The 57,671-nt window shown below is 38.3% G+C and carries 60 protein-coding genes (2 of these 60 running past the window's edge); 42 read left to right on the top strand and 18 right to left on the bottom strand.

Annotated features, from left to right (window positions below; translation table 11 throughout):
- Positions 1–117, bottom strand: the start of a protein-coding gene (locus WAE64_RS13330; protein WP_340237208.1) for a 1-aminocyclopropane-1-carboxylate deaminase/D-cysteine desulfhydrase. The gene continues 804 nt to the left of window position 1, outside the view; 117 of the gene's 921 nt are visible here — the first part of the coding sequence; its start codon is at positions 115–117; the stop codon falls past the left edge of the window.
- Between the two features lie 58 nt (positions 118–175).
- Here WAE64_RS13330 and WAE64_RS13325 point away from each other — a divergent pair, with 58 nt between their 5' ends.
- Both WAE64_RS13325 and WAE64_RS13320 read left to right on the top strand, forming a co-directional pair.
- On the top strand, positions 176–1,207 hold the full coding sequence (locus WAE64_RS13325) for an RluA family pseudouridine synthase (protein ID WP_340237206.1): 1,032 nt from the start codon (positions 176–178) through the stop codon (positions 1,205–1,207).
- 40 nt (positions 1,208–1,247) lie between these two features.
- Positions 1,248–1,700: a GNAT family N-acetyltransferase gene (locus WAE64_RS13320; RefSeq protein WP_340237203.1), complete on the top strand. Its 453-nt coding sequence runs from the start codon at positions 1,248–1,250 to the stop codon at positions 1,698–1,700.
- 12 nt (positions 1,701–1,712) lie between these two features.
- On the opposite strand, the gene WAE64_RS13315 is transcribed toward WAE64_RS13320, so the two are convergent.
- The gene (locus WAE64_RS13315) at positions 1,713–1,853 is read right to left on the bottom strand and encodes a hypothetical protein (protein WP_340237202.1); all 141 of its coding nucleotides are present in this window, start codon (positions 1,851–1,853) and stop codon (positions 1,713–1,715) included.
- 305 nt (positions 1,854–2,158) lie between these two features.
- Between WAE64_RS13315 and WAE64_RS13310 the strand changes: the two genes are divergently transcribed.
- Both WAE64_RS13310 and WAE64_RS13305 read left to right on the top strand, forming a co-directional pair.
- Positions 2,159–2,404, top strand: a complete 246-nt coding sequence (locus WAE64_RS13310) for a hypothetical protein (RefSeq protein ID WP_340237201.1) — start codon at positions 2,159–2,161, stop codon at positions 2,402–2,404.
- A gap of 34 nt (positions 2,405–2,438) precedes the next feature.
- Positions 2,439–2,765 carry a YtxH domain-containing protein gene (locus WAE64_RS13305; protein WP_340237199.1) on the top strand — a complete coding sequence of 109 codons (327 nt, stop codon included), beginning with the start codon at positions 2,439–2,441 and terminating at the stop codon, positions 2,763–2,765.
- A gap of 621 nt (positions 2,766–3,386) precedes the next feature.
- Here WAE64_RS13305 and WAE64_RS13300 read toward each other — a convergent pair.
- The gene (locus WAE64_RS13300) at positions 3,387–4,418 is read right to left on the bottom strand and encodes a hypothetical protein (protein ID WP_340237197.1); all 1,032 of its coding nucleotides are present in this window, start codon (positions 4,416–4,418) and stop codon (positions 3,387–3,389) included.
- Positions 4,419–4,809: 391 nt separating this feature from the next.
- Between WAE64_RS13300 and WAE64_RS13295 the strand changes: the two genes are divergently transcribed.
- Positions 4,810–5,349, top strand: a complete 540-nt coding sequence (locus WAE64_RS13295; protein ID WP_340237196.1) for a YciE/YciF ferroxidase family protein — start codon at positions 4,810–4,812, stop codon at positions 5,347–5,349.
- A 198-nt stretch (positions 5,350–5,547) separates the two neighbouring features.
- Here the strand turns inward: WAE64_RS13295 and WAE64_RS13290 are convergent, their stop codons facing one another.
- The 3 genes from WAE64_RS13290 to WAE64_RS13280 are packed head-to-tail and all read right to left on the bottom strand — an operon-like array spanning position 5,548 to position 8,148.
- Positions 5,548–6,393, bottom strand: a complete 846-nt coding sequence (locus WAE64_RS13290; protein WP_340237195.1) for an SDR family oxidoreductase — start codon at positions 6,391–6,393, stop codon at positions 5,548–5,550.
- Positions 6,394–6,441: 48 nt separating this feature from the next.
- Complete coding sequence (locus WAE64_RS13285; protein ID WP_340237194.1) at positions 6,442–7,644, bottom strand: NAD(P)/FAD-dependent oxidoreductase; 1,203 nt, start codon at positions 7,642–7,644, stop codon at positions 6,442–6,444.
- A 36-nt stretch (positions 7,645–7,680) separates the two neighbouring features.
- On the bottom strand, positions 7,681–8,148 hold the full coding sequence (locus tag WAE64_RS13280) for a hypothetical protein (RefSeq protein ID WP_340237193.1): 468 nt from the start codon (positions 8,146–8,148) through the stop codon (positions 7,681–7,683).
- A gap of 237 nt (positions 8,149–8,385) precedes the next feature.
- On the opposite strand from WAE64_RS13280, the gene WAE64_RS13275 reads away from it, so the two are divergent.
- Entirely contained in the window at positions 8,386–8,883 is a 498-nt protein-coding gene (locus WAE64_RS13275) for a pyridoxamine 5'-phosphate oxidase family protein (RefSeq protein ID WP_340237192.1), read from the top strand.
- A gap of 56 nt (positions 8,884–8,939) precedes the next feature.
- Here WAE64_RS13275 and WAE64_RS13270 read toward each other — a convergent pair whose 3' ends face one another.
- Genes WAE64_RS13270 through WAE64_RS13250 form a run of 5 tightly spaced genes read right to left on the bottom strand, consistent with a single transcriptional unit; the run spans position 8,940 to position 14,293 of the window.
- Positions 8,940–9,935, bottom strand: coding sequence for a polysaccharide deacetylase family protein (locus WAE64_RS13270; protein WP_340237191.1), 996 nt, complete (start codon positions 9,933–9,935; stop codon positions 8,940–8,942).
- A 4-nt stretch (positions 9,936–9,939) separates the two neighbouring features.
- A complete protein-coding gene (locus tag WAE64_RS13265) occupies positions 9,940–10,698 on the bottom strand; it encodes an NIPSNAP family protein (protein WP_340237190.1) in 759 nt (252 codons plus the stop codon).
- 32 nt (positions 10,699–10,730) lie between these two features.
- Positions 10,731–11,948, bottom strand: coding sequence for a serine hydrolase domain-containing protein (locus WAE64_RS13260; protein WP_340237189.1), 1,218 nt, complete (start codon positions 11,946–11,948; stop codon positions 10,731–10,733).
- Complete coding sequence (locus WAE64_RS13255; protein ID WP_340237187.1) at positions 11,945–13,252, bottom strand: right-handed parallel beta-helix repeat-containing protein; 1,308 nt, start codon at positions 13,250–13,252, stop codon at positions 11,945–11,947. Before WAE64_RS13255 ends, WAE64_RS13260 begins: the two co-directional genes overlap by 4 nt.
- Positions 13,253–13,258: 6 nt before the next feature.
- Positions 13,259–14,293: a DUF3500 domain-containing protein gene (locus WAE64_RS13250; protein WP_340237185.1), complete on the bottom strand. Its 1,035-nt coding sequence runs from the start codon at positions 14,291–14,293 to the stop codon at positions 13,259–13,261.
- A gap of 94 nt (positions 14,294–14,387) precedes the next feature.
- On the opposite strand from WAE64_RS13250, the gene WAE64_RS13245 reads away from it, so the two are divergent.
- On the top strand, positions 14,388–14,750 hold the full coding sequence (locus WAE64_RS13245) for a DoxX family protein (protein WP_340237183.1): 363 nt from the start codon (positions 14,388–14,390) through the stop codon (positions 14,748–14,750).
- Between the two features lie 9 nt (positions 14,751–14,759).
- Here WAE64_RS13245 and treF read toward each other — a convergent pair whose 3' ends face one another.
- Positions 14,760–16,268 carry an alpha,alpha-trehalase TreF gene (treF, locus tag WAE64_RS13240; RefSeq protein ID WP_340237182.1) on the bottom strand — a complete coding sequence of 503 codons (1,509 nt, stop codon included), beginning with the start codon at positions 16,266–16,268 and terminating at the stop codon, positions 14,760–14,762.
- A gap of 15 nt (positions 16,269–16,283) precedes the next feature.
- Positions 16,284–17,537, bottom strand: coding sequence for an MFS transporter (locus tag WAE64_RS13235; protein ID WP_340237181.1), 1,254 nt, complete (start codon positions 17,535–17,537; stop codon positions 16,284–16,286).
- Positions 17,538–17,827: 290 nt separating this feature from the next.
- Between WAE64_RS13235 and WAE64_RS13230 the strand changes: the two genes are divergently transcribed.
- Positions 17,828–18,694 (top strand): AraC family transcriptional regulator, encoded by an 867-nt coding sequence (locus WAE64_RS13230; RefSeq protein WP_340237178.1) that lies wholly within the window; start codon positions 17,828–17,830, stop codon positions 18,692–18,694.
- 2 nt (positions 18,695–18,696) lie between these two features.
- On the opposite strand, the gene WAE64_RS13225 is transcribed toward WAE64_RS13230, so the two are convergent.
- The gene (locus WAE64_RS13225) at positions 18,697–19,770 is read right to left on the bottom strand and encodes an asparaginase (RefSeq protein ID WP_340237176.1); all 1,074 of its coding nucleotides are present in this window, start codon (positions 19,768–19,770) and stop codon (positions 18,697–18,699) included.
- Positions 19,771–20,048: 278 nt separating this feature from the next.
- On the opposite strand from WAE64_RS13225, the gene WAE64_RS13220 reads away from it, so the two are divergent.
- Positions 20,049–20,435: a hypothetical protein gene (locus WAE64_RS13220; protein ID WP_340237174.1), complete on the top strand. Its 387-nt coding sequence runs from the start codon at positions 20,049–20,051 to the stop codon at positions 20,433–20,435.
- Here WAE64_RS13220 and WAE64_RS13215 read toward each other — a convergent pair whose 3' ends face one another.
- The gene (locus WAE64_RS13215; protein ID WP_340237173.1) at positions 20,436–20,759 is read right to left on the bottom strand and encodes a tetratricopeptide repeat protein; all 324 of its coding nucleotides are present in this window, start codon (positions 20,757–20,759) and stop codon (positions 20,436–20,438) included.
- Between the two features lie 189 nt (positions 20,760–20,948).
- Here WAE64_RS13215 and WAE64_RS13210 point away from each other — a divergent pair, with 189 nt between their 5' ends.
- From WAE64_RS13210 to WAE64_RS13160, 11 genes are all read left to right on the top strand, one after another.
- The gene (locus tag WAE64_RS13210; RefSeq protein WP_340237172.1) at positions 20,949–21,683 is read left to right on the top strand and encodes an electron transfer flavoprotein subunit beta/FixA family protein; all 735 of its coding nucleotides are present in this window, start codon (positions 20,949–20,951) and stop codon (positions 21,681–21,683) included.
- Positions 21,684–21,719: 36 nt separating this feature from the next.
- Positions 21,720–22,685, top strand: a complete 966-nt coding sequence (locus tag WAE64_RS13205; protein ID WP_340237170.1) for an electron transfer flavoprotein subunit alpha/FixB family protein — start codon at positions 21,720–21,722, stop codon at positions 22,683–22,685.
- A gap of 292 nt (positions 22,686–22,977) precedes the next feature.
- A complete protein-coding gene (locus WAE64_RS13200) occupies positions 22,978–23,571 on the top strand; it encodes a bifunctional nuclease family protein (RefSeq protein ID WP_340237168.1) in 594 nt (197 codons plus the stop codon).
- Positions 23,572–23,816: 245 nt separating this feature from the next.
- Positions 23,817–24,641 carry an FkbM family methyltransferase gene (locus WAE64_RS13195; RefSeq protein WP_340237167.1) on the top strand — a complete coding sequence of 275 codons (825 nt, stop codon included), beginning with the start codon at positions 23,817–23,819 and terminating at the stop codon, positions 24,639–24,641.
- 133 nt (positions 24,642–24,774) lie between these two features.
- Positions 24,775–25,635, top strand: a complete 861-nt coding sequence (locus WAE64_RS13190; protein WP_340237166.1) for a lysophospholipid acyltransferase family protein — start codon at positions 24,775–24,777, stop codon at positions 25,633–25,635.
- Between the two features lie 81 nt (positions 25,636–25,716).
- Positions 25,717–26,592 carry a cell division protein FtsX gene (locus WAE64_RS13185; RefSeq protein WP_340237164.1) on the top strand — a complete coding sequence of 292 codons (876 nt, stop codon included), beginning with the start codon at positions 25,717–25,719 and terminating at the stop codon, positions 26,590–26,592.
- A gap of 96 nt (positions 26,593–26,688) precedes the next feature.
- A complete protein-coding gene (locus WAE64_RS13180) occupies positions 26,689–26,940 on the top strand; it encodes a DUF3098 domain-containing protein (protein WP_340237162.1) in 252 nt (83 codons plus the stop codon).
- A 61-nt stretch (positions 26,941–27,001) separates the two neighbouring features.
- On the top strand, positions 27,002–27,793 hold the full coding sequence (locus WAE64_RS13175; protein ID WP_340237160.1) for an undecaprenyl-diphosphate phosphatase: 792 nt from the start codon (positions 27,002–27,004) through the stop codon (positions 27,791–27,793).
- A gap of 22 nt (positions 27,794–27,815) precedes the next feature.
- Positions 27,816–28,502, top strand: a complete 687-nt coding sequence (gene truB / locus WAE64_RS13170; RefSeq protein WP_340237158.1) for a tRNA pseudouridine(55) synthase TruB — start codon at positions 27,816–27,818, stop codon at positions 28,500–28,502.
- Positions 28,503–28,554: 52 nt separating this feature from the next.
- Positions 28,555–29,478: a bifunctional riboflavin kinase/FAD synthetase gene (locus tag WAE64_RS13165; protein ID WP_340237157.1), complete on the top strand. Its 924-nt coding sequence runs from the start codon at positions 28,555–28,557 to the stop codon at positions 29,476–29,478.
- Positions 29,475–29,711, top strand: coding sequence for a CBU_0592 family membrane protein (locus WAE64_RS13160; protein WP_340237155.1), 237 nt, complete (start codon positions 29,475–29,477; stop codon positions 29,709–29,711). Before WAE64_RS13165 ends, WAE64_RS13160 begins: the two co-directional genes overlap by 4 nt.
- Positions 29,712–29,713: 2 nt before the next feature.
- Here the strand turns inward: WAE64_RS13160 and pheA are convergent, their stop codons facing one another.
- Both pheA and WAE64_RS13150 read right to left on the bottom strand, forming a co-directional pair.
- Complete coding sequence (pheA, locus tag WAE64_RS13155) at positions 29,714–30,787, bottom strand: prephenate dehydratase (protein WP_340237154.1); 1,074 nt, start codon at positions 30,785–30,787, stop codon at positions 29,714–29,716.
- A gap of 94 nt (positions 30,788–30,881) precedes the next feature.
- Positions 30,882–32,780: a DNA topoisomerase IV subunit B gene (locus tag WAE64_RS13150; RefSeq protein WP_340237153.1), complete on the bottom strand. Its 1,899-nt coding sequence runs from the start codon at positions 32,778–32,780 to the stop codon at positions 30,882–30,884.
- A 178-nt stretch (positions 32,781–32,958) separates the two neighbouring features.
- Between WAE64_RS13150 and WAE64_RS13145 the strand changes: the two genes are divergently transcribed.
- From WAE64_RS13145 to WAE64_RS13080, 14 genes are all read left to right on the top strand, one after another.
- Positions 32,959–35,445 (top strand): polysaccharide biosynthesis/export family protein, encoded by a 2,487-nt coding sequence (locus tag WAE64_RS13145; protein ID WP_340237151.1) that lies wholly within the window; start codon positions 32,959–32,961, stop codon positions 35,443–35,445.
- Positions 35,446–35,472: 27 nt separating this feature from the next.
- Positions 35,473–36,579, top strand: coding sequence for a hypothetical protein (locus WAE64_RS13140; RefSeq protein WP_340237150.1), 1,107 nt, complete (start codon positions 35,473–35,475; stop codon positions 36,577–36,579).
- A gap of 44 nt (positions 36,580–36,623) precedes the next feature.
- Positions 36,624–37,460 (top strand): ABC transporter permease, encoded by an 837-nt coding sequence (locus WAE64_RS13135; RefSeq protein WP_340237148.1) that lies wholly within the window; start codon positions 36,624–36,626, stop codon positions 37,458–37,460.
- Positions 37,461–37,483: 23 nt separating this feature from the next.
- Positions 37,484–38,728, top strand: coding sequence for an ABC transporter ATP-binding protein (locus tag WAE64_RS13130; protein WP_340237146.1), 1,245 nt, complete (start codon positions 37,484–37,486; stop codon positions 38,726–38,728).
- A 213-nt stretch (positions 38,729–38,941) separates the two neighbouring features.
- Positions 38,942–40,018, top strand: a complete 1,077-nt coding sequence (locus WAE64_RS13125; protein ID WP_340237144.1) for a DegT/DnrJ/EryC1/StrS family aminotransferase — start codon at positions 38,942–38,944, stop codon at positions 40,016–40,018.
- A gap of 41 nt (positions 40,019–40,059) precedes the next feature.
- Positions 40,060–41,037 (top strand): glycosyltransferase family 2 protein, encoded by a 978-nt coding sequence (locus WAE64_RS13120; protein WP_340237143.1) that lies wholly within the window; start codon positions 40,060–40,062, stop codon positions 41,035–41,037.
- Positions 41,034–42,140: a glycosyltransferase gene (locus tag WAE64_RS13115; protein WP_340237141.1), complete on the top strand. Its 1,107-nt coding sequence runs from the start codon at positions 41,034–41,036 to the stop codon at positions 42,138–42,140. Before WAE64_RS13120 ends, WAE64_RS13115 begins: the two co-directional genes overlap by 4 nt.
- A gap of 15 nt (positions 42,141–42,155) precedes the next feature.
- The gene (lpcA, locus tag WAE64_RS13110; protein ID WP_340237140.1) at positions 42,156–42,740 is read left to right on the top strand and encodes a D-sedoheptulose 7-phosphate isomerase; all 585 of its coding nucleotides are present in this window, start codon (positions 42,156–42,158) and stop codon (positions 42,738–42,740) included.
- 131 nt (positions 42,741–42,871) lie between these two features.
- Positions 42,872–44,038, top strand: coding sequence for a glycosyltransferase family 4 protein (locus WAE64_RS13105; RefSeq protein ID WP_340237138.1), 1,167 nt, complete (start codon positions 42,872–42,874; stop codon positions 44,036–44,038).
- Positions 44,039–44,053: 15 nt separating this feature from the next.
- Positions 44,054–45,034, top strand: coding sequence for a glycosyltransferase (locus WAE64_RS13100; protein WP_340237136.1), 981 nt, complete (start codon positions 44,054–44,056; stop codon positions 45,032–45,034).
- 6 nt (positions 45,035–45,040) lie between these two features.
- Positions 45,041–46,081 (top strand): glycosyltransferase family 9 protein, encoded by a 1,041-nt coding sequence (locus WAE64_RS13095; RefSeq protein WP_340237134.1) that lies wholly within the window; start codon positions 45,041–45,043, stop codon positions 46,079–46,081.
- A gap of 30 nt (positions 46,082–46,111) precedes the next feature.
- Positions 46,112–46,984 (top strand): hypothetical protein, encoded by an 873-nt coding sequence (locus WAE64_RS13090; RefSeq protein WP_340237132.1) that lies wholly within the window; start codon positions 46,112–46,114, stop codon positions 46,982–46,984.
- Between the two features lie 59 nt (positions 46,985–47,043).
- Positions 47,044–47,466, top strand: a complete 423-nt coding sequence (locus tag WAE64_RS13085; RefSeq protein WP_340237130.1) for an anti-anti-sigma factor — start codon at positions 47,044–47,046, stop codon at positions 47,464–47,466.
- Between the two features lie 130 nt (positions 47,467–47,596).
- Positions 47,597–48,508: a ribonuclease Z gene (locus WAE64_RS13080; RefSeq protein ID WP_340237125.1), complete on the top strand. Its 912-nt coding sequence runs from the start codon at positions 47,597–47,599 to the stop codon at positions 48,506–48,508.
- Positions 48,509–48,513: 5 nt separating this feature from the next.
- Here the strand turns inward: WAE64_RS13080 and WAE64_RS13075 are convergent, their stop codons facing one another.
- Positions 48,514–49,044, bottom strand: coding sequence for an acyl-CoA thioesterase (locus tag WAE64_RS13075; RefSeq protein WP_340237123.1), 531 nt, complete (start codon positions 49,042–49,044; stop codon positions 48,514–48,516).
- 141 nt (positions 49,045–49,185) lie between these two features.
- Between WAE64_RS13075 and WAE64_RS13070 the strand changes: the two genes are divergently transcribed.
- The 8 genes from WAE64_RS13070 to WAE64_RS13035 all read left to right on the top strand — a co-directional run.
- Positions 49,186–49,713 carry a class I SAM-dependent methyltransferase gene (locus WAE64_RS13070; protein WP_340237121.1) on the top strand — a complete coding sequence of 176 codons (528 nt, stop codon included), beginning with the start codon at positions 49,186–49,188 and terminating at the stop codon, positions 49,711–49,713.
- Positions 49,714–49,746: 33 nt separating this feature from the next.
- Entirely contained in the window at positions 49,747–50,739 is a 993-nt protein-coding gene (locus WAE64_RS13065) for a bestrophin family protein (RefSeq protein ID WP_340237119.1), read from the top strand.
- Positions 50,740–50,927: 188 nt separating this feature from the next.
- Positions 50,928–53,018: a HEPN domain-containing protein gene (locus WAE64_RS13060; RefSeq protein ID WP_340237118.1), complete on the top strand. Its 2,091-nt coding sequence runs from the start codon at positions 50,928–50,930 to the stop codon at positions 53,016–53,018.
- Complete coding sequence (cobA, locus tag WAE64_RS13055) at positions 53,015–53,821, top strand: uroporphyrinogen-III C-methyltransferase (protein ID WP_340237117.1); 807 nt, start codon at positions 53,015–53,017, stop codon at positions 53,819–53,821. The genes WAE64_RS13060 and cobA overlap by 4 nt, the downstream gene beginning before the upstream one ends.
- Before the next feature lie 18 nt (positions 53,822–53,839).
- Positions 53,840–54,721: a sulfite exporter TauE/SafE family protein gene (locus WAE64_RS13050; protein ID WP_340237115.1), complete on the top strand. Its 882-nt coding sequence runs from the start codon at positions 53,840–53,842 to the stop codon at positions 54,719–54,721.
- Positions 54,722–54,732: 11 nt separating this feature from the next.
- Complete coding sequence (locus WAE64_RS13045; RefSeq protein ID WP_340237113.1) at positions 54,733–55,434, top strand: phosphoadenylyl-sulfate reductase; 702 nt, start codon at positions 54,733–54,735, stop codon at positions 55,432–55,434.
- Positions 55,435–55,463: 29 nt separating this feature from the next.
- A complete protein-coding gene (gene cysD, locus WAE64_RS13040) occupies positions 55,464–56,408 on the top strand; it encodes a sulfate adenylyltransferase subunit CysD (protein WP_340237112.1) in 945 nt (314 codons plus the stop codon).
- Positions 56,409–56,486: 78 nt separating this feature from the next.
- Positions 56,487–57,671 carry the 5' portion of a sulfate adenylyltransferase subunit 1 gene (locus WAE64_RS13035; RefSeq protein ID WP_340237110.1) on the top strand. It continues 75 nt past the right edge of the window, so only the first 1,185 of its 1,260 coding nucleotides appear in the window; it begins with the start codon at positions 56,487–56,489; its stop codon lies off the right edge, out of view.

Below are 57,671 nucleotides of genomic sequence, written 5' to 3'. Positions count from 1 at the left end.
AAGCCCTTTTTGTTCGAACCTATAATCGCTAATTGGCTCTAATGGAGAAGGTAGATTTAGTATTTTTTCAAAATCAAGCATATCTTTGTGCAATAAATCAAGTTTCAAACCTCCCATTTCATAATTGGGCAGGTAAAATAGGCAAGTCTTTAGATTTGCACCAAAATTAAGCAGAATGTCTGAAATACAAGATAATATTGATAACGACGAAGAGGACGAACTCTACGAACACCAACGGGTGGTAGTTGATAAAGGCCAGGCACTTATGAGGCTTGACAAATATTTGCCGCATTTTTCAAAAAACTTATCCCGTAACCGTATTCAGAATGCCATTGAGGCTGAAACGATTAAGGTAAACGGGCAACCCGCAAAAGCAAGTTATAAGGTAAAGCCATTTGATGTAATCACTTATTCTTTACCAAAGCCACCACGCAATACCGAGCTTATCCCAGAAGATATTCCGCTCAATATCGTGCACGAAGATGATGATATTCTTATCATCAATAAACCTGCGGGCATGGTAGTACACCCAGCTTATGGCAACTGGTCGGGCACTTTGGTTAATGGGCTTATTTACTATTTACAAAATTTGCCTACGCATCGAAACGGCGAAATTCGCCCGGGTCTAGTGCACAGAATAGACAAAGATACCTCAGGCTTATTGGTTATTGCCAAAAACGATTACGCCATGACTTTTCTGGCAAATCAGTTTTTTGAACATACCATTGAGCGCACTTACTATGCCCTTATCTGGGGTGTACCTAAAGAAGAGTCAGGTACAATCCATAATTATATTGGTCGTAGCTATAAAAATCGCAAAGTGTCTGAGGTTTTTCCAGACGATACGCACGCTAAAGAAGCAATAACTCATTATAAAGTATTGAAAGATTTGCGTTATGTGTCGCTTATTCAATGCAATTTAGAAACAGGGCGAACCCACCAGATAAGGGTACACATGAAACACCTCGGGCATCCGCTTTTTAACGATTCCGAATATGGTGGAGACAGAATTTTGAGAGGCCAGGTATTTAATAAATACAAACAGTTTGTCGAAAATTGCTTCGATATCATTCCTCGGCAGGCACTTCATGCTAAAACGCTGGGTTTTATACACCCTCGAACAAAGCAATGGGTACAATTCGATACCGAGCTGCCCGATGATTTCAAGGGTGTACTCACCAAATGGGAAAATTACGTAACTGAATAAAAGGCTAAAAAACTACATTTGTTTTAACCTAAAACAAACTATGAAAATCAAGATAAGAAAAATACGCAAAGAAGATGTTCAGCAAGTTTTTGATTTAGTTTATGAATTGGCCGTCTACGAAAAAGCACCTGAGCAGGTTACAAACACTGTTGAAATGATGCTGAAAGATGGCTTTGGCAAAAATAAAATCTTTGGCTGTTTTGTGGCAGAAGTCGAAGGAAAAATTCAAGGCATTTCAATATACTATTATCGTTATTCAACTTGGAAAGGCAAACGATTGTATCTTGAAGATATAGTGGTAACTGAAGCCATGCGTGGCAATGGGCTTGGCAAATTATTGTTTGATAAAACCATTGAAGAAGCCAAGAAAACCGATTGTACGGGTATGATGTGGCAAGTACTAGACTGGAACGAGCCGGCTATCAATTTCTACAGAAAGAACTTCCCGACGAGGTTTGACGGCGAATGGATTAACTGTCATATAGATTTTTAGAACTGGCTTAGGTCATTTCTTTTCTATTTGGCGTCTTTGTTTTTTGATTTTACGTTTATTACTACTTCCTACAAGGTTTTCACCAACAAAGTGTACACGGGTTTTCCATACTTTGCGTGGCGAAAAGGTACGTTCGCCGTGTCGGTGCTCCATCCACACCTTACAAGCTTTGTTGGGGCATGGCCGGTATATGTAGCACCCCTGCATCAAAAAGAGCAAAAAAAGTATAGCAATTATCTTTCTCATTAAGAATCAAAACGTTTTTCTCGCAAACTTATTTTCTGTTTCTGCCAATAAATATACACTTCTGTAAGATTTATTATTCGCTGCACAATAGTTGAGTAATTTCCTCGTTAGCGTCCACAATCTGGGGAAATTATACCACAAATTTTTCCAAATCTACACATTTTGAAAAGGAACGTTTTTTTTAGGTATAAAATCATTAAATCTACGCAACCATGAAAAAATCAGAAAAAGTTGATCACCTTGACCACAATGAAGAGGAGCAGGTGAAAGAAGAAAAGAATCTTAATTTCAAAAAAATGTTTATTTGGCTTATAGGATTAGGAATCGTTTTTTCAATAATTGCTTATATCGGAGGGTTCATTACAGTTGGCGGCCCTAATAAAGGTGGCCGTTTCGGAATTGTTACTCCCGAAGATTCAGCAGCAGTTGTAAAAGGTGATACGCTGAAAGCTAAATAATATACACAACACAAATTAAAACGCACAACAAAACATGAAAACGGAAAGAGAAGAACTGCTAGACGAAGCAAAATCAAAAAAAGAATCATTGCAAAACAAAGCTGAAAACGCTTACGAAAACGCAAAAGATAAAGCTGAAGATTTAAAAGATAAGGCTAAAGACAAATGGGAAGAAACCAAAGACGATGCCTCAGAAGCCTGGGATAAAACTAAAGATAAAGCATCAGACGCTTGGGATAAAACCAAAGAAAATGCCTCTGAAGCATGGGACAAAACAAAAGAAAAAGCTAATGAGCTTGGAGACAAGATAAGTGAGAAAGCCCAAGAGGGAAAAGATAAAGTTAAAAGTTGGACAAACTAAGATATTAATCGTGGATTCTATAGTGGTTGTGAAAGTCAAACAGGGGTATATCACTTTAATATACCCCTTGTTTTAAAAAACAATCAAAGGCGAATTCAACAATTTATAAAAATATTTTACTGCTAAAGTAAAAAAGAGCGCAACTCAAATACGCACAACTTCCAACACTTATGATTCCGGTTTCGGATAGTAATAGTTACTAGATTCACATGACTCAAGTTATTTTAATTACACAACTTATTTTTTGACAACAATACTTATAGTTTCACACAACAACAATTAAGATTAAAGTAGTTACTAGATTCACATGACTCAAGTTATTTTAATTACACAACGTTTAAAATTACAGTTTTCACACAACAAAAAGTAAAACCCAAATAGTTACTAAATTCACCAGCTTTTTAAACAGGACGTATTGAATCCTATTTGCGTAAATACACACAACTATATTGAAATAAATTCACACAATTAGGAAATTTATAATGGCATTGCTTGAATTTACACAACTTGCTATTAAATCATACAAAAATAAGTCCGCCAAACTCTTGACTACAAAATCCAACAATAAAGGGGCCATTTACCAATGTCCCCTATTTTTATGCCCATCATGTAAGAAATCTATTATGCAGCCAATTGCTTTTTGTTATAAACCGCTTTGGTAAGCAATTGAGGTTTTATAAGCTGGTTGAATCTTTCAAAAGCAAAACCCTCTCTTAAGTAAACCGGCATTTCGTTGAGCAATTTTTGGTAGGTTTCCATACCTAAAGCTTTTACCAGATAGGTTTCGTGCACAAGATTGAGGTAATAAACAATACCTATCAAAGAATCATGAAATGCATCGAATGCGATATTGGCATTAAGATAACGCTCAATTTCCCGGTTATTTTCTGAGTATTTAAGACGGCCCAATAAATCAAAAACAGTAGTTACTGGTATCTGAGAAGTTATCTTTTCCCAATCTTGTTTCGAAAACTTCAAAATAGGGTCACCCGTCTTTTTATTCTTCAAAGCAGTGTCTTCATTGCCCTGTATCTGCTCACGTAATTTCTTGGCTTTTAGTGTACGAGTAGTTTTTAAAAACTGAGCTACATGAGAGGCCACATCTTCCTCGTCTCGCAAATAATCAACACTCGGTATCACGGTGGCCTTTGGCAAACGGTGAATCTTAAATTCGTTATAATTACCTGAGCTATAATAGCCCAAAGAAGCCGGATAAACCCCATGCTCAACCCAAGTAGCCATTCGTTTGGCTAAAGCGCCTTCGTCGGCTGTATAAATGCCTTGTGTACCCATTAATGCTCTTATTGAGTAAAAGACACTGAAATAAGCCTGTGGGAATGTCCAGTGCAAAGAACTGTTCATAACCTGAGACTCAGGTGTTTTTACCACACTTCTTAAGGCATACTCGGTGTTCCAGGCATTGAGCATCATTGATTTAATATAATTAACCCTGTTATCATTTATAAAGGGTTTAAATTTCTTCCAGAAAGGTAAGGATGTAATCTGGCTCATTTCGTTGGCTTTATCAATATTCCGATAAATGGCTTCGAAATGATTGAAGAAGACCTGCGCCGGTATCGACGAAGCATCCATCATTGTCAATTTCCCTGACTGGTAATTTTTAATTACTGAATTTCTTTCTACATTTTCCATTTTAAACAGCTTGGTTAAATACATGAAACGTGTGGCGTAGTGAGGGTATTCTTTAGGCAGAAAATACCCTATAATTAAAACATAAAATATTCAAAAAAGATTCGTTTTTACCTACATAAAACAACCCCGTAAACAACTATAAACCAATAACTTACAAAAATACATATACGTAATTCGAATTTATATAATAAGCTCAAAAAGCAAACATTAAGCGTCTCTTTATTTGAGGACTTTTTACCTCATGCAATTAAAACTTTTAATGTCGTGAGGAATATTAATACCTACCCTTAAACAAGAAATAATCCAAATTATGATGGTACATTTTTTTTGTTAACTTATAAAAGTCATAAGTACTTCTCTTATTTTTTAATTAATTAAAATTCAGGGAATCATGAAAAATCCAAATCAAAGTTTAAGTTCGAAGTTTTCGGAGAACGATGGTGAAAAATTAAAAACACTTTTTGTGGATGGACTAAAAGACCTGTACTGGGCCGAAAGCCATCTGATAAAAGCTCTTCCTAAGATGTCGAAGGCGGCTACTTCAGAAGACTTAAAAATGGCATTTAATACTCATCATGCCGAAACCGAAAAACATGTAAACCGGCTTGAAAGAGTATTTGAAATTATTGGTGAAAAAGTTCAGTCGAAAAAATGCCCGGCTATGGAAGGCTTATTGCACGAAGGAGACGAAATTATAGCCTCAACTGACACCAAAAGTTTTGTAAGAGATTGTGGCTTAATAATGGCTGCACAAAAAGTTGAGCATTACGAAATAGCCTCTTATGGTACATTACGTAATATTGCCCGTATTTTAGGCCATTTTGAAGTGGCAGAAATATTACAAACAACTTTAGATGAAGAAGGTGAAGCAGACCATAAACTAACTGAACTGGCAGAGGCGCACATCAATGAGGAGGCAGCCCTGGAATAGCACTATTACATCTGTTATTTGAGCTAATGGGGCTGTCTCAAAAGTTTTCTATACCAAATAATATTTGGGGAAGACCCCACCCTAACCCTCCCCATTGTTGGGGAGAGGGGTTGGGGTTTGGGGTCGAAGCCTTACCAAATAATATTTTGTGCAGTTTTCTTTTGAGACAGCCTCATGTATTAAGCATAAATCTTCGCATTATCCGTTTACAGGCTCGCCACCATTGATATGTATCACTTGTCCGCTAATATAACTTGCATCTTCTGATGCCAGAAAAACATAAGCCGGTGCTACTTCGGCAGGTTGTCCGGGTCTTTTCATGGGTGTATCCTTACCAAATTTCCGCTGGTGTTCTTTTGTAAAAGTAGAAACAATGAGCGGAGTCCAGATAGGCCCGGGAGCTACTGCATTTACTCGTATCTTCTTATCGGCCAACATACCAGACAATGTACGTGTAAAGGCCACAATAGCACCTTTAGTAGACGAATAATCGAGTAATAAAGGATTACCTCGATAAGCAACCACAGAGGCTGTATTAATAATAGAGCTGCCTTTTTTAAGATGCGGCAAAGCCGCCTTAACAAGATAAAAGTTTGAGAAAATGTTAGTCTCAAAAGTCTGTTTCATCTGGTCGGCACTTATGTCTTCTACTTCTTTCTGCGGAAACTGAACAGCAGCATTGTTTACCAGAATATCCAGCTTACCCCACTCCCGTATCACCTTTTCAATTATCTCGTTGCAATTTTCTTCATTGCTGATATCCGATTCTATGAGTAATGCTTTTGTTCCCTTCTCTTCTACCAGCTTTTTGGTTTCTTCTGCGTCTGCATCGTTTTTCTTATACACAATAGCCACGTTTGCTCCTTCTCTGGCAAAAGCAATACTTACCGCACGCCCAATACCGCTATCACCTCCGGTAATAAGTGCTATTTTGTTCTTTAATCTTTGTGTTTGTCTGTCGTATGGCCTTTCAAATACTGGCTTGTCTTTCATGCGCTTCTCTTCCGAAGCCGCATTATCAATTTCTCTTTCATGTTTTTTCATAGCATTAAAGTTTATTTAAATATACGCTAGTACACTAAAAAACTATACCTACCTGTCAAACTTAAAGATATTCGTTCCGATGTGTTTTTTCCCAATCAAGGTATCTCTTATAACCTCGGCTGCAATTTGGCTGAATACAATGCCATTTCCTCCGAACCCTAAGGCAAAATAAGTGTTAGGATGCTCTTTCACTTGCCCGATATAGGGTAAACCATCTTTGGTTTCGGCAAAAGTACCTGCCCACGAAAAATCTATTCTGAAATCTAAATCAGGAAATTTCTTTTGAAATGCTTTTTGTAGTTCAAGCGCTTTTTTATCTTTTAGCTTATCTCTTTTCTCAGGGTTATAAAATGGTTCGTCTTTGCCTCCTATCAGAATACGATTATCGTCGGTGGTACGCATATAAAGATACGGTCGTGCAGTTTCCCATATCAGGGCATTCTGATGCCATAAATTACTGTTCCCAAAGGGCTCACTGACAATGGCGAACGAAGAATTGAAATCAACAACTTTTTTTGACAAATACCCCTGCGACTCATAACCACAAGCTATAATTAGCTTTTTGGCTTTGATGGTTTCACCATAATTAGTTTTAAGCTCAACACCAGTTTTGTGATGATTAATTTCTACTACTTCGGTTTTGTCAAATACTTGCAAACCATTGCTAATAGAAGTATTCAGCAGTTCGTGGGTAAATAAGTAAGCATCAATCTGTGCGCCAGTCTCAGATAACAAGCCAGCAGGCGCAGAAAACGGAAATAACGAAGCAATATCCTGCTTCGTTAGCATTTCCAACTCAATTCCAATATTTTTTCTTAGCCTATATTCAGTCTCTATTTCCTTTACATCTTTACTGCCAGAAGCATAATAAAAGCTTTTCTTTAACGAAAAGCCTACATCTGATGCCAGAGATTGGGTTATCTTTTGAATTTTCTCAATTGCCTCTATACACATCAGGTAACTTTGATTAGCGTTTTTTTCGCCTACAAATTTAGTGAGCTCACCTAAGGGTGTATCAATTTCGTATTGCAACAATGCTGTACTGGCACATGTACTGCCCATGCCGATTTTTCGTTTGTCAAGTAAAACTGCCGGAATACCCTCTTGTGTTAGGTAATAAGCAATTAAGGCTCCGGTAATTCCACCACCCATAATAGCGATGTCGGTAGAAGAAGATTGCTTGATGGAAGGGTACGAACGTACAATACCGCTATTCATCAACCAAAATGGTGACTCGGTTCTTAAATCCATGTAGTTGTGTAAATAATTAAAACTTGCAGTTGTGTGTTAATAAGGTAATGCCAAATCAAAAGCCTCACGGGTTGATTCAATAGACTTACGAAGGCTTGCAACCTGCTTACCCAAAGCACTCAATAATTCTGGCAAAGTCAGAAACTGAAGCGCACTTAAAGCTGATTCATAAGCCTTCTCAGCGAATTTATCACCTAATTGGCAAGATAAAGCTACTGTACGTGGATTAGTAGTGGCTGCCGCCATTGTAAAATAAAACTGAGACTGGTGGGGTCTTTCGGCCTCTACTTTATTTGGTTTTGATTGCCCAAAATTTACTCCCTCAATCGAGCGGTTGATACACTCGGTCAGATCGATAGTTTCATCGATTTTAATCTGAAAATACTTTTTCGAATTTCCGTTTTTAATCATGTCAACAGCCTTCTGATAACCTTTTACTCTCACAGCATTTATTTCCCGGAGTTGTATCAGACTTCTTAAGGCTTCATCACTTAACTTGTCCATGGATGCAAAATGTTTAACTTGAATGTAAATTTGGGTGAAACACATTTCTTTTACTATATAAAAAATCATTCCATAGTATGATTTAAATCATAATCATAAATGGTGAGTATTTTGTTACTCAAATTACTGTTGCTAATGTTACTCACTAATTTGGGCTATATTAAGCTTAAGTAAAATCTTAATGGGTGGAACACATTTTTTGCATCTTAAGGCATCCACATAAAGCATAGAAATAGAATGAAAAACGAAGAAAAAAAAACGCAGGAGGATATTCGTGAGATGGTAAAAGACATAAATTTTGCCATGCTTTGTACCCACGCAAAAAATGGACATATTCATAGCAGACCTATGGGTACTCAGGGTATGGACAAAGATGGAAATATATGGTTTCTGACCGAAAAAGACTCAGGTAAAATAGACGAAATAAATGCCAACGCAAATGTTTGTGTTTGCTACGCTTCGCCTTCTGATAATACCTATGTTTGTATTATGGGTGAAGCCTCAGAAGTAAACGACCCGAAAAAAATTGATGAATACTGGACACCCCTTGCTAAAGCATGGTTTCCGAAGGGAAAAGATGACCCTAATCTTACTTTGATTAAGGTTAATGCACACGAAGCAGAATATTGGGATAGTGATTCGAATAAACTCGTGGTTGGCATAAAAATGATAAGTACGCTCGTAACCGGAAAAGAATATACAGACGAAGGTGCATACGGCACGGTGAAATTCTGATTACACACATTAAGGCTGAGAAAGGAAAACTTACTCAGCCTTAATTTTTTTTATGCTTATTTAAGCTTATCTCTTCTTTCTTTCAGCTCTCTCCAGGTTGTCATGATGATGTTATTATCTTTGATATACTTCTTCAAAGCAGGGTCAAGCATAGCTAATAAGTCACCTCTTCGGTTATTGCCTGAGTCTGAAATATGTTCAAAAACCTCGGTGGTAGCCGTGCAGTGCATAATTACCATTGTTACGCCTGGCTGCAAATCTTTAAAAGACTCAATGTATTTTTGTGTTTTATATTTTTGCAATACATCGTCGCTTACTTTTTGATTTCTGAACTGATTCCATTCATAACTAACGTTGTGAAGGTCGTCTAATACAGGTAGACCTGCATCCCATAATTGTTTACCAATAGCCTGAGCCTGCTCTAACTTAAGGCCAGCGCTACCAATTTCTTTCATAATCATGTGGTCGTGCCCACCCGGAAACATCACCGGGATTTTTTGCTCCATACCCACTTTCAGGTATCTTTCCAGAAAATCAGGTCTTGCAAAGAGCGTACCCATGTGCGAGTCCATGTGTGTTGGTTGAAAACCCATTGTGCGGGCTCTGTCTAACTGGCTTCTGATTTCTTTTTCAATATCATCGGCAGAAGCATTTTTTGCGGTACTTTGCACATTTCGCCACATGGCACCTTCTTCATCAACCAGATTTGGCACATTGCTTTTTCCCGCTAATGGCCCCCAGCGGTAATCTTTCCATTCAGAAGTAAGCGTAAGATGTAAGCCTGCATCTGTTTTTGGATGTTCTTTTAGGTAATGTACGAATCCTGGCACCCACGGGCAAGGCATCATGACACTTAACGAATTAGCAACGCCCTCTTCCATTGCCTTGATAGCCCCAATGTTTGAGTCATAAGACATACCAACGTCATCAACGTGCATAATTATTACCTTAGCACCTTTCGGATACCCCAGTTTTTCGGCATAAGTCTGGTTTTGAGCTGTTACATGAAATGTAAGTAAAACTCCTGTGAGGAAGGATAAAATGGTTTTCATAAACTTAAATTTGAGAATAGGTGGTTGGTTCTAAAAAAACTCTTATAATTCTTGATACCGTATTAGCGTATTCAGGCAATGCAGATACTCTTTTCCAGTCAGGGTCGGCACTGAAGGCTTTCCAGTTGGTGTCTCTTTCTTCCATATTTTTAAAGGTCAGCATATAAGTTAAACAAGGTTGGTGTTCACCTGCTACTACTTCTCCGAAAAAAACAGGGTTTAATTTAGTGTTGTAGAAAATCTTTATTTCATCATCATTAAACATCTTTATTTTTCTACGAGCAGCATCATCAGAAAAACTCTCGTAGGTTCTTAGCTCAAAAAAACGTTGCTCAGCAGTAGGTTTAATCATTTTAGGCAGGCCATCAAATGCCGAAAGTAGAGAAGTAGTATATCTGGCATAAGGCGCTTTATCAGGCATAAGACTGTTATATTCCTGACTTGCTTCTTTGAATTTTGCATCAGATTTTAGCTGTGTGTTTATAGTAGCATACTGCTCTATAGATGCATACGGAATAAAAACATAAATTTTTGCGGGTTCTGACTTAGCAATTTCTTTAAACACGCCTACGTTTGACACACCCAATCTGTTGAGCGTTGGTATTAGGGCGTTTTTAATATAGTTCTCAAGATTAGCAGCCGGCGAACCAAAACGAAGTTCGTAGGTACGAATCTCATAAAATTCTTTTTTGGCAGCAGCGGTTTGTGCATAGCTGCAATAAGATAAGGTTGTAAGCAGAATAAACCAAAATACTTTTTTCATTGTAATCTTAAAATAGGTTGAAAGTGTTAAATTTATTTATCAAAGGCCTCTAGTACCTTTTTTACAAGGCCATCCATCGCATTGGTGTTAATCCAGCGGCTAACCATCACCAGCTCATGGTCTGGGTCAACATACACCATATTAGCACCGTTACCCAAATGATAAAATACATTTGCCGATGCACTTGGTAGTAGTTTCTTGTCGGTATTCAGAAACCAATTCATATAGCCATAAGTAGGTTCTGGCTTAGTTGGGGTTAATGCTTGTTTCACCCAGTTTTCAGAGAGCAATTGCTGGCCATTCCATTTTCCTCTATGCAAAGACAGCAAACCAAAACGAGCCATGTCGTAAGCATTGATAAACATACCACCACCCCAATGCCCGCCTCCACTCACCGATTGCACGGCCTGCCCATCAAGCACTATCCAGGAGTTTCTGTAGCCCGTCCATCGCCAGGTGTTCGAGGCACCGATTTTATCCATTACGTTTTCTTTCAAAACTTGTGGTAGGGGTTTACGCCAAACACTTAGAGCCGCCAGAGCAAGCACATTTACCCGAACATCGTTGTACTCATATACAGTGCCTTGCTTATTTCTTGTACGATTGAGCCACTGAGCAGCATCTTTATCAGGTCTATCGGCCCAATCGGGCTTTCCCCAAAGTGTACCTTCCCAGTCGCTGGTTTGTCTCAATAGCGCATCCCATGTAATGGTTTTATTATGCGTAGTATTGAAGAGGTTTAACAATTCAGGTTTACCAAAATCATCAGCAGAACGACTTAAAGGCTCACCATAAAGTTCGATAGGCGGCATATAGTTTGTCACAGTATCATTTACACTTTTAATAAGCCCTTTATCTACTGCCAGCCCAACCGTAGTTGAGAGAAAACTCTTGGTAACACTATGCGTCATATCGCATCTGTTGGGTTCACCCCATTGCGCTATGAGATAGCCTTTATAAACAATCACACCCGTTGGTTCTCCCCTCTCTGCAAACGGACCTATGCCAAAACCAAAGGGTTCTTTACCAAAACTCTGGTAATGCGAAACTTCCATGTTACGGGGATTCTTAGATTCATTCTCAACCGCAAAGCTGATTGCCTCGGCAATCTTTGTAGCATTTAAACCCATTTCGGCAGGCTTTTTTTGCTGCCAGTTATTGTAAGGCGGAAAATAGGCATCTGTGGTTTTCTTCTGACTAAAAGCGTTTGAAAATACCACAAATCCTAAAAGTAATAGCAAGTATCTCATTTTTTCTGATGCTTTTTAATGGTGTTGTTCTTAAAATAAACTCTTTCGGCACTTACTTCTTCATCGGCAAAGATATATTTTCCTTTTGGAGCAATCTCAAAATAATTGTTAATTACCCTCATACCTTTGAAGTGATTACCCGACAGGCGAACACCACAGGGAGTGCCGTTCACGATGTTTTTTGCTTCTACATAACACTTATTGTCTCGCACTTCGCAATCTATTACTTGGTTTTCGGTATTATCTCCCCAAAAAGTAATACTGCCATAATTGTTTTTCAGACCATCATTCCGGCTGATATTATTGATAATTTTATTGTTTTTGAACTTTATCGGACAATCAAACTGCGCCAATAAATAACCTGCTCCCTCGTTATCGTGCGAATAACAATCTCTGATAATACAATTGCTCGAACCGCCATCAATATCAAAACCGCCGCCATCTTTGGTTAAGCCTGCGTGGTTATGATGCGATTCACTTTTTTGAATTACTCCGTTTTTGCAAGCCCAAAGCCAGATTCCAACCGGTCCGCCACCTGTGCATCGGTTATCAGCACCATTTTCATAGGCTTCGCAATGCTCTATTACCACGCCATCAATGCCAGCCATTACAACGCCATTACCCGAGTGATTGTGTGTTTTGCTGAGAATCCCTCTATTATTAAAAGCTTTGTTATGTGCCAGATAAAAGTTTTTGTGAGGTATTGCCGGATATTTCCCAAGCGAAGCTATACCTGCCTCGCCGTTTTCATGCGCAATTGTATGGGTAATTTTTACATTTCTGTAGCCTTCGGTGTCACTTTTATCACCCATAATCAGAATCCCGAATTTATGAAAACCTCTTACCTCACAACTATCAATTTCGATAAAACTCAGCGATTTGTTAGTATAATCGGTATAAAACTCAATGCCATTCTCTTTGTTTTTATCTACTCCATTGCCACGAAAAGAAAGTTTACTAAGCCTGATTCCCTCGCAATTGTAAGCAAAAATCCCTTTGCCGTCTCCAGCATCAATGATGGCTGGTTTTGTACCATAACTACCGATAATTACAGGCTTATTGGGCATCCCTCCATCAAGGCTATCCAGCAGAATAGATCCTTTAAATGCGGCACCCCCTTCAAAAAGCACCTTATCTCCTGTTTTCAGAGTAATATTGTTTAGTTTTTCAATGCTTCGCCAAGCAGTTTTAATACTTAGTCCATCATTACTATCATTTCCTGCAAGGCTTATATAGTAGGTTTGCTGCTTGTTTTGAAACAAGAAAATGTATAACCAAACACCAAAGTATAGCCACAATTTCATGTGTTTTTAGTTTTTAGAATGTTCTTGTTCATAGTGCTTTTTCAAAATATCTTCTCCAAAATCATTTGTCAAATCACGGGTTACGGTATGAATATGATTGCCGTTGTTTTGCGTATTATCATATTCAATCAAGATTACATCGTTCTCAATCCTATAATAATGCCCGTTATTCTCGCCATATTTCTTCCCTCCTGCCCAAACGAATCTTAGTTGGTTTAGTCCGGCCTTTTCTATTTTCTGCATTAGTTCATTGGAGAAACCCAAAGAATAATTTTTCACATACACACTCAACAAGCGCAGGAACAACTTCTGCTGTGCGGCATTCATATCGGCAAACGTTATGCCTTCTTTGTTAAAAGCATTTACCTTACGCTTGTTTCCGGTAATAATATCGCCGGGAGCCGTTTCTGAGATAATAAGCTTTTTCAATTGCTCAGCATTAAAAGAGTTCAGCAGCTCAAATGCAAAATTCACCTCGTCTTTCAAAATCTGATAGCCCTTCTTTTCTCCACTTGGCACAATGCCCGGATTACTTCCAAAAAACAAGGGTGTTGCAGAAGCTAATTTGCCTGATTCAGACGAAAAATTTAAAGAAAGATGATGGCCTTCTATCCGCCAACCCCAAAGTTTTTTCTCATCGGGCGTGCCAAAAATCGTAAAGTAATATTTTACAGGGCTTCGGTAATCGCTTTCGGGTGGGGCTTTTTCCAGCTCTTTCAGAATAATTTCGAGTTGAATAATTGCAATAGCTTTTTCTTGTCCTTGTTGGCTCAAAGAAGCTCGTAGTAGATTCATAGCCGCTTCTTTTTGCTTATCATTCATTTCTCTCAGCATGAGTCCGTTTCTTGCCTTAGGTACAAAATACCAGTTAAAACGTTCGTCAGAATCATAAGCATAATTGATTTTTTCGAGCTGAGGCTTATCAAGTAAGGCCAGAAAAGCAGAAGCGGCATTTACAATGGGTTTATTGTTGGTAGTATTTTGTGCAAACACACCAACACAACAAACCCACACTATACACACAGTAAGTAGAGTTTTCATAGTAAAATTCTTATAGGTTGAATTATTATTCCTAAATAAGTGCTATTTGTTATAAAAAACAAATTAACTTGTGGAGATTAATCCTTGTTCACGTATGAAAAGTATCTTAACTATAGGCTTGTATGTAGCTGCATTGATTTTTGTTTTTGCAGGAGTTTCGCATTTTACCAAAGAAAGATTCTTCATCAAAGCCATGCCACCTTATATCCCGTATCATAGGGCTATGGTGCTTATTAGTGGTGTGGCAGAAATTGCCTTAGGACTAGGTTTACTATTTGATGCGACAAGAGTTTATGCTGCATGGGGATTGATTTTGCTTTTGATAGCTGTTTTTCCAGCTAATATTTACATGGCAACTTCGGGCAGGTTTCACCAGATTCCGGCTTTTGCTCTGTGGCTGAGGCTACCTTTGCAGTTTTTATTAATCTGGTGGATGTACCAATATACTCGTCAATAAAAAGTTTATTTACTCCTCCATCATTTTCAGAAACACGCCATTCGTCCATCCGAACCCATCCTGGTTAGGGTATTCGCCGCCACCTGCTTCCAGATTTTCGTCATTCACATTATATTTTTCGGTCATTTTGCCTGTCTCCTTATATACTTTCAGATTCAGTTCAAGCCATCTGCTTTTAACTTTCTGCGCCAGTTCATCAAAACCATAGTTTTTTAAGCCTTTGTAGGCTATCCATTGCAAAGGGGCCCAACCATTAGGCGCATCCCACTGCTGGCCCGTAAATGCCAATGTTGTAAGTAAACCACCAGTTTTTAGAAATTTATCTTCCAAAACCTGTGCTACCCTTTCGGCCTGGGCTTGTGTAGCAATTGAAAAGAAAAGCGGAAAAGCTGCTGCCAAGGTTTCAGATTGTTTCTGGGTATTGCTCACAAAATCATAATCGAAATAAAAACCTTTTTCTTCATTCCAGCAGTATTTCTGAATAGCAGCCCTACGGGCTTGTGCCGCAGCTGCAAAACGGCGTGCAGAAGCATTACTTTTTTGTGATGTATATACTTCGGCAATGGTTTCTTCCAAATACACCAACAGGCAGTTTAAATCAACCGGAATAATATCAGTAGTATGTATGCTTTCAAATAAGTTTGGGTCTTTAAACCATCGGCTGCTAAAATCCCAACCCGATTCGGCTGCTGCTCTTAAATGTCTGTAAAGTTCCTCAGGCTTTTGCTTTGAGTGTGCGGCTAGTTCAAAATCTTCTTTATAGGCTTCGGGACGAGGTGTATTAAAACTATCCCAATAACGGTTCATAATTGACCCATCGGGCATTTTGGCTATTCTTTTTGTTGCTTTTACATCGGCTCTTAGCTGGCGCTTACCCTCAGTCCAGAACTCGTATTCTTTTTCCATGTAGGGCAGATAATCCGTCAATACCTGTGGCCCTTTTTCCTGACTCAATAATTGTAGCATCAAGGCATAAAAAGGAGGCTGCGACCTGCCTATATAATAAATCCGATTAGCATTCGGAATGTGCCCTATTTTATAAATCAGGTAAGTAAAATTATCAACCATCGCCTGAATCATATCAATCTTGCCTGACTCTTGTAACCCCAACATTGTAAAGTAACTATCCCAATAATACACTTCTCCAAAACGGCCACCAGGTACAATATATGGGTTTGGTAATGGAATAAGCGACGATTTTTCGTTATGAGGTTCACGGGTTAAAACAGTCCAGAGTTTTTCGATATGCTCTTTGGCCGATTCAGTTTTATCACTCCTGTATGAAGTATCATAATCCTGAGGTAGGTCAAAATTGTTAAGCACAAAAGTTTTTAGGTCAAACTCCGACAAGTTTTTTTGTTCGTTGTAGCGAATTTTTATTTCTTGCAGACTTTCTTCGTTATTGATGCCTTTGGGTGTGCAATCCGGAAAAGTCTTGTTATCCGGAAAAACATTTGCTAATTGTACTTGCTCAAACAACTCGCCTAACTCATGTATATATTTAATTGGTTGTTGCATTTTATTAATTTACCATCAATGCCCGCCTTTGGAATTGAATTCTATATTTTTACCTGATTTTTTCTGAATATTGTTCAATAAGAACAAACAAATGATTAAAACACCCATAGGTATCAAAGAAAAATAAAAGGCTTTTCCGCCACCTATGCTTTGAAAAAGATACCCCACTAAGCGAGACCCCAAAGTGCCGCCAATAGCCGAAAAGAAAGTAAGTAAAGATGCCATTGGGCTATGAAATATCTTTTCGGTGGCACTCAACACAATAGAGTTTACCAAAGGATAAAGTGGCGCCAGAAAGAAACCTATCAACGGAAACACATAAGCAATGATAGGCACATCAGCCACCGAATCAATAGTTTTTACTTCCATATTATTGGTTTGCGGCAATACTAATACAACCATAAGAGCCGCCCCTACAAGGCAAGTGATCAGAATAGTGAGCCAATAAACTTTTTTAACCAGGATTGATGAGATAAACCGCCCACCAGCAATAGAAAGCATCAGAATCACGGCCATAAATACACTTGTTCGCTCAGGCAAATGCAATACTTTTTCGTTGAAAGTTGGCAACCAACTCATTATTCCCTGCTCAGTCATTACATACATAAAAGCGGCTATGGCAAAAACCAACACCATCGGGCGCTTTAAAAGACCAATCATCTGTTTGAAATCGTCTACTACATTACTTCCTGGAATTTCATAATTAAGTGTATCGAAATCGGAAAAAAGCAGAAACACAAACGAAACTGCAATAAGCAAAGCCACTACTAAATAGACTCTAAGCCATGCATTGGGGTCGGTGTCGCTATAAAACATTGGAAAAGACACAAAAGCGACAGCAATACCCACCATAAAAAAGCTTTCGATAGAACTCAGAATACCTTTGTGCTCTTTGTCATCTTTTGCCAATAGACCAACCAATGAATAAACCGAAACTTTTATAACAGCAAACGAAATACCTACACAAGCAAAAAGTATTCTGACAGCCGTAAACGAATTGCCGAAGTACATACCAATACAACCCACAAAAACCAGTGCAAGGGCTATAAGCATACCTTTTTTGTAGCCGAGGCGTGGTAAAAAAGAACCTACTAGAAACGATACAAAGGCAATAGATAGGTCTTTGAATGCTTCCAGCGAGCTAGCTGCTATTTCGTCGACATGGTATGTATTAATAGATTTCTGAATCAGAATACCTACGCTATTTAATAAAATGGCAAATACAAAATAATTAAGATACAACGACAGTTTGATTTTCCAGTTTTTCATACGTTTGTTTAGAATAGGGTTTTGTTGAAATAGGAACAAATATGCTCCAAACATTCAGTTATACAAGCAATTTTATCAGTTTTCTCTTCACCTAATCAAAAAAAAACGAGCATTGTGCCCGCTTTTTTATTCATCATACGTTGACGTATTCTCTAAAACAAAACTAAATGTATTATTTAACGTGATACAAAATTCGCTGTTTACGAAGAGAAAAAATATCCCCATATTCATTACTTTTAATACTATATTATTATTTTTATGAAAATTTTAACTATTCCTATCTTAATAGAGTGAAGACCCCGTTTGAAAAAATTCAACCCGATGAAGGAAGTTCGTTCCGGCTACTTCATTTAAAAATTTCATCAAATATTTTTCCCTGGAATTACCACTACCATCCTGAATATGAAATGGTTTTTGTACATTTTGGCACGGGTAGGCGGCATGTTGGTAATCATTTGAGTTATTATGAGGACGGAGACTTAGTTTTTATAGGCTCAAATTTGCCTCATGCAGGCTTCGGCTACGATGCGCTCGACGAGCACGAAGAAACAGTCATACAGTTTAAAGAAGATTTTCTGGGCGAAAACTTTTTTGACAAACCCGAAATGACAGCCGTCAAAGCACTTTTTGAACGCTCTCAACACGGCATACATTTTTATGGACAAACCAAAAAAATTGTAGGAAACAGGCTAAAAAAAATGCCTCAACTCTCTCATTTCAATCGCATGATTGAATTACTTTCAATTTTTCAGATTCTGGCTAACTCTGAGGAATATATTCTGCTAAACGTAGCTGATACTCGTTATGATTTTAACCAGAAAGACCAGGCACGCATCAAGCGCATTTATGAGTATGTAGAGCAATCGTATCAAACCCCTATCAATATAAAAGACGTGGCCGATGTAGCCCACCTCACGGTTCCTTCGTTTTGCAATTATTTCAAAAAGGTTATGAACATGACTTACACCGACTTTGTGAACGAGTATCGTATAAACCAAGCCTGTAAATTGCTCATGACCGAAAAAAGCATAACCGATGTGTGTTTTGAATGTGGATTTTCGAATGTTTCGTATTTTAGCAAGGTTTTTAAACAGATAAAAGGCAAAAGCCCTATGCAATTTAAAAACCTTGTATTACGCAAAAAATCATATGCATAATTCTAAACCGACATTTCGCCACAAATATCTCGCTCCAAATCAAATTTCACTCGCTCAGGAGAATTTTCTTTTCCGAGTAAAAACATCATTTTGGTAATAGCAGCTTCGGTCGTTATATCAGAGCCACTTACTACTCCTATTTCTTCCAGCTTTCGGCTGGTTTGATAAGTACCTTGCAATACTCTGCCCCCATCGCATTGCGATACATTAAAAATCACAATTCCCGCATCAGTGGCTTGTTTCAATTCATCCAGAAACCAGCTTTCAGACGGCGCGTTGCCTGCCCCGTAGGTTTCTAATACTACGCCTTTTAGCCCTTTAGTATTAAAAATATTATGAATAAGCCCCTGCTGCATACCCGGAAAGAGTTTCAGTATCATTACGTTTTCATCGAGCTGTTCGTGCAATTGCAATGGCAAGTCGGTTCGGTATGGGCGTATGAAAGGGAAATTATAATCAATTGTTACACCTGCTTCTGCCAGATTCGGGTAATTCTCAGACCTGAAGGCATTAAACTGGCTACTTTCTTTCTTCTTGGCACGGTTGCCTCGCAATAAATAAGAATTAAAATACACAGCTACTTCGGGCACAATGGGTCTGCCATTAATTTTTGCCGAGGCTATTTCAAGAGCCGTAATCAAATTCTCACGGGCATCGGTGCGGGCAATGCCTATGGGTAATTGCGCACCTGTCAGAATCACAGGTTTGCTCAGATTCTCTAATAAAAAACTTAGAGCCGATGCCGTATAAGCCATTGTATCGGTACCATGTAGCACCACAAAGGCATCAAATTCCTCAAAATTATCGTGTATAATCCTTGCAATTTCTACCCAGATGGCGGGCTTTATATTGGCCGAGTCTATTGGTTTTTCTAAAGCAAGTATAGTTAGTTCAAACTCAAGACGATGCAACTCAGGCACATTGGTAAGTATCTCATTGAAATTAAACGGTACAAGACTTTTGCTTTTTGAGTCGAAAACCATACCCAATGTTCCTCCGGTATATATCATTAAAACTGAGGTGGCACGATTATTTTTAATTGATGAAGTAGTAATTTTTGAAGTTTTATAAGACATAAAAAAAAATTTTAGAGCAAAAATACAAGGTTTGATTTACGCTTAAATACTGATTTTTTTAAATTATTGAGGCGAAGTTAGCTAAAACGTAACATGATTTTTCAAAAAAATCATTTTTTTGAGTAGAAATACTCAAAAACAAGCCTTTTTTCAGCGTTTTTTAAATAAAAAAATTATATTATTTCAAGATTTTTTTTAATTTTTTTGGAATTTTCTCATTTATATTTCGTTATATTTGAAAAGCAACAAACGAAAACACATAATAAAAGGACGGAGATATGAGCTTAACACCAACAATAAGAATAATAACAGACGAAGTAGCGATTATAGATTGCTTAGTTGACCATAGAGAAATGTTTAAAACATTTGATGCAGACAAAACCGCTGCGTTTTTGGTAGGAGAAGATTTCCACTTAGTTTTTTATTTTGCAGACAATAACCTAGAAAATCGTTTTCTGATGTATATCGTTGAAGATTTCTCGGTAAACGAAGAGTGTATGGTGTATGTCTTACAACAACTAGAAGAACAAATACAACAAAACCACCGTGTTTATACCATGAAACAGGCTCGTAACAAAGTATTAGATATGTTATACATGACCGATACTTTCAGAGCCATGTTTGGCAAAACCAAGGTAAAGGAAGAAGACGAGTATTATCATTGATTATTCAATTTCGTCCAGAAACATCCTATAAGCTCTTTTTAGCTCATCATAAGCTTTTATATTCTGCTTTTGGTGAGCTATTTCTATTCCTAGTTTATATACCTCTTCTGCTTTTTCAAACTGCTCTTTTTCAAAATACAAAGTGGCTGCATGATAATAAGTCGGCACATAGTCTGGGTGCTCTGTCAATAGCTGTTCCAGATACGCTAGTGCTTTGTCAGGATCACTGTTTATATACTCCATTGCAACCCCATAAATATTAAAAGGTTCGTTGGGTTCTTCTGCCAGATACTGCAATAAAATTTTTAATCTTTCCGCTTGCATGATATTCTTCTTTAATTTAGATTTGCAATTGTTATGCATGCATAACAATTTTTATTTTTCTACTTGCTTTCGGGCAAAAATAGCTAATTAAAATCGTTGGTTCATTATAATAATAATGCTTTTTAGAAAACCCCTAAAAGCATCTATTCTATAAAAACAATCCCTTTAGGGGTAAGGGGCAACATATCTATGAAAATACTAGTCTGCATTTCGAATGTACCTGACACAACTTCGAAAATCAGTTTTACTGATGGAGATACCAAGTTGAATAAAGCAGGAGTACAATACATCATCGGGCCCTACGATGATTATGCGCTCGCAAGAGCAGTTGAATTAAAAGAAAAATCAGGAGCCACTATCACCGTATTAAATGTTGGCACAGCCGATGCTGAACCACAAATACGTAAAGCTCTTGCTATTGGAGCCGACGAGGCAGTAAGGGTTGACACTGAGCCAACCGACTCCTATTTTGTAGCCGAACAAATAGCCGCAGTTGCCAAAGAAGGTAACTACGACCTGATATTGATGGGAAGAGAAACGAGCGATTATAACTCTGGTGTTGTTCATGGCATTGTAGGCGAAATTCTGGGCATTCCGTCGTTTTCTCCGGTTATGCAATTAGATATTGAAAATGGCGTGGCTAAAATGACACGTGAGATAGAAGGAGGTAAAGAAAAACTCGAAGCTCCACTCCCACTTGTATTAGGTTGCCAGGAACCAATTGCTGAATGGAAAATACCAAATATGCGTGGTATCATGACCGCCCGTACAAAACCTTTGAAAGTAATTCCGGCATCTGGCGAAGCACTTACTTCAACAGATAAATACAGCTTGCCACCTGCCAAGGGTGCCTGCAAGATGATATCTGCCGATGAGGCCGAAAAGCTGATAGAGTTATTGCACAAAGAGGCAAAGGTTATTTAATTCACAATTATTCATTTCCAGAAAAGATATTATATCATGGCTATATTAGTTTTCACAGAGATTGCCGACGGCGCAATCAAAAAATCTTCTCTTGAAGCCATCTACTATGGCTCTCAGGTGGCCGAAAAACTAGGTACTTCTGTAACTGCCCTTGCTATTGGCAAAGCAGATGCTGCCGAGCTTGGCATTGCAGGCAACTATGGCGCAAACAAAGTATTGCACGCCAACGATGCTAAACTAGAAGCACCAAACAGCATGGCTTATGCAAAAGTGCTTGTAGAAGCAGCCAATAGTATAAGTGCAAAGGTAATTATCACGGCGAAATCATCGCTGGCTGATGCCGTAACTGCCCGTGCAGCCGGAACATTGAAAGCGGCCGTAGTAGGAAACGTAATTGAATTACCGGATTTATCGAGTGGTTTTAAAGTAAAACGAAGCATTTTTACAGGTAAAGCCTTTGAAGTTGTAAGCATTACAAGCGATATAAAAGTATTGGCTGTAAAGAAAAACGCTGTAAACCCTGTTGAAAGCAGTAATACTGCCACAGTTGAAACCTTTGCACCAGCATTGGCCGATAATTTGTTTACAGCCAAAGTAACTGAAACCGTAAAAGCTACCGGAACAGTTTCTTTACCTGAAGCCGACCTTGTGGTATCGGGCGGCCGTGGTATGAAAGGTGCTGAGCATTGGCAACCACTATTAGACCTGGCTGATGCCCTTGGCGCTGCAACTGCTTGCTCTAAGCCTGTATCAGACCTTGACTGGCGCCCTCACCATGAGCACGTTGGACAAACGGGTGTAAAAGTGTCTCCGAATCTCTATATTGCGTGCGGTATTTCAGGAGCCATTCAGCACCTTGCGGGTGTTAACTCATCTAAAGTAATTGTGGTTATCAACAAAGATGCCGATGCGCCTTTCTTTAAAGCTGCTGATTACGGTATTGTAGGCGATGTGTTTGATGTATTGCCTAAATTAACCAAAGCGGTAAAAGAATTGAAATAATATTTTTATTGATACAACGAAAGTGCCCTGGAGCTACCCTCCGGGGCTTTTTTTATTAGATGGGTTTAGCAAATGCTTTTCATTCATTAATTTGAGGCGGTTCTGGCGCACAAGACTCGCTCCATAAAATAAAAATAAAATTCTCGTTAATTTATTCTTAAAGTTTCGAGTTTTTGTGTTTTTTTGGAAACCAAAACAAGCCTTTTAAAGTTAAAAACTGTGTACTCTATATTCACAGGACTTTTTTTGGTTTAGTTTAATAGACAAATTAAGAAATCCTTATATTTGCATCGTGGAAAAAATAAAACTCGAAATATTAGGTCTATCTCCAAGCCAATCACAAACCGGTTCTTTTGCACTGGTTCTGGCAGAGGAATTCGGTAATCGTCGATTACCGATTATCATTGGCATGTTTGAAGCACAGGCCATTGCTATTGAAATGGAGCGTATTACGCCCAATCGCCCAATGACTCACGACCTCTTCAAATCATTTGCCCGTGCATTTGATTTTACTGTTGAAGAGATTCTGATTTCAGATTTGCGAGAAGGTATATTTTATGCCAAAATAATTTGTACCGATGGTATCCGTCAGAAATCTATCGACGCACGCCCATCTGATGCCGTAGCTATTGGCTTACGCTTTCAGGTACCTATCTATACAACAAACCAGATTCTGACCGATGCCGGCATTACAACACAAGAAGCTTCTACCGCCGACGAGCCACAAGAACTGGTATCTTCATCTACCCGCCCACAAAAAGGCTCGAAAGATTCTCTTAAAGATTTGAATCTTGAAGAACTAAACAACCTTTTAAATCAGGCACTGGCGAATGAAGAGTATGAGAAGGCGGCTAAGATCAGAGATGAAATTGGCAAAAGAAATTAATTTATAGCATAACACATATAAACTTCGAAGCCATTTGCTACAACAAATGGCTTTTTTCGTTGTTGGGCTTTAAATCTACACCTACATTTAAGAAACTGTTAATTTTTCAGAAAAACGTATCCCTCACGGTAAAATATATATGTTAAGAAAACTTGGCTTTCAAAATATCCGAATATATTTGCGATTAGCTTAAGCGTACCCCTTTCAAACAATTAATTATTTACCATCATATAAACCGTTTATTTATGTTTTCTTATCTGAAAAGGAAATTTGAAAAGTACAAAATCAAAACAACTTTTAAGGAGTATCCGCATAAAGTTGTAGAGTATGATTTACCCGAATTTGGTAAAGTAAGTTTTGCAAGATGGGAAAACCCATTGGAAGCCGAAAAGCACCTTTCACAAGGGCAAGTTGATTTTTATAAGAAAATATTAAAGAAAGGCGATTTTATTATTGACATAGGTGCTCACATTGGCGACTCTACCATTCCTATGGCACTGGCAGTTGGTAAAGAGGGTACTGTGCTAGGTTTTGACCCAAACCCTTATATCTATAAGATTCTGGAGCAAAATGCAAAGCTTAATAAAGAATTTACCAATATTATACCATTGCAGTTGGCCATTACAACCTACGAAGGTGAGTTTTTCTATAATTCGTCAGAGGCTACTTATAATAACGGTGGTATTGCCGAAACCGAACAAAACCGACATGGTAAATATGGCCTGAACGAAAAAGTAAAGGGTGTTAAGCTACAAGAGTTTCTGGAAGCCAATTTCCCGGAACAACTGCCAAAACTAACACTAATAAAAATTGATACAGAGGGCTACGATACTGATATTATTCAATCAATATTGCCACTGCTAAAGCAACACAAGCCTAATCTTATTTTTGAGTGTTTTACAAAATTGACCAAAGCACAACGCCACGTTTTGTACGATTTAGTGGCCGATCTTGGTTATGATTTATTCTATGTTGAGGCTTTTGATATTAACACCAAAAAGCAAGCTATCAAACGTGAGAACATGACAGACTGGAAACATTTTGATATACTGGCTATTCCAAAAATTTAATCCGGTTGCGTAGATAGGCTTATTGAAATATAAGTTTTTATTTATATCTTACATCCATTAAGAGCCCGTTTGGATGGATATTTGTCCATCCAAACGGTTCTGATAAGCCCTAACTAAACAATTTAAAATTATAATGCTCCGAGTACTACGTAACTTTTTGCCAATCCCAAACAATGACCCTAATCTATTTTTTAGGTACATTTCTTATATTGACATCTTTGGTATTTTTGAACGAGACCCATTTGGCAACTGGTTAATTTTAAAACGTCTGATTATACTTATTGCGGGCTTCCCGACCTACTGGCGCATTGCTGTTGCCAATCAGCTAAAAGTTGAAGGCGCCGAAAAAATTGCCCGCTTACCCAATAAAAATGTCTACTTTATTTCGAATCATCAAACCTACTTTGCCGATGTAATTACGTTTTATCATATTTTCTGCTCGGTAAAATGGGGTTTTGGTAATAGAGTAATACCTGTGTCATTGCTGGCACCCAGAGCTCGCACATTTTATGTAGCCGCCAGCGAAACCATGAAAGAAGGCTTGATACCTCGTATTTTTAGTTTGGCAGGCGCTATTCTTGTAGAACGTTCGTGGAGAGCCAAAGGCGAAAATGTAAAACGAGAACTTGATACGTCTGCCGGAAGCAACGTAGCCAAAGGGCTTGATTTTGGCTGGGTTGTTAGTTTTCCGCAAGGGACTACCAGCCCCTACGCTCCTATTCGTAAAGGTACGGCCCATATTATTAAAGAAACCAACCCGATTGTGGTACCTGTTGTTATTGATGGCTTCAGAAGAGCATTTAATAAAACCGGGCTTGCCTACAAAAAAAGAAACACCGAATTACGTGTAAAATTCAAAGACCCTATTCACTTTGCACCCGAGGCAACGGTAGACGAAATCACAGAAGTTATTAAAAATATCATTGAGCAAGATATGCCCGAGCGAATTGCCCGCTGGAGAGGCGAGTCGACTAATTCTGTTAAAAATCATTAAATTAGTCTATATTTCTACTACATTTTCTATCTTTGCCCAAAATTAACCAAGCCGCAAAGATTTGTTTTAAATAGATTCAAGATGCCAAAACGAAAATTAGGTAGTTATCCAAGCCTTTTAATTATTATTAGCTTAACAACTGCTTTGTTTCTTATAGCTTTTACAGGTTGGATAGCCCTTACCTCTAAACAATTGGTTGGGTATGTAAAACAGAATATTGAGGTACAGGTCTATTTAGATAAATCGTTAACACCAATTCAGCAGGATTCTGTGCGAAACATTATCGCAAAGAAAGGCTACGTAGCTTATGCTGAAAATGTGCCCCAGATAAAGTTCATATCGAAAGAAAGTACCGCCAAAAGAGTATTGAAAGATATAAACGAAGACTACACTTCTGTTTTGGGTGAAAACCCCTACCGAGATGCTTTCAGCTTAAGGATTCGTGAAAGTTATTTGAGCGAACTGAATCTTGAAAACATCAAAACAGACCTCGAGCAGATTTCGGGTGTTTTTGAGGCCGACTACGCCAAAGACTTTGTAGATAGTGTGAATAAAAACGCGTATAAAGCTTTTTTGATTATTGCTTCGGTGATAATTGTATTGCTGGTTGCTATTTTTCTTTTAATCAACAATACCATTCGTTTGGCGCTTTATTCGCAACGCCTCATTATCAGAAGTATGCAATTGGTTGGTGCTACCGATTGGTTTATACAGAAGCCTTTTGTTGGCCGTGGAATATGGCAGGGTTTATTGTCAGGTATGCTGGCTACTGCTTTGTTTTTTGGCGTGCAACAGATAGCCGTAAACAAAATTGAAGACCTGGTTGTGCTGCAAGACTATGTAAAAATAGGTATTCTTTGTGCCGGAGTAATTGCTTTAGGTGTGCTGATTAGCGTGTTGAGCACCTTTCAGTCGATGCACCGATACCTTAGAACCGACCTCGGAGATTTGTATTAAATCATTAATTATATATCATCATTTTGTGTGAAGAATATCCCCTTTTGCACAGATAAACTATAAAATAGTATCCTTGGGATAAGGAAACCTACGATTATGAAAAATATCACTCCCAACAAAACAGAAGTAACAAGTGCTGAGAACAGTGGCAATAAAAGTGCACTTCCTTTTAACCGTCAGAATTACATCTTAATGCTTATTGGTGTGGGCCTTATTCTTCTTGGCTTCTTCATTATGACCCTCGACAAGGAAGAATTCGGTTTTGGTTTTTTAGGTATCACACTTGGGCCAGCCATTACTTTTATCGGCTTTTTGTTTGAGTTCTATGCTATTTTCAAGAAGAAGTGATGTGTTCTTTGTTTAATACTGGCTTAATTCGCATTTCCTAAAATATTTACCATACATTTCAATGAATCTTATTCAGGCTATTATCCTTGCAATAATCGAAGGAATCACAGAGTATCTACCTATTAGCTCTACCGGGCACATGATTATCGGCTCATCTCTAATGGGTATAAGCGAATTAGATTTTACAAAGGTCTTTGAAGTAAATATTCAGTTCGGAGCAATCTTATCGGTTCTTGTTCTTTACTGGAAGCGCTTCCTGCAATCTATTGAGTTTTACACTAAATTATTGACGGCCTTCATTCCGGCTGCCATTATTGGTTTTCTGCTCAATGATTTTATTGATTCTTTGCTCGAAAGCGTATTAGTTGTAGCTATCTCTATGGTTGTTGGTGGTGTAATTCTGGTTTTCATTGATAAATACTTTGAAAACAAATCAACCAAAGAAAACATTAGCTACCCTGATGCCGTTAAAATCGGTTTGTTCCAATGTATTGCTATGATTCCGGGCGTATCTCGTTCGGCAGCGAGTATCATTGGTGGTATGTTTCAAGGTTTATCACGTAAAGATTCAGCCGAATTCTCTTTCTTTTTGGCTGTGCCTACCATGTTTGCGGCCTCGGCTTACAAACTATTGAAGAGTTACAAATCAGGTACTTTAACGTTTTCGTCTGACGAATTACAATTGCTTTTAGTTGGTAATGTAGTGGCGTTTATTGTGGCCATGATAGCCATCAAGTTTTTTATCAGTTATTTACAAAAGTACGGCTTCAAAGTTTTTGGATATTACCGAATTATCGTTGGCTTAATAATACTAGGTTTGCTAGCGGCAGGATATGAATTGAAGATAGTTTAAAAGCCAAATTAATACTCCATTTATGCAAACAGTCGTTGATGAAAGAAATGAGGTGCTACTGATTGACAAACCTCTTAAATGGACTTCTTTCGATGTAGTAAATAAGGTTCGGTATGCAGCCAAATACAAAAAAGTGGGGCATGCGGGTACGCTCGACCCGCTAGCAACAGGCTTGCTGATACTATGTACCAACAAAAAAACCAAAGAGATTGATACTTATCAGGCTCAGGAAAAAGAATACACAGGTACTTTGGTTTTAGGTAAAACCACGCCATCGGTTGATTTAGAAACAGAATTTGATGCCGAATATCCTGTTGACCATATTACTCCTGAAGCACTCGCTGAGGCTGTTGCAAAACTAAGCGGTGTGATAGACCAGATTCCACCTGCGCACTCGGCTATTAAAGTAAATGGCAAAAGAGCCTACGAGTCGGCACGCAAAGGCGAAGAGGTGGTGATAAAATCAAGACAGGTTGAGATTAAAGAATTTGATATAGATACTAGCAATTTCCCCGAAATATCTTTCCGCATTGTTTGTTCAAAAGGAACGTATATCCGCAGTCTTGTACGAGACTTTGGTGAACTTCTTCAATCTGGCGCATACATGAGTTCGCTTCGCAGAACTCGCATTGGCAATTTTAAGATTGAAAATGCGCTTAGTCTCGAACAATTTCTAGAGAATATTCGTAATTTTGCGGCCAATCAATAAAAGGCATTGTTTTATTTACAATGCCTATGGGCCTTACATAATTCTTTAGAACTTGAAAGTATATTATAATCTAGCAGATTTTACCCCCCTGAATAATGCCATTGTTACGAGCGGGACATTTGATGGGGTTCATTTGGGTCATCAGAAAATCTTACAAATATTACGTGAAACCACAGCACAATCAGGAGGTGAGTCAGTAGTACTTACCTTTTGGCCTCACCCTCGAATGGTGGTTTCGCAAGACAGCCAAGGGCTTAAACTCCTATCTACAGTAGATGAAAAAATTGAGCTGCTCGAAAAGCAGGGCGTTAATCATTTATTGATAGTACCATTTACACGTGAGTTTTCAGAGCTAAGCTCTGAAGAATATGTGCAAAAAATATTAATTGATACCATTGGCACTAAAAAGCTGGTAATTGGCTATGACCATCATTTCGGAAGAAATCGTGAGGGTAATTTCCAATACCTGGAAGATAATTCCGATAAATTTGGCATTAAATTAGAAGAAATCTCACGGCAAGAAATAGATAACCTTGTTATCAGCTCTACAAAAATAAGAGAATCACTATCAGAGGGGCATATCAAAGAAGCCAATGATTTATTAGGTAGAAACTACAGTTTTTCGGGCATCGTAGTAAAAGGACGCCAGCTAGGTAGAACTATTGGCTTTCCAACAGCCAATGTACAAGTTTCAGAACCTTATAAACTCATTCCGGCAAATGGTGTGTATGCCGTACGAACGCTTGTGAGAGGCACTTGGCTAAATGGTATCATGAATATCGGCAACCGTCCTACTGTTGATGGCATCGGCCGCACACAAGAAGTACATATTCTTGATTTCACAGCCGACATCTATGGCGAAAACATCAGCGTTGAATTGCTAGACTACATACGGCCAGAACAAAAATTCAACGGTATTGAAGAGTTAAAAACCCAAATTCTAAAAGATAAAGAAAAGGCAATTGAAATGTTATGAAAATCGATTTAGTCGAAATTGTAGGTTGGATTGGTGCTGTGTTAATCACAGGTTCTTATTTTCTGAATATCCAGGGGAAGCTAGACGCCAAAGATAAATCTTATATTTGGGCAAATGCAATTGGTGGAATATGTTTTATTATAAATACATATTTCCACCAAGCGTATCCATCAATGGCCGTAAATATTATTTGGGTTCTGATAGCCCTGGCGGCTATTATCCGCAAAAAATAGCATCAGGCATTTTTTACATAACTGCCCAACCATTTGATTGTATTTTTATGTTTTTTAAAGACCTTCTCTACGTTCTCGTCTTTAAAGAAGCCTTCAAGCTCTATAAAAAACCAGAAATTAAAGTCTTCACTTCCTTTATACGGGCGGCTTTCAATCTTAGTTAAGTTAATGCCTGCCTTTTTAAAATCTTGTAAGAATCCTGCAAGGATACCCGGCTTATCGGTATCAGGCAGGCGGGCAATAATGGTTGTTTTATCATTGCCGCTTTTTCCGTTTACAAACTCTTTTGCCAGAATATAAAAACGTGTGCGATTCTGCCCATTGTCTTCAATGTTATTGAACAAAATTGGTAAGCTGAATAACTTTGCGGCAATTTCAGAGCAGATAGCTGCACTCTCGGGGTCTTCAGCGGCTAGCTTAGCAGCTTTTGAGGTAGATTCTACCTGAATTTCTTCTGGGTGTGTTTGCTCAAAATACTTATTCAAAAAGCCTCTACATTGTCTGAAAGCAATATCTTTAGAGTAAATGCGCTTAATTTTCGATGGATTTTCGGCTTCGGTTGCCAATGCAAAATGTACCGGAATCTTCAATTCGGCAGCCACGTTTACATTCATTTCGTTGAGCAAATCAACGGTTTCATAAACAATTCCTTCCTGATTATTTTCAATCGGAATCACCCCAAACTTAGCCCGACCAGTATCAACTGCTTCAAATACCGACTTTATGGTTGGCAGAGTCATGTATTCGCTCATAGCACCAAAACGGCTCTCGGCGGCCTGGTGAGTAAAGCTCCCTTCCGGCCCTAAAAAAGCTACTCTTTCCGGTAGCTCAATGTTACGTGCTGCCGCAAAGATTTCAAGGAAAATAGCCTCAATGGCTTGTTTGTTAAGTGGGCCATCATTTTGAGAGTTCATCCGGTCAAGAATCTGCTTTTCTCGCTCCGGTCTGTATATAAGGGCTTTGGTTGAACGCTTAATTTCGCCAACTTTATGCACTAACTGCATACGTTGATTAAGCAATACTAACAATTGGTCGTCAATCGAATCAATGTCTTTGCGTATTTCCTCGAGTGTCACTGTTTGGATAGGTGTTTAAATTTCAAAAATTATGTAAGGGGCTTTGTTATTTATAAAATAGTCTCGGTGCCAATCAACACCGAGACTATGTATTTTATGCAACATCTTTTATGTCAATAATTTTCCCTAAAACCTCATCAACTTCGTCCTTTTCTACTCTTAGGTTATCGATAATGAATTTTTGGCGGTCTGGTGTGTTTTTGCCCATGTAATAGCTAAGAATCTTGGCAATTGAAGACTCTTTTTCTAAAATAACCGGCTCTAACCTTATATCTTCGCCGATAAAACCTTCAAACTCATTAGGTGAAATTTCACCCAGACCTTTGAAACGGGTGATTTCAGGCTTCGGTCCAAGTTTCTTAATCGCCTTTTCTTTTTCTTCGTCAGAATAGCAATAGATGGTCTCTTTCTTATTTCTAACCCTGAATAACGGCGTTTCCAAAATATAAAGGTGTCCTTCTCTTACTAAATCAGGGAAAAACTGCAAGAAGAACGTCAACAAAAGTAAACGAATGTGCATACCGTCAACGTCAGCATCGGTAGCTACAATAATTTTTTTGTAGCGTAAGCCATCTAATCCTTCTTCAATATTGAGTGCGTGTTGCAAGAGGTTAAACTCTTCATTTTCGTAAACTATCTTTTTGGTTAGTCCGAAACTGTTTAGAGGCTTTCCTCTCAAACTGAAAACCGCTTGTAACTCAGGATTTCGGGCTTTGGTAATAGAACCACTAGCGGAGTCTCCCTCGGTAATAAACATTACGGTGTCAAAGCGTTTTTCATTCTTTTCGTCGTCTAAGTGGAAACGGCAATCTCTTAGCTTACGATTATGCAAATTAGCTTTTTTGGCTCTTTCGTTAGCTAGCTTCTTAATTCCAGCCAATTCCTTACGCTCTCTTTCCGACTGCTCAATTCTTTTCTTTAAGGCTTCTTTAATTGCCGGATTCATGTGAAGGAAATTATCTAGTTTTTCTTTCAGGAAATCAGCAATAAATACCCTTACGGTTTGAGAGTTTGGCTCAGGTGACATTGTCAATGAACCAAGTTTGGTTTTTGTCTGAGACTCAAAAACAGGCTCTTGTACTCGAATTGAGATTGCCCCGATAATAGACTGGCGAATATCTTCCGGTGCATAGTCTTTACCAAAGTGTTCACGCACAGTACGCACAATTGCCTCACGGAAGCCCGAAAGGTGCGTTCCACCCTGTGTAGTATTTTGGCCGTTTACAAATGAGTAGTATTCTTCACCATATTGATTACTATGCGAAAGTGCTACTTCAATATCTTCTCCTTTTAAGTGAATGATTGGGTAACGCAGCGACTCTTCATCGGTTTTACGACGAAGCAAGTCTAATAAACCATTCTGAGAAATATACTTTTGCTTATTGAATACAATGGTCATTCCTGCATTCAGGTAGCAGTAATTCCATATCATGGCCTCAACAAATTGCGGTATATAATGGTAATGCTTAAAAACGCTGGCATCTGGCGTAAACGACACCAATGTTCCATTCTTTTGGTCAGAATCAATAATCTGCGATTCTTTTACCAAATCACCTTTGGTAAATTCGGCCCATTTAGATTTACCTTCTCTGAAAGCCTGTACTTTAAAATATGACGAAAGGGCATTTACTGCCTTTGTACCAACGCCATTCAACCCAACGGCTTTCTGGAAAGCCTTGCTATCATACTTGGCGCCGGTGTTTATTTTTGATACAACATCAACCACTTTTCCGAGCGGAATCCCACGGCCATAGTCTCTTACCTCAACAGAGCCCTCCTCTAATTTTATTTCAATAGACCTCCCATAGCCCATGGCATACTCATCAATGCAATTGTCTAACACCTCTTTTAACAAAACATAGATTCCGTCGTCAGCCGCCGAACCATCGCCTAATTTCCCGATATACATACCAGGGCGCAATCTTATGTGTTCTTTCCAATCGAGCGAACGGATACTATCTTCATTATAAGTTACTTCCTTATTTTCAGCCATTTTGAAAAAAATTTTGATTTATTCGATTTTAATATTTTACTTTGTATTTCAAAGTTCTTTTTAACACATACTTAATATGAAACAGCAAAAAAATAAAAAAACTTCGCTTACTTTGCAATGTTTTCATCTCTTGCGCATTAAATACTTAAACAGCAATTCGGCAAATAACGTTATACATATGAAATTTAACAAAAATAATTTCTTACAAAGTTTTCTCAAAATTACGCTTTTTACACTAATAATTAGCAATTCTTTTGGACAAAATACAGGCAATGCTCCAGCGAATGCACCAACAAACGCACCTGTTACTCCAGCGAATCCAGCAAACACTCCGGCTAACCCTAATATGCCAATCGGGCGTAACCAAAATCCTCAGGCACCGCAAACACAAAACCGGAATCGTGCCGCAGTAACCAATGATCCTAACGGTATCAGAAACTTACAGTTGAATGCGGCTGACCAGCTTGCCATGACAAGAGAAGATTCGCTGAGACAAATACGTGAGCAAGAAGAAGACCAAGACGTAGCAAAAGTAACTTTAAGAAGAAGAATTTTTGGTTATAATTTATTCAACACAATTAAGTTTGACCCTACACCTGCTATTAATATTGCAACGCCAAGCAACTATATCTTAGGGCCAAACGACCAGTTGATTATCGAAATCTACGGTTATTCACAAGCTACTTATAAAGCAATTATCTCGCCCGATGGTTATATTACATTAGACCGTGTAGGTTTGGTATATCTGGCAGGTTCTACAATGGAACAAGCCCGTGAGAAAATTTTAAATAAATTATCGAAAGTTTATATTGGCTTAATGCCTTATGCAGGTAACCCTGCCAATACGCACTTAGTGGTTTCGTTGGGTAATATCAGAAGTATTAAAGTAACTATTACAGGTGAAGTTATAGCACCCGGTACATATACCTTATCATCGCTTTCTACTATTCTTAATGCACTTTATGTGTGCGGTGGGCCAAACGAACTAGGCACTTATCGTAAAATTCAAGTAATACGTAACAACAGAGTTGCAGCAACGCTTGACCTTTACGAGGTATTGATGAGAGGCTATGCTAAAAACAACATTATTTTGCAAGACCAAGATGTGGTGCAGGTAACTCCTTATCTGGCCCGTATAGCTATGCAAGGAAATACAAAACGAAACGGTTTGTTTGAGTTAACTGAAAACGAAAAATTACAAGATGCGATAACTTATGCAGGTGGATTTAACCAATATGCATACAAACACCGCTTAAAAGTACATAGAAATACAAGCAGAGAGCGCAGAATTATTGATGTAATGGAAACTGACTTCCCAACTTTCAATGTAATGTCTGGCGACTCAATTGTAACAGAAAGATTATTAGAGCGTTACGAAAATATGGTTTCTATTGAAGGAGCTATTTTCCGTCCGGGTCAGTATTCGTTAGATAACAATACAACTTTATTAGAGTTAATTAAATCGGCAGAGGGACTAAGAGGTGAAGCTCTTACTGGTAGAATTGCCATTGTAAGAACCCGTGACGACATGATTATCGAAAATATCTCGGTAAACCTTGATGATATTATGAAAGGTAAAGCCGCTGATGTACCGCTGAAACGTGAAGACTTGGTTACGATTCCGTCAATATTTGATTTGACAGAGCCTGCATACGTGCGTATTCAGGGGGCAATCAATAACCCTGAAGGTGAAGAAGGCATTGAATTACCTTTTGTAAGAAACCTTACTATTGAAGACGTATTGGTAAAAGTTGGTGGTTTGTCAGAGTCGGCATCGTTATCAAGAGTGGAGGTTGTCCGTAGAAAACGCAATGTTGACCCTACCTCAGCTAATGCCCAAATTTCAGATACTTACGAGTTTAATATTCGTCCTGATTTAAGTGTAGAGCAAGCGGGCAACAACTTTGTGTTGTTTCCATTTGATGAAATCTTCATCAGAAAATCGCCAAACTACGTAAAACAAGCTTTTGTTGATGTAGAAGGCGAAGTGATTTTCCCTGCCAAATATGGTATCAAAAGTAAAGACGAAAAAGTTTCGGACATCGTTAAACGTGCTGGTGGTCTTACGCCTCAGTCATACCTCGAAGGTGCAACTTTAATCAGAGAAGTGCAGTTGAGCGAAATTGAAATAGAACAACGCAGAAAAACAATTAACGAAATTGCCAATAGTGTAAAAGGTAATCAGGCCATTGAAGTTGAAGACGTCGATGCCACTAAAAAATCGTTGATTGGTATTGATTTAAGAAAGATTCTTGAGAATCCGGGTTCTAGTGAAGATATGATTCTACAAGATGGTGATGTTATCCGTATTCCTAAGCGTTTGGAAACAGTACGTGTGCAAGGTGAGGTTTTATACCCAACAACAGTTAAATTCTTCGACAGAGACAATTTTATGAACTATATCTCAAAAGCAGGTGGTTTCACAAAACGCTCTCTGAAAAGTAAATCATACGTACTTTATGCAAATGGCTCGGTTGATAGAACAAGACGATTCTTATTTGTTAACATATACCCAAGAGTAGCACCGGGTTCAGAAATCATTATTCCTCAAAAAACAGCAACAGCGCAACAACAGATTTCTCAGGTTCAGAACTTGCTAGGTACTGTTAGTGCAACCATTACTACCCTTATTGGTATCATTGGTATCTTACGAATCACAAGATAAAAAGGCTGTAACACAACATTATTTTATATGACCAAAATGGCTGAAACACAAATAATACAAGAAGAACAAATCAGTACCAAAGATTTGATTCAGAAGATAGCTAATATATTTAAACTGATTGGCAGTGAGTGGAAACTCTTATTGATTGGTATTGCTGCAGGTACAATCATCAGTATTTTACTTGATATAAAAAACTTCAAAGAGTCGCAGTACTATGGCGAAATTCAGTTTAACCTTGAGTCAGGCTCGGCCAATCAAGGTGGCGGCATGGGTGGTTTTGCAGGTATTGCCACTGCCTTTGGCGTTGGTAATATGGGTGCCCAATCTAATGATTTATTTAGTGGTGGTAATTTTAACCTTGTTACTTCATCGAAGACTCTGTACGAAAGAGCTTTGATGAAAGAAGTAACAATTTATGGCAAAAAGACCCTTTTCATCAACTATTATAAAGATAGTAGTGATATCAGAATTAAAGAATGGGGTGGCGATATGTTCCATGAGCCAAACAAAGCCGCTATCAATTTCAGATTTGTTCCTAAAGACCCAGAGAAATTCAACAAAACCGAAAATGAGTTGGTAGCTACTATCTACGAAAAATTGCTTAAACAAACAGAGTTGAAACCATTAGATAAAAATGGCTCAATCATGATTTTGTCGGCAACTACAAATAGTGAAATGCTAACCAAAGTATGGCTTGAAACGCTTTTGAAAACGCTTGAGGAATTCTACATTGATGTTCGTACTAAGAAAACCAAAGAGATATATGATATTCAGGTTGAGAGATTAAACGAGCTTCAAGGCAAACTTAACTCAACCGACCGCCAGTTGGCTATTACGACTTTCCAGAACATGAATGCTGTTGACCCAACAGCCCCTATGCGCCAGCAACAATTGAATAGAAATAACACCTTTATTTCGAATCAATATTATACGCAAATGGCAACCGTTGAGAACCTTCGTATGTTATTAATACACCAGACTCCACTGTTTACTCTGCTTCAGCCTGTACGCTTACCTTTATTGCGTAAAGACTATACCATTGGCGGAAGCACCAAAATAGGAGCGTTTCTAGGATTTTTCGTTTGCCTGATTTTTATCATTGCACGTAAAACCTATCAGGAGTTAGTAAGCTAATTTGAAAAAAATATTTTTGTCTGTTTGTATAGAATCTTTTGTGAATGAAAAAATCGGAGAACGAAGTAGTAATTAAAGCGGGTAAATCGGCACTACATTATTGGAGAGAAGTCTGGCAACAAAGAGAATTATTCTGGATATTAGGTAAGCGTGACGTAATGGTGCGCTACAAACAAACTGTCTTAGGCATAGCCTGGGCAGTTTTTCGTCCTTTACTCACTGCGCTGGTAATGACCTTTGCTTTTGGCAAAATTGCCAAAATGGAAGTTGATGCCACCCTACCCTATATGCTTATTGTAATTCCGGGTGTAATCATCTGGTTGTTTTTTTCTCAATGTCTTTCGCAAATCAGTAATAGTATTGTTGGTAACAGCAATCTGGTCTCGAAGGTCTACTTCCCACGTATTATTATCCCTTTCAGTTCATTACTTGTTGGGCTTTTAGATGCACTTATAGCATTTGCTATGTTTTTTGTGTTCTGTATCTACTACCATTTTGTACCTAGCTGGCACATTATATTTGCTCCTTTATTTATGCTTCTTGCCTATTTAGGGGCTTTTGGTTTTGGTTTGATAGCCTCAGTACTAAACGTAAAATACCGTGATATTGCCCAGATAATTCCGTTTATAGTACAGTTTGGATTTTTCATTTCACCGGTTGGTTATACAAGCGAACAACAAAAAGATGCATGGTGGTATCCTTATTATAATCTAAATCCGGTTGTAGGCACTATTGATGGCCTAAGATGGTCGTTATTAGGAGACTATGCTCCATTTAATTGGCAAAGTTTAATACCAACACTTGTATTTGTAACTATTTCGGTCATTTTTGCAATTTGGTTTTTCCGTAAAAACGAAAACTCTTTTGTCGATTATATTTAAAGCACCCTTGAGTGGCATTTCGCATGAACGCAATTTCTATAAAAAATATATCAAAAAAGTACGTACTTAGTCATAAAAAGAAGAAGTATCAGAATTTAAAAGAAACTCTTACCGGTTTTGTACAAGAATTTTTTACCAGTAAAGAAGAGCAAGAAACAAAAGAGGTTTTCTGGGCATTGCGAGGTGTAAGTTTTGACATCCAACAAGGCGACAGAGTAGGTATTGTGGGTTCGAACGGAGCCGGGAAATCAACTTTATTGAAAGTACTAAGCCGTATTACTGAGCCAACGTATGGCGAAGTAAAAGTAAGAGGCCGCATGGCTAGCTTGCTTGAGGTGGGTACGGGTTTCCACCCTGAACTAACCGGGCGTGAGAATATTTTTCTGAATGGTGCTATTTTAGGTATGCGCCAAGATGAAATCAGGAAACAATTTGATGCCATTGTTGATTTTGCAGGCATTGAAAAATTTCTTGATACTCCCGTGAAACGTTATTCGTCGGGCATGTATGTGCGCCTAGGCTTTGCTATTGCAGCACACCTTGAGCCCGAAATATTGATTGTTGATGAAGTATTAGCCGTAGGTGATTCTGAATTTCAGAAAAAAAGCCTTGGTAAAATGAAAGATGTGTCGTCAAGTGGCCGAACAGTGCTTTTTGTGAGCCATAATGCCACGGCTATCCAAGGGCTTTGTAACAAAGCTGCTTTTCTGCAAAAAGGGAATCTTGTAAAATATGGCGAAGTTGGTGAGGTATTGCACGATTACATGGCAAGTATTTCAAGATTTCAGCTAAGCCAGAACTGGGAAAACCCTGAGGATGCGCCGGGTAATGATTTAGTGAGAGTGAAACATATTGAAGTATTGCCAGACCTGATAAACGGCAGCAAAAATATAGATGTACGTACGCCACTGAAAATCAGTTTTGAGTTCTGGAATATGCTTGATACTGCCGACCTCAACCTAAGTGTATTTTTATATAACATGACGGGTGAATGTGTATTTAACGTAGGCAGCCAGTCTAAAACTTTCAGCAAAGGCTTGATTAAGGGTATGTTGGAGATTCCGGGAAATTTCCTGAACGATGGCTCTTACTATATTTCGGTAATGATAGTAAAAGACACTGCCGACCCTATTTTCTTTATGGAAGACGCCATCAGTTTTGATGTAGCCGATTTCAGAGAAGGCACAAACTGGTATGGCAAATGGCCAGGTGCTATACGCCCTATTAATATGCACGTGAAGACATGGAAAGTTGATGGCTTAATTTAATGAATCTGTGCATGATATTAAAATGATAATAATCAGGTATAAGGATTCTTAAAATCATCTTCTTTATTTTCGAATAATAACTACTTTTGTAAATAACATTTTTCGAACATATTCAGCCTTGTAATTCAGTCGGTAAAGTTTATTTGCAGGCCCGAAAATCACCACTGAATATGCTTAGTTTCTTCATCAGTTTAAACATAGTGTTTCAATATAGTGATAAACGTAACAAAATCTTTTTTACCACCAATTGAAGAATACCAGGCTAAAATAAAAGGTATTTGGGAGAGTGCATGGTTGACTAATAACGGGCCGATGGTTCGTGAATTAGAAGAGGAATTGAAAACCTATTTAGGAGTAAAAAACCTACTATATGTTACTAATGGCACCATAGCCTTACAAATTGCCATTAAAGCGCTTAATCTGAAAGGCGAAATCATCACCACGCCGTTTTCGTATTGTGCTACAACTACTTCAATACTTTGGGAGAATGTAAAGCCTGTGTTTGTTGACATAGAGGCCGACACTTATAATATTGATGCCAATCTTATTGAGCAGGCTATTACCGATAAAACTTCCGCCATTCTGGCTACTCATGTGTATGGGCGCCCATGCGATGTAGAAAAAATAGAGAAGATTGCTCAAAAATATAAGCTGAAAGTGATTTATGATGGCGCGCACTGTTTTGGTGCTACTTATCATGGGCAATCGGTACTTGCATTTGGCGATGTAGCTACTTGCAGTTTTCATGCTACAAAGGTGTTTCATACGGTAGAAGGTGGTTGCGTAATTTGCAAAGACGATGATTTAGCCAAAACACTTTCACATTACCGTAGTTTCGGTCACAAAAACGATGACTATTTTATGATGGGCATCAATGCCAAAAACTCTGAGTTTCATGCGGCTATGGGTCTTTGCAACTTGCCACGAGTAAATGAAATTATACGGCAACGCAAAGTAATTTCAGAAAAATACGATGCACTTTTAGACTGGAGCAAATTAAAACAACCAAAGCAGGATATTGCTGGCTTTGTGTACAACTATGCTTACTATCCGGTTATGTTGCCTTCAGAAGAAAAACTGCTGGAAGTAACCGAGGCGTTAAAAAAGGAAGATATTGTGCCACGCCGCTATTTTTATCCATCATTAAATCAGCTTCCTTACCTCGATTTTTATAATCCCTGCCCTGTTTCTGAAAAAATGTCGGCAGCAGCATTATCTTTACCATTGTATTATGACCTAGACCTTAAAGACGTTGAGCGTATTGCACGAGTCGTAAACGCCACACTTTAGTCAAGTCCTATTAATCATTTTAAATCAAATTTGTCTCATTAGTGATAGATGTATCAATAATTATAGTTAATTATCGTACACCGGAGTTGATTGTTGAGTGTCTGAAAACAGTGCAACAGTTTACCAAACGGGTAAGCTATGAAGTAATTATTGTAGATAACCAGTCAAAAGGCGACGACGAAGGCTACGTAAAAAAGCTATTTCCTGAAGTAAAGTGGATGCCTATGGGCTATAATGCCGGTTTTGGCCGTGCCAATAACCTAGGCATGAAAAACGCCAAAGGCAGGTATTTTCTATTGTTGAACTCTGACACCAAATTGTTTGAGCCCGTAATAGATACCTGTGTAGAGTTACTAGACAAACGCCCTGATGCCATAGCAGGTGGGGCATATCAGGTTTATCCAGACCTTAGCCCTCGTGCATTTTATCATACCTTTACTTTCCGTCGTGATTTCTGGATAACCCCTCCTACTTTCAGAAAATACCTTGATAAACTTATTCCTTACACCAAATACAATGACCCCGAGCAGGTAGATTACATTGCTGCGGCTTTTTTGATGGTGCGCCGTGAAGGCTTTGAAAAAACCAGAGGTTTCGACGAAGAGTTTTTTCTCTATGGCGAAGATACCGAGTGGGGTTATCGATTAGGCAAAGTAGGTAAACAACTGGTTTTTAAAGATTGTCGAATTATTCACGAAGAATGGGGCAGCAAACCCGAACGCTACGAAGAAGCACAAAACTACACTTATTTTAATAGATTTGACGAACAAATTCAGCTTTCGAACCTCGTTTGGATTCGTAAACAATTTGGTGCATTCCATTATTTTCTGATGATGCTGCACTATTGGCTGTGGGTGCCAACGTTTTTTTTGATGAAAATTGTCTCTAATCTTTTGAAAATAAAAAATCCATTCGGTGATTTGTATAATCAGAAAAGATTTGCAGGTACTATAGGTACGTTCTCCAAGTTTTTCTGGAGAATTTTACTTAAAAAACCGACTTTTTATAAAATTAAATGAACGGAAAAACCATCCTTTTTCTTACACCAACCGGCGGACGAACAGGTTCTGAAATGATGCTCTGGTATTTGCTTCGGCATTTATCAGGTAAAATCAAATCGGTTATTTATAGTTGTCAGAATGGCGAGCTCTTTGCTAAACATTCAACGGCCGATATTACCTTTATCAATAGCACTAAACAAGGCTTTATTTATAAAATATATGAGGGTATCTACTTTAAGCTATTTAAAAAGCTACCCGAAGAGGCCAGGTTACTGAAAATCCAGAAACAAGTACAGGCCGATAAATGGTATTTGAATACCCTCACAATGCCACGCTTTGCAAGGTTGGCTAAGAGTCTGAACATACCTTATTACGTGCACGTGCATGAGTTGGTAAGTGTCTACGACGAAATTGTGTACGACGATTTCAAATTTCAGTTTGATAATGCCGAGAAAATCATTTGTTGCTCTGCCATTGTAGAAAAACGTATTCAGCAAATGGGTTATAAGAATACGGTTTTGCTACATGAGTTTATAGATACCGATAAAGTACTTATCAGCCAAAAGCCGCAAGATTTAAGAAAAAAGCTAAACATACCACAAGATGCGAATATCTGGATGATGTCTGGCTCTATGAATCTTCGTAAAGGTTATGATTTAGCCCTTGATTTATTGGCTAATTTACCAGCCAACACCTATCTGCTGTGGCTGGGCTATACCAAGAAAACAGGCGTATTACACTACATTGAGCAACGCAAAAAGATAGAAAAACTGAATTTCATTGAATTGGGAGAGCAATCGAAAGAATATTATGATTACCTAAACTTAGCCGATGGTTTTGTTTTGCTAGCACGAGAAGACCCCTTCCCTTTAGTAATGATTGAGGCTGCTTTTCTGCAAAAACCAATTGCAAGTTTCAATTCGGGCGGTGTTGCAGAGTTTTTACAAGAAGGTATGGGTGTTGTAGTAGATAGCTTTAATCCGAAAGATTTGGCCAATGCTATCATTCAGATTCAGGAAAAGAAGGTTAAGATAGATAAAGATGTATTAAAAAACCGTGCTTTGACTTTTGACATAAAAAATCAGATTGATAAGTGGGTAAAATTCTTTAATGAAAATTAATAAGAAGCATAAAAGATGAATAATTTGAATGATATTCTGGGTGAGTTGAAAGAAGCACAGCAAGTGCTTGATAATTTTATTTCGTCGGAAGAAAATATTAAAAATATAGAGTCTATTGCTATTCTGATGGCTGATGCACTGAAAAATGGCAAGAAGATTATCTCTTGTGGTAATGGTGGCTCGCATTGCGATGCCATGCATTTTGCCGAAGAGTTATCGGGCCGCTACCGTGAAAACCGTCGTGCATTGGCTGCTATTGCCATTTCTGACCCAAGCCATATTTCTTGCACAGCCAACGATTACGGCTATGACTTCGTTTTTTCGAGATTCATTGAAGGTTTAGGGAACGAGGGTGATGTGCTACTAGGTATCAGCACAAGTGGTAACTCAAAAAATATTATCAATGCTGTGCAAGCAGCCCGTGAAAAAGGCATGAAAGTAGTGGTTTTCTCGGGTAAAGATGGGGGTAAACTCAAAGGAGTAGCCGATGCCGAGATTATCGTTCCACACTTTGGCTATGCTGACCGTATTCAAGAAATCCATATCAAAGTAATCCATATCCTGATGCTCTTGATTGAGAAGATGGTTGTGAAGTCTTGAACTATGATTTACCTGATTTATATGATTTCACTGATTTTATTTAAGAATCAGCTAAAATCAATTTGTGAGTCAGCGAAATCAGCTGAATCAGGTAAATCATAGTTCAGACAAAAATCACTCAATACTTAAGTATGAAAATCCTTTTTATTAGTCATGATGCCAACCGGGCCGGAGCACAGATTTTTTTGCTGAATATTATGCAATATTTCCAGCAGAAAAAGATGTCTATGCACTTGCTGCTGCTTGGCGGAGGCTCATTAGAAAAGGATTTTGAGCAGATTTGCCCTGTTTCTAAATATCCAAACGAGCCCGCAAATACAACATTAAGCTTGCAGGATAAGGTATTGAAAAAACTCAAACTGAAAGATAGCAATCCAAACCAAGCGGCGAAAGAAGCTTTAAAAGCGAAATTACAATCCGAGAATTTTGATTGTATTTATACCAATACCATTGCTACTGCGTGGGTAATGCCTGAGTTACTTTCGTATCTGAAAGCACCACTTATTACACATATTCACGAATTGGAGTTTTCTATTCAGCTTTATTCATCGGCAGAAAACAGAAAATTTTTGTTTGATAATACTACTAAGCTAATTGCTTGCTCGCAAGCCGTGGCAGATAATATCATAGAAAATCATGGCGTGTCTACGCAAAAAGTTGAAGTAATTCATTCTTTTGTTAACAATGCTGATGTACTAAAACGAGCAGCAGAAACCAAGCAGGCAGCTATCAGAAGAAAATATGGTATTCCTGAAAAGGCTTTTCTGATAGGTGGTTGCGGTAATGCCGAATGGCGCAAAGGCTTAGATATATTTGCTTTACTTGCCAAAAATGTATTGAGTATTGCGCCGGAAAATATACATTTTGCATGGGTTGGTGTAAAAAAAGAAGGCGAATACTATAATCAGGTGATTTTTGATGTTATAAAGATGGGTATTCAGCATCACATCACTTTTATCGAACCTACTCCCGAAGCTGTAGAATTAATTAATTGTTTCGATATATTTGCTGTTGTTTCAAGAGAAGACCCATTTCCGTTGGTAATGCTCGAAGCAGCCTTATCTGAAAGGATTATTTTTGGCTTTGAAAAAACCGGAGGCTGCTCAGAGTTTATAGAACAAGATGCCGGACAGCTTTTCCCTTACCTTGACATTCAGGCTATGGCACAGGCTATTGTTTCTCACAAAACCAATCCAACAGGTGCTCAGGGAAAAAGAGCCAAAGAAAAAGTCCTTACACTATATAGTTTCGAAAATTCGATTCTGAAAATCGAAAAATTATTAGAAAATCTGTCTTGAAAGACACCAACTCTTATGACACTTGCTTTTACACTTTGTTCGGTCAATTATCTGGCACAGGCACATACTTTGGGCGATTCGCTCAAAAAACATAATCCACATATCAAATTTATCATTGGTTTAGTAGATAAACTTGACACGAAAGAGATTGATACCAGCAAACTGCCTGAATACCCATTGCTTGAGCTCGATAAAATAAATATTGCCGATTTGGCAGGTATGTGCGAGCGCTACGATATTACAGAACTAAACACAGCAGTAAAGCCATTTTATATAGATTATTTTCTAAAGAATCATACCGAGGCAGATAACATTATCTATTTCGACCCTGATATTATCGTTTTTGATAAGCTTACGCACCTTGAAGAAAACTTAGAAAAATATAACATCATTGTTACGCCGCATATCGTTACACCTTACAACGACAACAAGTGGCAAAATGAAGAAGATGTTGTTAATACAGGTATTTTCAATTTTGGGTTTGTAGCAATGCATCGCTCTGCTGATACACGTAAAATGGTAGATTGGTGGTGTAAGAAATTAGAAAAGGAGTGTCTTATTGACCTTTGCAATGGTCTTTTTGTAGACCAGCACTGGGCTGATTTCTTTCCGGTTTATTTTGATAATGTATTAATAAATAAACATTTAGGCTACAATGTAGCTTATTGGAATCTGCATGAGAGGTTTTGCTCGAATCAAGATGGCAAATGGTATATCAATGAAACATTTCCTTTGCAGTTTTTCCACTATAGCGGTTATCTGATTGCTAAAGCAAACGAAGTATCGAAATACCAGAACCGAATTAACTTTGAAGAACGCCCTGATATAGTTCCCTTATTTGAATTATACAAAAACGAGCTACTAAAAAACAACGAATTATATTGGAAACATTTTCGATGCGATTATATTAAACCTCCTAAAATAAAACGATATTTGCGGGTAAGAAAATATTTAAAAATGCCCTTAGAAAAATTAGCTCAATTAGTTGAGTCGTAACAGGATATGCAAAAATTTATTGCGCTCTGGCAACACCGTTATCGAAAATATACGCACCTTTTAAAAGTTTACCTGCATTTTTTAAAAGTCTATTTTAAAATCATACTCTTAAAAATCAGATTTTTAGGCAAACGAAAAGTTGTTGCCATTGTGCTTACACAGCAGTTTGGCGATATTGTAGCAGGCGAACCCATCAGCCGACAAATAAGAGCCCAACACCCTGAAGATTATATTCTTTGGATTGTGAAACCCATATTCAAAGAATTATTAACTAATAATCCGAATTTAGATGGCATTATTGAAGAATTCTGTGCAAATCAGAGGCGATTATTGATAAACTCAGGCATTTTTGATGTATTGTATAACCTGCAATTCCGCAATAATAGCTATTGTTCTATCTGCGATACTTATGTAGAAAACCCAGTGGCTGATGCCAAAAATATTACGATACGTAATTACTATTTTCAGGGCAATTTATTGATGGTTCAGCAAAAAATTGCAGGAATGCCGACTGATGATTTAGCACCTAATTTATTTGTAACAGAAGCGCATCGCACCAAAGTTAATAGCTTACAATTGCCCGATAAATATCTTGTTGTTCATTGCCAGTCGGCACAGAATAGCCGTAATTGGGATAGTACTAAATGGGAGACATTGATTAATTACCTGCTCGAAAAAACCGATTATCACATAGTTGAAATTGGCTTAAGCAGTGATTTACGCATTAGCGATAAACGCTATATTAATCTCTGCGGAAAACTAAATTTGCTAGAAACCGGAGAAGTAATCAGGCGAGCAAAATTGTTTATTGGCATCGATAGTGGCCCTGCGCACTTAGCGAATGCCGTAGGTACTTATGGCGTAATAATGATAGGAAAGCTCGAAGACTTTGTAAATCATATTCCTTATTCAGGCAAGTATAAATCTGGCGAAAATGCCTTAATTTTGCGCAATACTGAAGGACCAAGTGCCGAAATACCCGTCGATGACGTAATAAAGGCACTTCATCAACACAATCTCATACCTTTTTCTCATCAATTAAGTTGAGGGCCGTAATTGGTCTTTAACAGTTTTTTTATGCTATTTTTTACGATTTGTCATATAAATCAATTACCCGAAGCCCATGCCCTTGGTGATTCCATCAAATCATTCCATGCTGATGCTGAATTTTACATAGGGTTGGTTGATAAAAAAGATAGAATACCAAGCAACTTCAAGGCCAAGTATCCCGTAATAGATTTAAACGAGATAAAAATTGATTATCTTGAAGAAATGGCGCAGCAATATACACAAAGCGAATTATTGGCTAACTGCAAACCTTTTTTTGCGAAGCATTTCTTACAGCAATCGGCAAAACTTGTGTATTTTGATTGCACAACTTTACTGTATAGTAAAATTGATTTTATTGAAGAGCATCTCAATAATTACAATATTATTGTTGTACCGCAATTGCTTCATGCAGGCGTGCATCCCGACGAAAAACAGACGCTTAACACAGGGATTTTCCATTCTGGTTTCCTGGCTTTGCGTCAATCAGATGAAAGTACTCGTTTTCTTGGCTGGTGGGGAAATAACACAGCTAAGAAAGGCTACATTAACCTATGCAAGGGCCTGAATGCCGACCAATTGTGGATGGAGCATATTCCGAACCTTTATGATGGGGTGTTGATAATAAAACACAATGGCTTGAATATAGGTACATGGAATTTACCGGAACGCACAATTGACAAAACCAATAATACTGTGAATGGCCAAGTGCTCGTTTCAGTCAATTTTAAAGGAATGAAATATTGGGCAGATTATAAAAAGAAAGTGCAGCAATATGCTATTAGCCCTACGCTAGCTTTTTATGGACTTTCAAACCCTAAAAATAAAAAATTCGGCAAGATTTTTGCCCGAAATATCAGAAAAATCAATAGTTTTATCGACAAATTAGTCGACCTCATTTGAATCATTTGAAGGAAAATAAAATTTTCGCTTACCTTTGCAAAAATACCTGACGTTTTATTATGAATTACAAAATTGATAAGACCGAGCAATACGCGCTTATATCATTAGATGAAACTACTTTTGGTGCAGAAATTACTCCTGCATTCGAAAAACTCGTTGTGCAACTTTATCGTGAAGGTTACACCAATATGATAGCTGATTTTGCGAAAGTAACCGAAGTAGACAACGATGGACTTACGCTCATAAGAAAAGCAACAAGAGTGTGTAGAAACGAACAAGGGCTGTTTATAATTGCTACCAAAGACGATGATCTTATTGATGAGATTGATTCGGCCAAAGTGCCGGAACTTGTGATTTTGCCAACAACTGAAGAGGCGATTGATGCGGTATTTATGAATGACTTGGAGAATGATTTCCGTGAAGAAAGTGACGACGAATTTGATTTGGGAGAAGAAAATGGTTTTCAAGAAGAAAAATACTAAGAAACTGCTTTAAGTTACCACTTAAATAGCTTCTAAGACCTGAACTGCCTGGTTATCCGCTTCACAATAGAATAGTCAAGCTAGATTTTATTTATTGTAAAAATCCCCCGTGGAGGGATATGGGATTACTATGAATTTTGAACTCTTAATACTTGGTACAGGCTCTGCTACTCCGGTGCTCGAACATAATCCATCAGCTTATTTGTTGACATTTGAAAATGAACATTTTTTGATTGATTGTGGTGAGGGTACCCAGTTCCGTTTATTAGAGCATAAGGTTCGTACGTACCGTATCCGCCATATTTTTATAAGCCATTTGCATGGTGACCATTATTTTGGGCTAATCGGCTTGTTATCAAGCTGGAATCTTAATCAGCGGAAAGATGATTTAACGATTTATGGGCCAACCGAGTTAGCTGAAATCCTGACAACTCAGTTTAAATATTCTCATACATTCTTACATTACAAAATCAACTTTGTAGTTACAGATCCGGCAAAACCAGGTGTCATTCTTGATACTTCAGCACTTACGGTTGAAACTATTCCTTTGATACACAGAATAGACTGTGCAGGCTTTTTGTTTAGAACTAAACCAACGAAGAGGAAATTATTGGTTGATAAACTACCGGAAAATTTCCCGATTCCATATCTTAAAAAACTGAAAGAGGGCCACGACGTTGAAGACCCATTAACCGGCGCAATCTATAAAAACGAAGAGTATACTACAGAAGGGGCAGCCTCAAAGTCGTTTGCCTATTGCTCAGATACAGCTTATAATGAAGCTATAATTCCTCAATTGCAAAATGTTACTACTATTTTTCATGAGGCTACATTCATTGAGGCAGAACTGAAACGTGCGCAACAAACCAACCATTCTACGGCTAGCCAAGCAGCTACAATTGCGCTTAAATCAAACGCAAAACAGCTGATTATCGGGCATTATTCGTCACGTTACAAAACGCTTGATACGCACCTTGCAGAAGCAAAGGCCGTATTTGAAAACACCCATTTGGCACAAGAAGGGCTTACTTTTAAATTGTAAGCCTTTTACAATGAAGCTTGCTTTAGCAAAAGCTCCTGCTTTATTACTTTTATGCGCTCGTTGAAGCTTGTTTCTTTAAAATTCACATTTTTCTCACAAGTGGCAGCCAGGTAATGCATAATGTCTTTTTGATGAGGTACCCTCCTACCCGTTTCTACGCTTACGTATTTACTGGTAGTCCACATGAAGTTTTTCAATTCACTCATGTCTTCATCAGTCATAAAATATTCCGTTACCAAAGTATCGTTATCGAAATAAACTACTCTAGTGAAAATCTTAACCCATTCGCTCACTACCGCAGGACGAATGTAGGCTATCTGATGCTGATACACCACCCAACTTGTTTTGTAGTTTTTAAATACCTCCGAAAACTTAAAGCCATATAATTTGGCAACCTGGTCTTCTCGGGAATTAAAATAATAATCGAAATATTTTGAGTTATTCAAATGTTGCAAAGGGTCGCAGTCCTGAAAACGGATAATGGCTTTAGATTCGGTAACTTTGGGCAGTTCGTGCTCGCTGATTTTTTCAAACATATAATCTTCTGATAATTTTTCTCAAAAATAGAAATAGTTTTCAAATTACTTAAAATTTAAACCTCCAACCGCAAATTTTCTGAAATTTATCTATATTGCATAGCTTGTTTACCCTTTGCACTACCTTTATATGCAATAAATATGGATCAGAAAGACGCCATACAATTAATTACGCACAATGGTTTCTCGACCAAAAACAAGAAAATCTGGGCTGATTTAGGCTGCGGCAGTGGTACTTTTACTTTAGCATTGGCCAGCATCTTAGAGGCTGATAGCATCATTCATGCCATTGACACCCAAGAATCGGCACTAGCTGAAATACCAAATCTATACAGAGATGTAAATATTAAAAAGCACATTCTTGATTTTGTAAAGGCCGATTTACCGATTCATGTATTAGATGGTGTATTGATGGCTAATTCACTCCATTATGTAAAAGACAAAGAGGCTTTTATAGCAAAACTTAAATCTTATTTGAAGCCAGATGCCAGTTTTCTTGTGATTGAATACGACTCAAATGTTTCTAATGCGTGGGTTCCTTACCCTATCGATTTTTCTTCCTTGCATGCCCTATTCTCTAAATTAGGCTATCGTACCATTAAAAAACTTAATTCACGGCGTTCTGTCTACGGTAACAGGCAAATGTATGCTGCCCTGATAGAATCATAACAAATACTAAATAAACTTAACCAAACCAAGTATATGCATGTCGGAAGAATGTACCCATTAAAAGAGTTCCTTTTCTGGACTCGCCGAGAAATTTACCTCATTACGATTATTACAATTATACCTACAGTTTTATATGCCTATTTTGATATAAAGTGGATAGCTATACCGTGGGTACCTATTGCACTGGTTGGCACAGCAGCAGCCTTTATTGTAGGTTTCAAAAACACCCAAACCTACAACAGGCTATGGGAAGCCCGACAGATATGGGGAGCTATCGTAAATAGCAGCCGTGCATGGGGCATTTTAGTGCATGATTTTGTAAAACAAGAGGAAGCCGGTAACACACATCAACAGCTCATATATAGGCATATAGCATGGCTTACAGCCCTACGGTATCAGCTAAGGGAAAGCCGAACATGGGAAAACATGAAAAAAAGCTACAATGTTGAGTATGCACGTTTTTTTGTTGTGCCCGAAAAAGTAAACAAACTTGAAGACGAGCTAAGCACGCTTTTGTCGGCAGAAGAAGAAGCCTATGTTTTAGGTAAAAAGAATAGGGCTACGCATATAATCAGTTTGCAGTCTAAACATTTGAGAGAACTAAAAGAAAAAGGACTCATTGAACCGCTGAATTATGTAGAGTTAGAAAATATGCTGGTGAATCTGTATGAGCAACAAGGCAAGTCCGAACGCATTAAAAACTTCCCTTATCCTCGGCAGTTTGCTTCTATCAACCTATTTTTTGTGCGTTTATTTATGATATTAGTACCCTTCGGAATGCTTAAGGAATTTGAAAAACTGGGTGATGATTTAGTTTGGCTTACTATTCCGTTTGGCATTGTGGTGTCGTGGGTATTTTCAACAATGGAAAAAGTTGGCGAAAGCACCGAGAACCCATTTGAAGGCGGGCCAAACGATGTACCTATAACTTCAATGAGCCGAACTATCGAAATTGATTTAAGAGAAATGCTTGATGAAACCGAGTTGCCACAACCGATTCAGCCATTGCATGATATTTTAATGTAGTATTGTGAAACTAAATTTTGAGTGATTAGGTTTACTTATCAACTTATATTTTACTAATATACTTCGCTCAATATAATCACAAATTACTTATTATCAGACACTTAGAAAATATTATAAATTTTTCCACCCATATAGTCTATAATAATTATAGGATTTGTGTATATTTGCGCAAGTTAAAATAAGAGATTATGCAAAGTTTTCGTACAGAATTAGAAAATCCAGTTGTTGAAAAAGACATTATCGATTTAGAGCGTAAAATCAGACTTTTCCGTGAAGGCAAAATTCATGAAGAGAAATTCCGTAGTTTACGTTTAGCCAGAGGAGTTTATGGTCAGCGCCAACAAGGTGTACAGATGGTAAGAATCAAGTTGCCTTACGGAAAAATGACGCTTAACCAATGGAAACGAATCGCTGATATTTCTGACGAATTCTCAACGGGTAATCTTCACCTCACAACCCGCCAGGATATTCAGGTTCACTTTGTGAGCCTTGACAGAACACCAGAATTGTGGGCGAAATTAGAGCAAGACAATATTACAATGCGTGAAGCGTGCGGTAATACCGTAAGAAACATCACGGGCTCTCCTACTGCGGGTATCGACCCTAAAGAACCTTTCGATATTACACCTTATACCCATGCTGCATTTGAGTATTTCCTAAGAAATCCTATTTGTCAGGAAATGGGCCGTAAGTTCAAAATAGCATTCTCAAATACTGACGATGACACTGCCCTTACTTTCATGCACGATTTAGGCTTTATTCCTAAAATACAGGATGGTAAGAGAGGTTTTAAAATAATGTTGGGTGGTGGTTTAGGTGCGCAACCTCAATTAGCACACGTGGCTTATGAGTTTTTGGAAGTAGACCAACTTATTCCGTTCACTGAGGCGGTAATCAGAGTTTTCGACCGTTATGGCGAAAGAAATTCTCGCCACAAAGCCCGTATGAAATTCTTGATTGCCAAAATAGGTTTTGAAGAATTTATGAATTTGGTTGAGACTGAAAAAACAGCCATAAAAGTAAAGAAATATCCTATCGATGCCGAAAATCCGGCGTTCTTATACAATTATAGCACACCAGAGGCGCAAGCCTTACCAGAAAACACTTCTGAGACCTACCAAAACTGGTTCAAAACCAATGTTTTTGCACAAAAACAAGAAGGCTACTACGGTGTGTTTGTAAGAGTACCATTGGGTGATATATCAAGCGTAGTATCAAGAAGCCTGATTGAAAAACTAAGACCTTATATCGCTGATGACGTAAGAGTTACTGTTAATCAAGGCCTATTGTTCCGTTTTGTTCAAGCCAAAGATTTAGCATATATATTCAGTGTACTAAGCGAATACAATCTTGCTGCTCCGGGCGCCAACAGTATCGCAAATATTACGGCTTGTCCGGGTACTGACACTTGTAATCTTGCTATTTCGGATAGTACCAAAATTACACTTGAGTTTGAAAAAGTAATCCGTGAAGATTTCCCTGAGTTAATTGAGGAAACCGACATGCAGATAAAAATATCTGGTTGTATGAATGCCTGTGGACAACACAGCATGGCACACATTGGTTTCCACGGAAGCTCAATGAAAGCAGCCGGAAAAGTATTACCAGCTTTGCAAGTATTGTTGGGTGGTGGTATTAAAGGCAACGGCGAAGGCCGTATTGCTGATAAAGTATTAAAAGTTCCAAGCAAAAGAGGCCCTCAGGTTTTACAAATCGTATTAAACGATTACGAAGCTAATGGTCTTGATGGTGAATATTTTAATGATTACTACGACCGCCAAGGTGAAAAATATTTTTACGCCTTGTTGAAACCACTTGCGGATTTAACTACTTTAGTTGATACTGATTTTATTGACTGGGGCCGTGACGAATTGTTCCAGACCGAAATTGGTGTTGGTGAGTGTGCGAGTGTGATTATTGACTTGGTTGCTACACTTTTCTATGAATCAGAAGAAAAAATAGCATGGGCAAGAGATGCTTTCAACGAAAACCGTTGGGCTGATGCCATTTATTATGCATATCAATCACAAGTAAATACAGCAAAAGCGCTTTTGTTAGATAAAAACATCAATAGCAGTACACAACACGGTGTTATTTCTGAATTTGATAAAAACTTTGCTGACGACTTCGGAGGTAACTTCAAAGAGCAAGTTTTACAGATTAATAAAAACGAACCAAGTCAGGTATTTGCTATCGATTATATTTCTGAAGCCGAAAACTTCTTGAAAGAGGCCATTAGCTGGAGAGAAGCTAACAAAACTGTGGTAGTTGAAGCATGATGAAATTTTTTGATACAAAACCTAACTTCATTCACCATTGCCCTAAACTGACTGTTGTAGGTGCCGGCATGGGTGACCCTGAGTTAATCACCCTTAAAGCAATTAATGCTTTACGCCAGGCAGATGTGGTGTTGTACGATGCTTTGATTAGCGAAGAACTATTGGAGTATTGTCATCCGGCCTGTGAGCGTATCTATGTGGGCAAACGAGGTTACGAAAAAAGCGTGACTCAAGACAGCATCAATTTTCTGATAGCTGAAAAGGCTTTTGAAAAAGGACACGTAGTAAGGTTAAAAGGCGGAGACCCATTTATTTTTGGCCGTGGTAACGAAGAAATTGCTTATGCCAAAGAAAGAGGAATCGAAACAGCTTATATACCGGGTGTATCAAGCATTATGTCGGGTGGTTTTTATGAAATTCCGCTTACAGCCCGTGGTGTGGCCGATGGTTTCTGGGTAATTACAGGTACAAAATCAGACCAGTCATTGTCTAAAGACATAAGACTAGCCGCTCATTCAAGCGCAACTGTTGTGATACTGATGGGGATGAAAAAACTAACTCAGATTGCACAGATTTTTAAAGAAGAAGGCTTCGGCGATACGCCTGTTGCCATCATTCAGCAAGCATCTACGGCTCAGCAAAAAATCGGTATCGGACAAGTACAGAACCTTGAGGCAATTGCAGCAGATAATTCATTGAAGAATCCGGCAATTATTCTGATTGGTGATGTAGTGAAACAGAATAGCGTTCAACATCTCTGCTATATCGGACAACAATATACAGGAAAAAATAAAACAAACTAAGACAAGCAAAAACAGTAAATGGAAAGACTTGCAAATACTCTAAGTACTCACGTTCGACTAAAATATATTGCTATTGCAATACTTGTCTTAAAGGTTTTATTGATTGGTGTACTGGCATATCGTATTTTTGCCAGTATTCATTCTTTCCAATGGGGTGTCGATAATCTATTTATCTATTATATAGGTGTTGGATTTCTGGCACAATTGGTAGATGGTGCGCTTGGCATGGCCTATGGCGCAACTTGCACCTCAATGCTTTTGGGCGTGGGCGTGCCACCTGCTTATGCTACGGCAAGCGTACATACAGCAGAGGTATTTACAACTGGTGTTTCGGGTCTTTCGCACTTATATTTTGGTAATATCGATAAAAAACTCTTTTTTAGAATCGTTATTACAGGTGTTGTTGGCTCAATGATAGGCGCATATCTGATTTCTGAAGTAATTGATGGGAAAGTTATTCGCCCTTATATCTCTTTATATTTAGTTGGCTTAGGAATTGTTATTATTGTAAAAGCATTCAAAAAGAGACCTAGCACCCCAACCAATAAAAACCTTGGTTTGCTTGGTTTAATCGGTGGTTTTTTCGATTCTATCGGTGGTGGTGGCTGGGGGCCTTTAGTTACCTCAAACCTTATCAATAAAGGCAATGCCCCAAAAGAAACAATCGGTACGGTAAATACGGCTGAGTTTTTTGTAGCTTTCTTTAGTACAGGTATCTTTATGCTTTTTATTGATATTCAGGCTTGGCAACCAATTGCAGGACTTATTTTAGGTGGCGTTTTTGCTGCTCCACTAGGTGCGTTTCTTGTAAAATTGTTTCCACCAAAAACAATCATGCTTATTGTAGGTACATTGGTTGTTGGTCTTAGTGTTTACAATATCATTAAAGTTTGGTTTTAATCAATAGTACAATGGTTGATATAGATACATTAGAAAAATTTTCGTTAGACGAAGGTCTCAACTTTATAGCCAATCAGTTTCCGGGCAAAGTGGTCTTTTCTTCCTCTTTTGGGCAAGAAGACCAAGTGATTACCCATGCAATTTTCAAAAATAGCGTGAGTGAAGGCTCATTAGATATTAAAGTATTTACTTTAGATACAGGCCGACTTTTTCAGGAAACTTATGAGTTGATGGACAGAACAAGGGCTCGCTACAAACAGCCTATTGAAACCTATTTTCCGAATACCGAAAGGGTTCAAAATCTTGTTACAGAAAAAGGCTTCAACAGTTTCTATGAATCTATCGAGAACCGCAAAGAATGTTGCGGTATAAGAAAAATAGAGCCATTGAAAAGAGCACTTGCCGGAGCCGAAGTCTGGATTACAGGCCTGAGAGCCGAACAGTCTGACAATAGAAATGACATGAAGATTTGGGAGTGGGACGGCGGCAACAATGTTTGGAAATATAACCCACTTATACACTGGACCTACGAACAGATGCTTGAGCATATTGCAACCAACAGAATACCTGATAATGCACTGCACAGAAAAGGCTTTATCAGTATTGGTTGCCTACCTTGTACACGCGCCATTGAACCCGGCGAACACCCAAGAGCAGGCCGCTGGTGGTGGGAAGAATCAAAAAAAGAGTGTGGTTTACACCAAGTTTCTTAAATTTGCATCAGAGTGCAAAAACTATAAATATGAGTAATTTCTTAAACAATTCTGAAATCATTAATTCATCTTCTGACATTAATGGGGTTTTTCCTCGTGAGTTAGAAGATGAAGCGATTTATATCTTACGCGAAGTAGCCTCTCAGTTCGAGAAGCCCGCTATTCTTTTTTCGGGTGGCAAAGATTCTATCACTGTTGTAAGATTGGCCGAAAAAGCTTTTTATCCCGGCAAAATTCCATTCAAACTTCTGCACGTAGATACAGGGCACAATTTCCCTGAAACTATCGAATACCGTGACTGGCTCGTAAACAAATTAGGTTTAGAGTTGCACGTGCGCTACGTAGAGGATTCTATCAAACAAGGCAAAGTAAAAGAAGAAACAGGTAAATATGCCAGCCGTAATGGTGCCCAAACAGTTACTTTGCTCGATGCCATTGAAGAATTTAAGTTTGATGCCTGTATAGGTGGCGCTCGCCGTGATGAAGAAAAAGCCCGCGCCAAAGAAAGAATTTTTTCGGTAAGAGACGATTTCGGACAATGGGATGCTAAAAAGCAAAGACCTGAATTGTTTGATATGCTTAACGGGAAAATTGAGATAGGCGAAAACGTGAGAGTTTTTCCGATCTCTAACTGGACAGAACTTGATGTTTGGAACTACATAAAAGAAGAAGAATTGCGTATTCCGAGTATTTACTTTACGCACGAGCGCCAGGTTTTTGACCGTGATGGCATGATTTGGGCTGATTCTACATTTATTAATAAATCAGAAGACGAAATTCCTTATACTACCAAAGTTCGTTTCCGCACCGTAGGTGATATGACCTGTACTGCGGCTGTGGCTTCGGAAGCAGATAATCTTGACGATGTAATTTCGGAAATTTTGTCGGCTAAAATATCTGAGAGAGGCGCCAGAATTGATGACAAACGCTCGGAAGCAGCAATGGAAAAACGCAAACAAGCGGGATATTTTTGATTTTGGATTAGTGATGGAATGGATTAGTAAATAATGCTTATGCTAATTCAGAATTATTTAACTTTTGAAAATATTATAATGGATATACTCAGAATAGCAACAGCAGGCTCGGTAGACGATGGTAAAAGTACACTCATCGGCCGCTTGCTTTATGAAACGAATTCTATTACAGGCGATAAAATTGAAGCGCTTGAAGCGGCTTCAAAACGCAAAGGACTTAATTTCTTAGATTTATCTCTTTTAACAGATGGCTTAATTGCCGAACGTGAACAGGGTATTACGATAGATGTGGCTCACATTTATTTTAGTACACCAAAGCGCAAATACATCATCGCAGACACACCCGGGCATTTTGAGTACACACGAAACATGGTCACGGGGGCGTCAAACACCTCCGTTTCGATCATTCTTATCGATGCCCGTAATGGTGTAGTTGAGCAAACCAAACGCCATTTTTATATTTCTTCAATGCTTCGCATCAAGAATATAATAGTTGCCGTAAACAAGATGGATTTAGTAGGATACAGCCAAGAACGCTTTGATGAAATTAAAAACGAATTCTCAAAATTAGCAGAGCAAGTTAGCTTTGAAGGCCAGAAGATTGAGTTTATTCCGATTTCTTCACTTTATGGTGAAAATCTGGTTAAAAAATCGGCTGAAACCCCTTGGTATGAAGGCAATTCTTTGCTTGAAACGCTGGAAGAACTTGATAACCAAGTAAATCCGATTTCACATTTACCGGCTCGTTTCCCTGTTCAGGTGGTTGTAAGACCTAAAACAGACGAGTTCCACGATTACCGTGGTTATGCAGGTAAAATTGCCAGCGGAAGCTTTTTGGTAGGTGATTTGGTAGAAGCTTTGCCTAGTGGACAAATAAGTAAGATAAAAACTATTGAAAAATTCGGTAAAAATCTCGAAATTGCCCACGCTCGCGAATCAGTCGTGATTACGCTCGAAAATGACATAGATGTTAGCCGAGGAAACATGATTGTAAAGGTTGGTCAACAACCCGAAGCAAAAAAAGAAGTAGAAGCTAGAGTCTGCTGGTTAGATAGCCAAGCCTTGAAAGTAGGTAAAGCCTATTTATTACAACATGGCATCAACCGTGTAAAAGCAAAAATTATCAGCATCAACTCGATGATTGATATTAAAAATATGACTTTAGACACCGAACCTTCACACGAGGGAGGAATAAAACTAAACGAAATCGGCTGGGTTTCAATAAAAACCGCTAGTCCGATTTATGCAGATAAATACAATGAA

The organism is Emticicia soli, assembly GCF_037860775.1.
GTDB classification, from domain to species: Bacteria; Bacteroidota; Bacteroidia; order Cytophagales; family Spirosomataceae; genus Emticicia; species Emticicia soli.
The sequence above is the reverse complement of the archived record's forward strand: the minus strand, read 5'-3'. Positions and strand labels throughout refer to the sequence as shown.

Excerpts from the sequence above, each read along its gene's own strand:
- WAE64_RS13070 (WP_340237121.1), top strand. The coding sequence starts at position 49,186 with ATGGATCAGAAAGACGCCATACAATTAATTACGCACAATGGTTTCTCG.
- WAE64_RS13320 (WP_340237203.1), top strand. The coding sequence starts at position 1,248 with ATGAAAATCAAGATAAGAAAAATACGCAAAGAAGATGTTCAGCAAGTT.
- WAE64_RS13150 (WP_340237153.1), bottom strand. The coding sequence starts at position 32,780 with ATGGCTGAAAATAAGGAAGTAACTTATAATGAAGATAGTATCCGTTCG.
- WAE64_RS13075 (WP_340237123.1), bottom strand. The coding sequence starts at position 49,044 with ATGTTTGAAAAAATCAGCGAGCACGAACTGCCCAAAGTTACCGAATCT.
- WAE64_RS13140 (WP_340237150.1), top strand. The coding sequence starts at position 35,473 with ATGACCAAAATGGCTGAAACACAAATAATACAAGAAGAACAAATCAGT.
- WAE64_RS13295 (WP_340237196.1), top strand. The coding sequence starts at position 4,810 with ATGAAAAATCCAAATCAAAGTTTAAGTTCGAAGTTTTCGGAGAACGAT.
- lpcA (WP_340237140.1), top strand. The coding sequence starts at position 42,156 with ATGAATAATTTGAATGATATTCTGGGTGAGTTGAAAGAAGCACAGCAA.
- WAE64_RS13290 (WP_340237195.1), bottom strand. The coding sequence starts at position 6,393 with ATGAAAAAACATGAAAGAGAAATTGATAATGCGGCTTCGGAAGAGAAG.
- WAE64_RS13280 (WP_340237193.1), bottom strand. The coding sequence starts at position 8,148 with ATGGACAAGTTAAGTGATGAAGCCTTAAGAAGTCTGATACAACTCCGG.
- WAE64_RS13265 (WP_340237190.1), bottom strand. The coding sequence starts at position 10,698 with ATGAAAAAAGTATTTTGGTTTATTCTGCTTACAACCTTATCTTATTGC.
- WAE64_RS13130 (WP_340237146.1), top strand. The coding sequence starts at position 37,484 with ATGAACGCAATTTCTATAAAAAATATATCAAAAAAGTACGTACTTAGT.
- WAE64_RS13100 (WP_340237136.1), top strand. The coding sequence starts at position 44,054 with ATGACACTTGCTTTTACACTTTGTTCGGTCAATTATCTGGCACAGGCA.
- WAE64_RS13250 (WP_340237185.1), bottom strand. The coding sequence starts at position 14,293 with ATGAAAACTCTACTTACTGTGTGTATAGTGTGGGTTTGTTGTGTTGGT.
- WAE64_RS13145 (WP_340237151.1), top strand. The coding sequence starts at position 32,959 with ATGAAATTTAACAAAAATAATTTCTTACAAAGTTTTCTCAAAATTACG.
- WAE64_RS13210 (WP_340237172.1), top strand. The coding sequence starts at position 20,949 with ATGAAAATACTAGTCTGCATTTCGAATGTACCTGACACAACTTCGAAA.
- WAE64_RS13060 (WP_340237118.1), top strand. The coding sequence starts at position 50,928 with ATGCAAAGTTTTCGTACAGAATTAGAAAATCCAGTTGTTGAAAAAGAC.
- treF (WP_340237182.1), bottom strand. The coding sequence starts at position 16,268 with ATGCAACAACCAATTAAATATATACATGAGTTAGGCGAGTTGTTTGAG.
- WAE64_RS13235 (WP_340237181.1), bottom strand. The coding sequence starts at position 17,537 with ATGAAAAACTGGAAAATCAAACTGTCGTTGTATCTTAATTATTTTGTA.
- WAE64_RS13185 (WP_340237164.1), top strand. The coding sequence starts at position 25,717 with ATGCCAAAACGAAAATTAGGTAGTTATCCAAGCCTTTTAATTATTATT.
- WAE64_RS13305 (WP_340237199.1), top strand. The coding sequence starts at position 2,439 with ATGAAAACGGAAAGAGAAGAACTGCTAGACGAAGCAAAATCAAAAAAA.
- WAE64_RS13090 (WP_340237132.1), top strand. The coding sequence starts at position 46,112 with ATGCTATTTTTTACGATTTGTCATATAAATCAATTACCCGAAGCCCAT.
- WAE64_RS13310 (WP_340237201.1), top strand. The coding sequence starts at position 2,159 with ATGAAAAAATCAGAAAAAGTTGATCACCTTGACCACAATGAAGAGGAG.
- WAE64_RS13065 (WP_340237119.1), top strand. The coding sequence starts at position 49,747 with ATGCATGTCGGAAGAATGTACCCATTAAAAGAGTTCCTTTTCTGGACT.
- cobA (WP_340237117.1), top strand. The coding sequence starts at position 53,015 with ATGATGAAATTTTTTGATACAAAACCTAACTTCATTCACCATTGCCCT.
- WAE64_RS13275 (WP_340237192.1), top strand. The coding sequence starts at position 8,386 with ATGAAAAACGAAGAAAAAAAAACGCAGGAGGATATTCGTGAGATGGTA.
- WAE64_RS13315 (WP_340237202.1), bottom strand. The coding sequence starts at position 1,853 with ATGGAGCACCGACACGGCGAACGTACCTTTTCGCCACGCAAAGTATGG.
- WAE64_RS13255 (WP_340237187.1), bottom strand. The coding sequence starts at position 13,252 with ATGAAATTGTGGCTATACTTTGGTGTTTGGTTATACATTTTCTTGTTT.
- WAE64_RS13215 (WP_340237173.1), bottom strand. The coding sequence starts at position 20,759 with ATGCAAGCGGAAAGATTAAAAATTTTATTGCAGTATCTGGCAGAAGAA.
- WAE64_RS13260 (WP_340237189.1), bottom strand. The coding sequence starts at position 11,948 with ATGAGATACTTGCTATTACTTTTAGGATTTGTGGTATTTTCAAACGCT.
- WAE64_RS13180 (WP_340237162.1), top strand. The coding sequence starts at position 26,689 with ATGAAAAATATCACTCCCAACAAAACAGAAGTAACAAGTGCTGAGAAC.
- WAE64_RS13190 (WP_340237166.1), top strand. The coding sequence starts at position 24,775 with ATGCTCCGAGTACTACGTAACTTTTTGCCAATCCCAAACAATGACCCT.
- WAE64_RS13300 (WP_340237197.1), bottom strand. The coding sequence starts at position 4,418 with ATGGAAAATGTAGAAAGAAATTCAGTAATTAAAAATTACCAGTCAGGG.
- truB (WP_340237158.1), top strand. The coding sequence starts at position 27,816 with ATGCAAACAGTCGTTGATGAAAGAAATGAGGTGCTACTGATTGACAAA.
- WAE64_RS13205 (WP_340237170.1), top strand. The coding sequence starts at position 21,720 with ATGGCTATATTAGTTTTCACAGAGATTGCCGACGGCGCAATCAAAAAA.
- WAE64_RS13175 (WP_340237160.1), top strand. The coding sequence starts at position 27,002 with ATGAATCTTATTCAGGCTATTATCCTTGCAATAATCGAAGGAATCACA.
- WAE64_RS13095 (WP_340237134.1), top strand. The coding sequence starts at position 45,041 with ATGCAAAAATTTATTGCGCTCTGGCAACACCGTTATCGAAAATATACG.
- WAE64_RS13325 (WP_340237206.1), top strand. The coding sequence starts at position 176 with ATGTCTGAAATACAAGATAATATTGATAACGACGAAGAGGACGAACTC.
- cysD (WP_340237112.1), top strand. The coding sequence starts at position 55,464 with ATGAGTAATTTCTTAAACAATTCTGAAATCATTAATTCATCTTCTGAC.
- WAE64_RS13220 (WP_340237174.1), top strand. The coding sequence starts at position 20,049 with ATGAGCTTAACACCAACAATAAGAATAATAACAGACGAAGTAGCGATT.
- WAE64_RS13085 (WP_340237130.1), top strand. The coding sequence starts at position 47,044 with ATGAATTACAAAATTGATAAGACCGAGCAATACGCGCTTATATCATTA.
- WAE64_RS13045 (WP_340237113.1), top strand. The coding sequence starts at position 54,733 with ATGGTTGATATAGATACATTAGAAAAATTTTCGTTAGACGAAGGTCTC.
- WAE64_RS13135 (WP_340237148.1), top strand. The coding sequence starts at position 36,624 with ATGAAAAAATCGGAGAACGAAGTAGTAATTAAAGCGGGTAAATCGGCA.
- WAE64_RS13245 (WP_340237183.1), top strand. The coding sequence starts at position 14,388 with ATGAAAAGTATCTTAACTATAGGCTTGTATGTAGCTGCATTGATTTTT.
- WAE64_RS13270 (WP_340237191.1), bottom strand. The coding sequence starts at position 9,935 with ATGAAAACCATTTTATCCTTCCTCACAGGAGTTTTACTTACATTTCAT.
- WAE64_RS13050 (WP_340237115.1), top strand. The coding sequence starts at position 53,840 with ATGGAAAGACTTGCAAATACTCTAAGTACTCACGTTCGACTAAAATAT.
- WAE64_RS13160 (WP_340237155.1), top strand. The coding sequence starts at position 29,475 with ATGAAAATCGATTTAGTCGAAATTGTAGGTTGGATTGGTGCTGTGTTA.
- WAE64_RS13105 (WP_340237138.1), top strand. The coding sequence starts at position 42,872 with ATGAAAATCCTTTTTATTAGTCATGATGCCAACCGGGCCGGAGCACAG.
- WAE64_RS13285 (WP_340237194.1), bottom strand. The coding sequence starts at position 7,644 with ATGGATTTAAGAACCGAGTCACCATTTTGGTTGATGAATAGCGGTATT.
- WAE64_RS13080 (WP_340237125.1), top strand. The coding sequence starts at position 47,597 with ATGAATTTTGAACTCTTAATACTTGGTACAGGCTCTGCTACTCCGGTG.
- WAE64_RS13225 (WP_340237176.1), bottom strand. The coding sequence starts at position 19,770 with ATGTCTTATAAAACTTCAAAAATTACTACTTCATCAATTAAAAATAAT.
- WAE64_RS13195 (WP_340237167.1), top strand. The coding sequence starts at position 23,817 with ATGTTTTCTTATCTGAAAAGGAAATTTGAAAAGTACAAAATCAAAACA.
- WAE64_RS13115 (WP_340237141.1), top strand. The coding sequence starts at position 41,034 with ATGAACGGAAAAACCATCCTTTTTCTTACACCAACCGGCGGACGAACA.